The following is a 54,801-nucleotide window of genomic DNA, read 5'->3' as shown; positions in this document are numbered from 1 at the left end:
GGTAACCCAAAGTATCCAATTGATATTCAGGCTGTCGCGCAGGCGGCAGCGAAGCACCGCGTGGCGCTGGAGATTAATAACTCCTCCTTTGTGCACTCGCGTAAGGGCAGTGAAGCCAACTGCCGCGAAGTGGCTGCCGCCGTGCGTGACGCAGGTGGCATGGTGGCGCTGGGCTCAGATTCTCATACCGCGTTTACGCTGGGCGATTTCAGCGAGTGCCTGAAAGTGCTGAATGATGTTAACTTCCCGGAAGCGCAAATCCTGAACGTGACCCCACGCCGCATGCTCGATTTCCTCGAGTCGCGCGGCATGGAGCCGATAGCCGAATTTGCCGATCTTTAATTGTGTAATGGAATCATATAAATGAACGAGTTTTCCATCCTCTGCCGCGTGCTGGGTACGCTCTATTATCGCCAGCCGCAAGACCCGCTGTTGGTTCCGCTCTTTACGTTAATTCGTGAAGGCAAACTGGCGCAGAACTGGCCGCTGGAACAGGATGATTTACTGGAACGTCTGCAAAAAAGCTGTGACATGCAGCAGATTGCGACGGACTACAATGCGCTGTTCGTTGGCGATGAGTGCCGCGTTTCGCCATACCGCTCAGCCTGGCAGGAAGGGGCAACGGAAGCGGAAGTCCGCGCGTTCCTCTCCACGCGCGGTATGCCGCTGAGCGATACGCCGGCCGATCATATCGGTACGCTGCTGCTGGCGGCATCCTGGATCGAAGATAACGCTGGTGATGATGAGAACGAAGCCATCGAAACCCTGTTCGAAACGTATCTGCTGCCGTGGGTCGGGACATTCCTGGGTAAAGTCGAAGCGCATGCCACCTCGCCGTTCTGGAGAACGCTGGCCCCGCTGACCCGCGACGCTATCGCGGCAATGTGGGATGAGCTGGAAGAAGAGAATGAAGAGTGATTTAGATGGCAAAAGTTCTGCAACTCAACATTTCAACTTGCAAGTAATGTGCTGCTGATCTCATTTCTATGGTGCGCTTCTGCTAAGATGCGCGCCATGAACATATTACTTTGTATCGCAATAACGACAGGTATTCTCTCCGGGCTCTGGGGATGGGTGGCCGTGTCTCTCGGATTGCTCAGCTGGGCCGGGTTCCTCGGCTGCACCGCCTATTTCGCCTGTCCGCAGGGGGGCGTCAAAGGGCTCTTTATCTCTGGCTGCACGCTGATGAGCGGTGTTATCTGGGCGCTGGTGATCGTTAAAGGCAGCGCGCTGGCGCCGCATCTGGAGCTGCTGGGGTACGTCATGACGGGTGTCGTTGCCTTTTTAATGTGCATTCAGGCTAAGCATCTGCTGCTTTCATTTGTGCCGGGAACCTTTATGGGGGCGTGCGCGACCTTTGCAGGGCAGGGTGACTGGAAGCTGGTGGTTCCCTCCCTGGCGCTGGGGTTGCTGTTTGGCTATGCCATGAAAAACAGCGGTCTGTGGCTGGCGTCGCGGCGGGAAAAAGCGCAAAACATCACGGCGGTGAGCGAATAAAAAAAGGCGAGATAATCATCTCGCCTTTTTTATGCGCTTCCTGTCAGGATTCCGGAGGGACTGACATATCGCGGTATTTCACCAGGATCGGGTTCTGCACGTCTGCTTTGTTTTGCAGATCCCACAGCCCGCGGTCTATACCGTCGTTGATTAAGAAGATCACGCCGGTTTCAATGGCTGACATCAGGCACATCATGACCGGCTCGTTAGAGGTGTAGCCAATTTCACCTTCCAGCAAACGCTGGTAATCGATGAAGCGGAATACCCCAGCCTGGACTTCATAAGACAGAATGGTTTTGCTGGTGTTCACCGAAGAGAGCACTTCGCCTGTACTGACGTTAACCACACGCAGGTTCACGGCGATTTGGTCAAGCTGGTACTGGGTATCGGCACCGATACCGAAGTAACGTGCTCCCGCACCACCCGATTTAACGTTGCTTTCGTAGCCAATAATCGATCCTTCAATCATCACGTTTGCTGCCGCCAGAGATTGCAGAGGCATGCGGTTATTGTCCGCGACGGTGCCATTTTCCTGGGCGGCACGAATGATTTTGCGTTCATTCAACAGGTTCTGGAGCCCCTGGCGTTCCAGAGGAATAAACCAGTGCGAATCCTTGAGCGCGGTAACCAGCATAGCGGTGGCGCTTTGCGGCACGGCCGTGGAGAAGTTACTTGCCGGGTAAGGTTTAAATTGCCCGGTTTCATCCTGAATGTTGTATACGGAGACAAATATTTTCCCCGTAGGTGAAGGTAAATGCGTTAAATCACGATAACTCTGGGCCCGAGGCATTAATGTAGGTTTTGCAGCTTCTTTAGGTGGAGCAGTTAAACAACCGCTCAATAAGCACACTGCAACAAATATCAGGAAGCGCTGCATGATCGTTGTCCTTATTTAGCTATTGTTTAAAAGTCAGTTGAATTACTTTGTAGACCGGAAACCTGAATGGTGGAGATTCTTCCGGTTTTACGATCGGTCACGTTCAACTGAAGCTGCCCGTCAGTATTGGCGATATCAACGATAAAGTCGTTGGTCACCATCCGGCCGGGTTTACCGGTATTAATGTTGGTCAGTAACCCACCTAAAATCTGCGACTGAATAGCCTGAGTGAAGTTGTCCAGTGCGGACGGGGTGTCAACGCTAAAATCCTTTAAGCTGGGATCCTTATAGGAGTTTTGCGCCTGAGCTTCATTCAGCAGGAACGCGCCATTATTAGGGTTACCGCCAAAGTTAGGGTTACGGAACTGAAACGTCATGTTTCCGGCCCAGCTTATGGGTGTTATCAGCATTATCGAAACAACTGCATATGCAATGCGCATGACAGCCTCCGCATATCGGTTCGCTAGAACTCGTCTTTTGCTAAATCGCTGGTGCTTAATAGGGCTTTATCTATTTGCAGGCGATTAATAGCGTCTTCTGATTGTGCCAGTGCTAAGGCTACGTTTTTATCGAAGTCTATTTTTGTGGGGAATAAAAACGTTTGATAAATAACGTACTGATTAGCCGTTATTGTTATCCAACTTCCCCATCGTGCACTGGGCCGCTCGTTGATTGTTATATTTCCGGTATAAGTACTGTCCCATTTATCACTAAAGGCTCGGTAAAAACTGTGCCCGACCGATGAGACAGTGTGGTCTGTTAACAATCCGGGAACTTCGACCTCGACGGCCTTCAGATTCCCGGTAGCGAGCAGGAAACTCGCTGCGGCGATCCAACTCAACGTGCGCTTCATGTGATTAACGCCTGAGGTTATCGTTTGCCCACGAAACAGCCTGAGTTCGGTTTTTCACAGCTATCTTCTTGAAAAGATTATAAAGGTGCGTCTTTACCGTATTTTCGCTGATAAATAACGAACGGGCGATTTCAATATTTGAAGCACCAATGCGTAACTTGTTCAGGATCTCTTTCTCACGGTGCGTGAGCAGTGCGGACTCTGAACTGTTATAGCGATAATTTCCGGAGTGCGTGATGAGATAGCTGGCAAGCTTTTGCGAAAAATAACACTCTCCGCGCAATATACCTTGCAGGCCCTCTACTACCCGGTCTTCTTCTTCCGTGACGTAGAATACGCCATTGATATGCGGCCAGCTTTCAATATCTCTGAAAGGATATTCATCAGGCGTATTCAACAATAGCACGCGGATATTATTGTTTTTCCTGCTTAAAATATCTTGCCAGTAATGGATAAGCTTTTTATCGGCTTCCATCATATCGAAAAGAATGATGCTGCCAGGTGCAATATCATCAAAAGAACGTTGAATATTATGCAATTTCCCGTTCAGTGATAAAGATTGCTTTAAATGTTGTAATAAAGCTGTCGCTTGCAAAGAAGGTTTTGTGATCAACAGTAATGTATGACCATGTAAACTATGGACTTCATTATACATGATGAAACCCCACTTTTTTTAGGCACCTGGCAGCTGTCCTCCTGTTTATAAGAGGACACCAGAAGTACTGACAGATGTTGCACTGCTGTGTGTAGAATCAGACCATAACCCCCACAGGGAGGAAAATATAAAACCAATTTCGTACATCTAATTTCAATCTAGCTTTTACGAAGTTTAAAGCAAGTGTTAAACGTGTAACAGAATGTAAAAATCAATATTAATTTGTGAAAAATGCTTATTGTTAATGGTAATAATTGATGAAAAAGTTGTACATATAAATAGACGTGCACAGATTTTAAAAATCATACAAATATTTTTATGTAATTGATTTTTAATCTTATTTGTTATTTTTACGTCGCACTAATTAAGTATGAGTTTCAGATTATTTCTAAGCCCGTGAATGGGCTGCTGCCTGGCTTAAGAAAACAGGCGTCGTGTCACGCACTGAGAAAAATCATCTCCTGCCGTTACGTTTAAACAACGCGGGATGACGCCTGGACAGCCTTCATTCCGTTGTACAACCCGATCGCAAGACCTGCTTAATAAAAAATATAAGCTGACCTAATTAAAGTGATTTTTGATGTAAATTACGACTTTGTGATGAGCCGATAAATAAAAATAAGTCGCGCGGGTGAGATATTTAAAATGTTTCAGCGGACATACTCTTCACCGTAACGACGCGTTAACACAATACGAGTCGTTTTAACAAGTAGCATTGGTAAAGGTTTATGGCGTGATTAAATAGCCAGGTCCAGGGTGACAACATGAAAAACACATCGTTAATTATGATGTTTACATTACTGGGTGCGCCTGGATTTGTGACCGCAGCGAATTCAGATTTGGCAAATGCTGAATATAACTTTGCGGTTAACGAATTAAGTCTTTCATCACTCAATCAGGCAGCCATTATTGGTCAGCGGGGCGTTTTCAATAACGCTGAGGTTAGCCAGGACGGTTCAAGACTCTTATCCATTATATCTCAGGATGGGGCGGGTAACAGAGCGAGAGTTGATCAATCAGGGAGTTACAATTTAGCCTGGGTCGATCAGAGCGGTAACGGGAATGATGCAGGTATTACGCAAGATGGATACGGTAATAGCGCGAAAATTATCCAGAAAGGGTCGGGTAACAGAGCAAATATTACGCAGTACGGTACGCAGAAAACCGCAGTTGTAGTGCAGAAACAGTCGCAAATGGCGATTAACGTTATTCAACATTAGCGCTTTCGCGACGACTTTAATCAATCCGATGGGGGTTTACCATGAAATTTATCAAAGTGGCAGCACTTGCAGCAATCGTAGTTTCTGGTAGTGCTATGGCGGGTTCTATTAATCAGGGTGGATGGGGTCATGGACATGGTCACGGTGGATACAGTGGCCCTAATTCAACACTGAATATTTATCAGAACGGTGGCGGTAACTCCGCGGTTGCCCTGCAGACAGACGCCAGAAATTCCGTTCTGAATATTAGCCAGACCGGTGGCTTTAACGGTGCTGACGTAGGTCAGGGTTCAGATGACAGTAAAATCAACCTGACCCAGAAAGGTTTTGGCAACAGTGCAACACTTGATCAGTGGAACAGTAAAAAATCTGTTATGAACGTTAGTCAGTCCGGCGGCTTTAACGGTGCCCTCGTAGACCAGACTGCTTCTAACTCTACTGTCAACGTTACCCAAATCGGCTTTGGTAACCACGCGACAGCTCATCAGTACTGATACTGAAATCTGTGCTACAAAAAAACAGGGCATCAGCCCTGTTTTTTTTCGGGAGGTCATCATGAATACCTTAATTCTCCTTGCCGCGCTTTCCAGCCAGATCACCTTCAAAACGTCACAGCAGGAAAATATGACCACCATTATTCCTCAGGTCACTCTGGCGCAGTCGTGTGATTGTCAGGTTCAGATTGTTTCTTTACGAGAAGGGCAGGGGGGGCAAAGTTCTTCCCGGCAGCAAAACACACTTTTTATACCCGCTAATCAGACGATTGATTTAATGCGCCTGAGTTTAAATATTAATGCGGGGGACACGGTAAAAATCGTTGTCACCGTTTCAGACGGTAAATCGCTACATTTATCACAACAGTGGTCTCCAGCGGAACGTTCGCTATGAAAACGCATTAAATCAATAGGTTGCGAATGTGGCGGGTCTGTGCCGTTGAGCTATGCTGATATCAGGGACCAGGTCGTTATGTTCCGTAACGCGAAACTTCGTTTGCCATAATAAATGAAGCGCGTTTACCCCTCATGGACGATTTTCATTGAGGAGTACCTATAATGAACAACTATTTTGCTCGACTCGTGGCAGGTCTGGGTCTGGTCGTTTCGGCTTTGAGTATCCCGGCTTATTCGGCCACGGTTGTTGACGGCGGTGTCATTCATTTTCGCGGTGCCATTGTCGCCGACCCCTGTGAAGTCACTCCCCAGAAGCAACAGTTGGCAATGTCATGTCCAGATAATAACCGTATGCAAACGCGCATGGTCAGCTATGAAGAGGCGCTTAACGGGAAAGTGAGCGACTCAAATGTGGCAACGCTCAATATGAAATACCTTAATCCTGAAAAAACGGTCGCGGTTGTCGAAATCCAGTATCGCTAATGCGCGCTCTCCCGCCCTGCGATGGATGAGGATTTTTTCTGATAGTTTTTTCTCCCGGTCTCCTCTGCGATACACTTAAGAAAATGGCGGGTTGCAGAGGGGCTTTATGAAACCGCAAATTGAAATTATTAATGGCGATATTACGACGGTACACGTCGACGTCATCGTCAATGCGGCCAATCCATCTCTGATGGGGGGAGGCGGCGTGGACGGGGCTATCCACCGGGCTGCCGGACCGCAGCTGCTGGAAGCCTGTAAAACCGTGCGGCAACAGCAGGGCGAATGTCCTCCCGGTCACGCGGTGATTACGCTGGCGGGCAATCTGCCTGCCAGAGCGGTAATTCATGCCGTAGGGCCGGTCTGGCATGGCGGGGATCAGCACGAAGCGAGTATTCTGGAAGAGGCTTACCGGAACTGTTTGCGACTGGCCGCCGACAACGGTTATAAAACGATGGCGTTTCCGGCCATCAGCACCGGCGTGTATGGTTACCCTAAGGCCGCTGCCGCAACGATCGCTGTAGAAACGGTTTACCGCTATTTGTCGCTAAAACCGCTGCCAGAGAAGGTGATTTTTGTCTGTTTCGACGACGATACCACGCATCTTTATCAGCGGCTTCTCACTCAGCGCAGACAAGAGCTGGAGAGCTGATGTAAACGCGGCGCATCTGATGCGCCGCGTGATTTATGAGGCTTTTGCCTGTGGTTTTCCTGAAAAGAGGAAGCGCAGGAGCGGGATCCGCAGATGGATTTCGTAGAGTACGATTGCCACTCCTACAACAAACACCAGCCCGGTAAAGAAGCCCAGCGTGTTGGAAGCGATGTGCGGTGTGATGTAAGCCCCGAAGAAAAGCGTCAACGGATGATGCACCAGATAGATAAACAGTGACGCATTAACGAAGTAGGTCACGCGACTGGACTTAAAGTTCAGCAAGCGGTGGCCCAGCGCGAATACCACGTTCACCATCCACAGCCCAAGCAGCATAGTGATCACGCTTTCCGTTTCATACATCCAGGCATCGCCGCTGCCGTAGCGCTGATTCAGCAGATAGGCCGCGAACGCGAGGCTTGCCCCCAGCGCGCACCACGGTGACGGGGTGACAAACAGCGATTTAAGCTTCGGATGAATAAAGGCCAGCGCGCCGATTAAAAAGAACGGAATGTAGAACAGGGACTGCATCACCACAAAATTAAATAACCCGTCGCTCAAAATCGGCGGATAGACGATGAGCAGCGTTCGGCGCACGGCGGCATAGGCAATCCCCAATAGCAAGAAGAGCACTGACAGTTTGCCCATCGTAACGTTGGCGAAGAAGGTGTCGGCTTTTGTACTCAGATGATGGCGCAGTCGGCTGAAAATCAACAGGCTCACCGTTGTGAGCACCACCAGCACCAGCAGGAACCACAGGTGAGACACCAGCTCCCAGACCAGCGTATTGTACTTTTCATACAGCGTAAGGTTCGGCCAGTTCTCCGCTTTGCCCTTCACGTACTGCAACATAATGAACTGAGGCAGCGTCAGCAGGGGAATGGCGGTCAGCATGGGGATCCCCACGCGCTCTACGCGCACTTTCCACCAGCGCTTAAGCGGGTATCGCAGAAAAAGCATGTAAGAAAAATAGCCGGATATGACGAAAAACACCTGCATACGGAAGGCGTGAATAAAGTCATTAAACAGCGTCAGCCACCAGGAGGGCATCTGGCTATTCACATGCCAGGTGTGGCTGGAGTAAATCAGTGAAATGTGAAAGGGGATCCCCAATAGCATCAGCCAGGCCCTGATCGAGTCGAGGAAATATTCACGTTCTGTTAGTGTTGTGCTCATATAACGTTGTGCATTCTCAGACTTTTCGTCTTATCCCTAAGACTCATAATGGTTACATTCGAAGCCAACCCTACACCAAGACCGACACCCTGTCTCCAGGATAAGCACGCAAAGTGAATAGCGGGTTCTTTCATTTGCTTATTCCATGAGCCAGCAGCTGAACAAAGCAGTGATAATGTTGTCGGATTGCCTGAGTTTCCATTAAAATGGATCGGATCGATATAAGCACACAAAGGGGGAAGTGCTTACTTATTATGAAACATAAACCACAGATGATGAAAATGCGTTGGTTGGGTGCTGCAGTGGTGTTATCACTGTATACCTCATCGGCACTGGCCTTTAACATCGACGATGTCGCAAAACAGGCAAAATCGATGGCAGGCAAGAGCTACGAAGCGCCGAAAAGTAACTTGCCCTCCGTTTTCCGCGACATGAAGTATGCGGACTATCAGCAGATCCAGTTCAATCACGACAAAGCGTACTGGAGCAATATTAAAACCCCGTTCAAGCTTGAATTTTATCACCAGGGTATGTACTTCGACACGCCTGTTGCCATCAATGAAGTGACGGCAACCGCGGTACGTAAGATCAAGTACAGCCCGGATTACTTCAATTTTGGCAATGTGCAACACGACAAAGATACGGTGAAAGACCTTGGCTTCGCAGGCTTTAAGGTGCTTTACCCGATCAACAGCAAAGATAAAAACGACGAAATCGTCAGCATGCTTGGAGCCAGCTATTTCCGCGTTATCGGCGCGGGGCAGGTGTACGGGCTTTCTGCGCGTGGTCTGGCAATTGATACCGCGCTGCCATCAGGAGAAGAGTTCCCACGTTTCCGCGAGTTCTGGATTGAACGTCCAAAACCAACGGATAAGCGTCTGACCATTTATGCGCTGCTGGATTCCCCGCGTGCAACCGGTGCCTATCGCTTTGTGATTATGCCGGGTCGTGACACGGTGGTTGACGTACAGTCCAAGGTTTACCTGCGTGATAAAGTGGGCAAGCTGGGCGTTGCGCCGTTGACCAGTATGTTCCTGTTTGGGCCGAACCAGCCGTCACCGGCAACCAATTTCCGCCCGGAACTGCACGACTCCAACGGTCTGTCTATTCATGCCGGCAACGGTGAGTGGATCTGGCGTCCGCTGAATAACCCGAAACATCTGGCAGTAAGCAGCTTTGCAATGGAAAACCCGCAAGGTTTTGGCCTGCTGCAGCGTGGTCGTCAGTTCTCCCGCTTTGAAGATTTGGACGATCGCTATGACCAGCGTCCAAGCGCCTGGGTCACGCCAAACGGTGACTGGGGTAAAGGTAAGGTCGAGCTGGTAGAAATTCCAACCAACGACGAAACCAACGATAACATCGTCGCTTACTGGACGCCGGATCAGCTGCCGGAAGCCGGTAAAGAGATGAACTTCAAGTACACCATTACCTTCAGCCGCGACGAAGATAAGCTGCATGCGCCGGATAACGCGTATGTGATGCAGACTCGCCGCTCAACGGGTGATGTGAAGCAGTCTAATCTTATCCGTCAGCCTGACGGTACCGTGGCGTTTGTCGTGGACTTCACAGGCCAGGATATGAAGAAACTGTCACCGGACACCGCCGTTGCCGCTCAGGCCAGCATCGGTGATAACGGTGAAATCGTTGAGAATACCGTTCGTTACAACCCGGTAACCAAAGGCTGGCGTCTGACCCTGCGCGTGAAAGTGAAAGATCCGAAACAGACCACTGAAATGCGTGCTGCGCTGGTCAGTAACGATCAGCCGCTGAGTGAAACCTGGAGCTATCAGCTACCTGCCAATGAATAATACATCTGAATATATTGATGCCATGCCGCTGACGGATATCGAAAAAGCGGCACTGCCAAAGAGCGACATCCGCGCGGTTCACACCGCGCTGGATGGTGAACATCATACGTTTTCCCGTGATGATGATACGCCGCTCGGGTCAGTCAAGGCGCGTCTGGAGCAGGCCTGGCCGGACTCGCTGGCGGAAGGGCAGTTGATTAAAGACGATGAAGGACGCGATCAGCTTCAGGCGATGCCGAAGGCTACGCGTTCCTCTATGTTCCCCGATCCATGGCGCACCAACCCGGTGGGCCGCTTCTGGGATCGCCTGCGCGGGCGTGATGTGACGCCGCGCTATCTGTCGCGCCTGACGAAAGAAGAGCAGGCCTCCGAACAGAAATGGCGTACTGTCGGGACAATCCGTCGCTATATCCTGCTGCTTCTGACGCTTGCGCAGACGGTCGTCGCGACCTGGTACATGAAAACTATCCTGCCTTACCAGGGCTGGGCGTTTATCAATCCGACGGACATGATGGGCCAGGATCTCTGGGTCTCCTTCATGCAGCTGCTGCCGTATATCCTGCAGAGCGGCATTCTCCTGCTGTTCGCGGTCCTCTTCTGCTGGGTCTCGGCCGGTTTCTGGACCGCGCTGATGGGCTTCCTGCAGCTGCTCATGGGGCGTGACAAATACAGTATTTCAGCGTCAACGGTCGGGGATGAACCCCTCAATCCCGAGCACCGTACCGCGCTGATTATGCCTATCTGTAACGAAGACGTTGACCGCGTATTTGCGGGCCTGCGTGCGACCTGGGAGTCCGTGAAGGCGACCGGCAACGCGGAGCATTTCGACGTTTACATCCTGAGCGACAGCTACAACCCGGATATCTGCGTTGCGGAACAAAAAGCGTGGATGGAGCTGATTGCAGAAGTGCAGGGCGAAGGCCAGATCTTCTACCGCCGCCGCCGTCGTCGCGTGAAGCGTAAAAGCGGCAACATCGATGACTTCTGCCGTCGCTGGGGTAACCAGTACAGCTACATGGTTGTGCTGGACGCTGACTCCGTGATGAGCGGTGACTGCCTGAGCGGTCTGGTGCGTCTGATGGAGGCCAACCCGAACGCGGGTATCATTCAGTCTTCGCCGAAAGCGTCCGGTATGGACACGCTGTATGCGCGCTGCCAGCAGTTCGCCACCCGTGTTTACGGGCCGCTGTTTACGGCGGGTCTGCACTTCTGGCAGTTGGGTGAGTCGCACTACTGGGGCCACAACGCCATTATTCGCGTGAAGCCGTTCATCGAACACTGTGCGCTGGCACCGCTGCCGGGTGAGGGGTCGTTTGCCGGTTCTATCCTGTCGCATGACTTCGTAGAAGCGGCGCTGATGCGTCGTGCTGGCTGGGGCGTCTGGATTGCCTACGACCTGCCGGGATCGTACGAAGAGCTGCCGCCGAACCTGCTGGACGAGCTCAAGCGTGACCGCCGCTGGTGTCATGGTAACCTGATGAACTTCCGCCTGTTCCTTGTTAAAGGGATGCACCCGGTACACCGCGCGGTGTTCCTGACGGGCGTGATGTCTTATCTTTCCGCGCCTCTGTGGTTTATGTTCCTCGCGCTCTCCACTGCGCTGCAGGTTGTCCATGCCCTGACGGAGCCGCAATACTTCCTGCAACCGCGCCAGCTATTCCCGGTGTGGCCGCAGTGGCGTCCGGAGCTGGCGATTGCGCTGTTTGCCTCCACCATGGTGCTGCTGTTCCTGCCTAAGCTGCTCAGCATCATCCTGATCTGGTGCAAAGGCTCGAAAGAGTACGGCGGTTTCTTCCGCGTGACCCTTTCACTGCTGCTGGAAGTGCTGTTCTCCGTCCTGCTGGCGCCGGTACGTATGCTGTTCCACACCGTGTTTGTGGTCAGTGCGTTCCTGGGCTGGGAAGTGGTCTGGAACTCACCGCAGCGTGATGACGACTCCACGCCGTGGGGTGAAGCCTTTATGCGCCACGGTTCTCAGCTGCTGCTGGGTCTGGTATGGGCGGCCGGGATGGCGTGGCTGGATCTGCGCTTCCTGTTCTGGCTGGCGCCGATTGTCTTCTCGCTGATCCTGTCGCCGTTTGTGTCCGTGATTTCCAGCCGTTCAACGGTGGGGCTGCGAACCAAACGCTGGAAACTGTTCCTGATCCCGGAAGAGTATTCCCCGCCGCAGGTGCTTGTGGATACCGATCGTTACCTGGAACAGAACCGCAGTCGCTCGCTGGATGACGGCTTCATGCACGCCGTGTTTAACCCGTCATTCAACGCCCTGGCGACGGCAATGGCGACCGCGCGTCACCGCGCCAGCCAGGTGCTGGAGATTGCCCGCGATCGTCACGTTGAGCAGGCGCTTAACGAGACCCCGGAAAAACTCAACCGCGACCGTCGTCTGGTGCTGTTGAGCGACCCGGTGACAATGGCGCGTCTTCACTACCGCGTGTGGTCCGCTCCGGAGAAATACTCTTCGTGGGTGAACTACTATAAGGACGTGAAGCTGAATCCGCTTGCGCTGAAGTCGAAGTAAGCCTTCTCCGTAATAAACAAAATACCGGCTGTGAGGCCGGTATTTTTTTAGAGGTTAGAGATGAGAATCATCATCGTCGTTATGATGGCATGCCTGCTCAGCGGCTGCGGCAGTATCATCAGTCGCACCATTCCAGGGCAAGGCCACGGAAATCAGTATTACCCGGGCGTGAAATGGGATCTTCGTGATTCCGCGTGGCGCTACCTGACCGTGCTCGATCTGCCGTTTTCGCTGATTTTCGACACGCTGTTGCTGCCGATCGATGCCAGCCACGGCCCTTACGAATAGCGTAAATTAACGCTCGTCCCACTCGTCGGCTGCGGTTTGACCTTCTTCCGTATCCAGCGGCGGCTCGAGCTGAAACTCACCCTCATCCCACTCGTGCAGGGTGTTCTCTTCCAGCCATTCCTGCCGAAGTTCGATTTCGTCATAGTCGCCATCAAAGACGGCCTGCGCACCTTCACCACTTAATATCGGCAAACATTCCCCTTCTTCACCTTCATCGGCAAAGAATTCGGCCTGCCACATAATATCCCCATCCTGCAGAACGTATTTTTGGATATTAAGCTGTTGCACGTCAGCATCTTCTTCTTCAACGCCGGGGTTGTCGGCGAGGAACTCTTCACGAGCGGCATCAATAGCTTCTTCCAGCGTGGCGTACATGGTCATTGGTGTCTCCCTGTTTTCCAGAAGGTTTCAGGGAAAGAATAGCTGAATATAAGATTCTGCAAGTATGAATGCGAAAATAAGCTGTCAGGCGTTCGTCTTAATCCGTCACGGGCCCCAGCGCCATGATAATGGCCATCCCCAGCGCCGAGCGTAGCAGCATGATTTTACGTCCCTTGCGGTCGGCAAGGCCGCCCCAGAAGGGCGAGGCCATCGCGGAAAAGAGAAACGTGATGCTGAATACCAGCCCAGACCACATATTGAGCGCGCTGTGGCCCGTCACGCGTAGAGCGGCAGGAAGGGCATGACCAGGCTAAAGGCCGCACCGGTAAGAAAACAGCCAGGCCACGCAACCGTGAGGTTACGCTTCCAGTTTATGGGGGCGTCTGAGGGTGACATAACTATCCGCATAATGAGGTGCAGAGCACCTGAAGCATAAAGTAATAAGCCTGCTAATTATGCGCCTGGGTTATGATTGCCGCAATGACGAGGAGCTTTTAAAGCTAAAACGGCATGCGGCCCTGAGGACCGCATGAGGATTAATAGCGTGACGGCGTGCCTTGTGGCCGCGTTTTAAAACGGCGGTGCAGCCACATATACTGCTCGGGCGCCAGCATGATGCACTTCTCCACAACGCTGTTCATCCAGCGCGCGGTGGTTTCCGCATCGTCAAGCGGTGGCGCAAGTTCCGGTTCCAGCATCATTAGCTCGTAGCCTGAACCATCCTGCTTACGGCGAGGGACGAAAGGCACGATGGCGGCTTTAGACATCCGCGCCAGCATCCAGGTACCGGTCGTTGTGGCGGCCTCTTCAACGGCGAAGAAGGGAACAAATACGCTGGCCTGTGGGCCATAGTCGTGGTCGGGGGCGTACCAGACCACTTCACCGGATTTCAGCGCGCGGATCATCCCCTTCAGATCCTTACGGTCGATCATGCTTTTGTTGGAACGCATGCGGCCGTTGGTCTGGATTAAATCAATGACCGGGTTATCGTTAGGACGATAAACGCCAATGCCCGGCGCCTGCATGCCGAACATGCGTGCCCCGATTTCCAGCGTCAGGAAATGGACGCCGATCAGCAAAACGCCCGTCTGGTTGGCCTGAAGCGTATGCACAGGCTCCATGCCGGTTCCCGTTACCTCGCTCCAGCGGGCCATGCGTTTGTCCGGCCAGAACCACGCCATGCCGGTCTCCATGAGCCCCATCCCGACGGATTCGAAATTCTTCGCGACCATATCGTGACGCTCTGACTCGCTCATCTGCGGAAAACACAGCTCAAGATTGCGGTACGCGATTCTGGCGCGACGCTTCATAAACAGCTGTGCGAAACGGCCCAGAAATTTACCCAACCGAAAAATAACAGGGTAGGGAAGCTGTACCAGAAGCCATAAAAAGCCGATGCCAAGCCAGGTCAACCAATAGCGGGGATGCAAAAGGGCGGCAGTAAATTTTGGTAACTGGGTCATGTCTTTCCTGTGTTCAAACGTCCTGTTTTGCTAGTGTCTCATTTTTTGAGACATAGCCAAAATATCTGCTTTCGAAGCGTACACGAATACAGCAATTGTTAAGCCTGATTAATCAGGGTGTGTGAAATGTAGCGTAAATTGTGGGGATGTAAATTGGTTTTGTTTGCTATATGATGCCGACCGATTTTTCATTCTCTCTAACGATCCCAGGACTGTACACCATGCCAGTGTTACACAACCGCGTGTCGAATGAGATGTTGAAAGCGCGTATGTTGGCTGAAACCGAACCGCGCACAACCATCTCTTTCTATAAATACTTCACGATCGAAGATCCGCAGGCGACCCGCGATGCGCTTTATCAGGCGTTCACGGGCCTGAACGTCTTCGGCCGCGTCTACCTTGCCCGTGAAGGCATCAACGCGCAAATTAGCGTACCGGAAAGTAAAGTCAGCGCTTTCCGTGACGTACTTTATCAATTTGACCCTGCCCTTAACGGCTTGCGCCTGAACATTGCCCTGGATGATGACGGGAAATCCTTCTGGGTGCTGCGCATGAAGGTGCGTGAACGCATCGTGGCGGACGGTATCGACGATCCCGAGTTTAACGCGGCGGATGTCGGTGAATATCTCAAGGCTGCGGAAGTGAATGCGATGCTGGACGATCCGGATGCCGTGTTCATTGATATGCGTAACCACTATGAATACGAAGTGGGGCATTTTGAGAACGCGATGGAAATCCCGGCCGATACCTTCCGCGAGCAGCTGCCCAAAGCGGTTGAGATGATGCAGGAACATAAAGATAAAAAGATCGTTATGTACTGCACCGGCGGTATCCGCTGTGAGAAAGCCAGCGCGTGGATGAAGCACAACGGCTTTAATAAGGTCTGGCATATTGAAGGCGGCATTATCGAGTACGCCCGTCGCGCCCGCGAGCAGGGTTTACCGGTACGCTTTATCGGAAAAAACTTTGTCTTTGACGAGCGGATGGGGGAGCGTATTTCGGACGACGTCATTGCCCAGTGCCACCAGTGCGGCGCACCGTGTGATACTCACACCAACTGCAAAAACGACGGGTGTCATCTGCTGTTCATTCAGTGCCCGGCCTGTGCCGAGAAGTTTAACGGCTGCTGTAGCGAACTGTGCAGCGAAGAGAGCATCCTGCCGGAAGAAGAGCAGCGTCGCCGTCGCGCAGGACGTGAAAACGGCAACAAGATTTTTAATAAATCACGCGGCCGTCTGAATACCAAACTGGGTATCCCTGACCCGGAATGATAATAACGCCCGGCACGGCGAAAGCCTGCCGGGCAAATCTATTATGATTTCTGCTGTACGCCTTCAACGGAAATAATCAGCTCAACGTCCTGAGACGCGGGGCCTAAATCCGTTGTGATATTAAAATCTTTCAGGTGAATTTTACCCGCCGCTTCAAAACCTGCGCGTTTACCGCCCCACGGATCGTCACCCTGACCCAGTAATTTAGCATCAAGCGTGACCGGTTTGGTTACGCCATTAAGCGTCAGGTTGCCGGTAATATTTAGCTTATCACCGTCTTTCTTCACCTCAGTTGAAGTGAAGGTCGCCTGCGGGAATTTCGCGACGTTGAGGAACTCCCCACTGCGCAGGTGTTTATCGCGCTCTGCGTGGTTCGTGTCGACGCTGTTCGTATTAATCGTCACATTGACTTTATCGGCCGCGGGATTTTTTTCGTCAAAGGTGAACGTGCCGTCAAAATCCTTAAAGGTGCCGTACAGCCAGCTATATCCCAGGTGCTGAATACGGAAATTGACGAAAGCGTGCTGGCCCTCTTTATCAATTTTATAATCCGCCGCCACGGCGGAACCGGCGGTGAATAACAGAGAACCCAGGGCGATACCCAGCAGGTGTTTTTTCATTTTATGCTCCAGAGTCAACTGACGAGCGGCCAAGCATGCGCTTTAGCGTATCGTCTTTATCAATAAAATGGTGTTTGAGGGCGGCAAGCCCGTGCAGCACGGACAGGATCACCACGCTCCAGGCAAGCCAGAGGTGAACGACCCCCGCCGTATCGGCCTGCGCCCCGGCATCGCTAATTGTTGCCGGAACCTCGAACAGGCCAAAGACGTTAATCGGCTTACCGTCAGCCGTCGAAATGAGATAGCCACTAATCAGGATGCCAAACAGCAGTGCATAGAGGGCAATATGCGCGGCGACTGCACTGACGCGGGTAAATTTGCTGTGGGTCTTTGGCGCGGCGGGCGGCGGGGAAATATGTCGCCAGATCACACGGAAGACCAGCCCCAACATCAGGAGAACGCCAATGCTTTTATGTAACTCCGGTGCCTGGTGATACCAGCCGTCATAATAGCTGAGCGTGACCATCCAGAGGCCAAGGCCAAACATACCGTAGACGGCAAGAGCAAATATCCAGTGCAAACCTATGGATATTATTCCGTAGCGCCGGGAGGAGTTACGCAGTTGCATCAGAATGTCCATTTTCAAATTAACCGAAGGGTAAAAATGAACGGGAAGATGTGATATTGCAACTGAAATAATTGTCTATTGATTTTTATTTTATTTATTTCAGCGCTTTTGAACAGGATTGATAAAGGTAATTCAATGTCTTCGTGCAAGATGGAATTGAGAGTTTCAGTAAAGCTAAATAAATGTCAATTATTGTCAATCGGGGCTTTCAATAAAATACAATGTAAATAAAATCAATAATGGCCAGCAGCGCCCACAGTAAGATGTAGAGCATGAAATGCTCGCGAATATTATTCACCAGAAAGTTAACGATCCTGCGCATAACGCCCCGTAATGCAGTGTGAATGAAACGAGCCCCGAAACCTCCGGAGCCCGTGGGGGATTATCCGTTAAAACGCGAGAGTGAGAAGGGCCTCAGATCAAACTGCGGCGCGATGCCCTGGGCAAACTGCGCGGCGATCTCGCCCAGCACGGACGCGAACTTAAAGCCATGGCCGCTCAGCCCGGTAATCAGCAGAACGTTGTCATGCCCCGGCAGCGTATCAATGATAAAGTCTTCATCCGGCGTGTTGTCGTAGGTACAGGCCGCGCCATACAGCAAGCCACCGACGCCCGGAAGAATAGTACGCAGGAACGAGAAGGCTTCCGAACCATCCTGTGGGAAGGCGCCGAAGGGCTTACGCTCGTCAGGAGAGGCGATAGCCTGGCCACCGTTGTGTTTACCGATTTTCAGCGCGTCTTTCTCGGAAGGGAAACCGTAGAACTGATCGCCATTCGGCAATTCGCCGGTGAAGGCCGGGAATTTATTCTGCGCGCTGTAGCGGCCATCCGACTGGAACCAGGAGAAGACCTTGCGCACCGGCTGGATTGGCAGTTCCGGCAGCAGGCGCGTGACCCAGGTTCCTGCGCTGACGAGCAGGCGGGACGCTGAATAGTCGCCGTCAAGAGTCGTTACCGTGACGCCATTCATGTCATGGGTGATAGCCTCAACCGGACAGTTAAACAGCTGCGCACAGCCAGCTTTCGCGGCAAGGTCGATCCAGGTTTTGATCGCCGTTTCACAATGCAGCACGCCAGAGTGGGCTTCAAAGAGGCCGATGTAATCATCCGGGACGGTAATTTCAGGCCAGCGCGCGGTAATGCCCGTCGCGTCCAGCTTCTCGACATCCAGATTAAAGGCTTTTGCGCTGCGCTCGACGCCGGCGAGAAAATCAGAATGAGCAGGGCCAAGGTTGATGACGCCGGTACGCTCGAAAATACGCTCTTCGGTCTGCTTCGCCAGCTCGTCCCACAGCGTCTGGGCGCGAAGCACCAGCGGAACATAGCGCTCGCCTTCTCCATACGCATGACGCATGAGGCGGGTATCGCCATGATGGCTACCCTCCGAATGAGGAGGGAGATGGGCATCGATCATCAGGACCTTCAGACCTGCCTGCGTTGCGTAATAACCGGCAGCGGAACCCACGGAGCCGCTACCAATAATGATTAAGTCGTATCTCATATGCATCTCGTAAACTGATGTTTTGTTAGCAGAGTAATTAACAACGCGAGGTTAGACAAGGGAGAAATAAATAAGGCACCGCGAGGGTGCCTGTAGAGAGAAAAGTGGGCATAAGCTTAGTGCCGTTTATACTCATTTTCCTGATAGTCGCCAGATTCTATTTTTGCAATACCTGCCTCTAAAATAGAAATAAACTGACGGGCGACGTCTGTTGTTAGCCACAGCGTCTGTCCAACTTCCGCTTCTTCACGGTTGAGTTGATTCGGGGTCTGGTAGTGCAAACGCAGCATCAGCGCATCGTAGCTATCTACGGTACTGATATCCCAGCCAACCAGTGGATGGGTCTGGATCACTTCACTATTCTTTTCCATTATAACCCCCTTAATGCGTGTTAGAAGACAACGGCTCTGAGGTTCAATGCATGTTTTTCTGAAAGCATCTTCAGTATACCAAGTAATAAGGGTTCCAACGGGAAAAATAAACAGGTGGCAACACATTTTTCTGCTTTTTAGGATTGTTCGAACAATAAAACACCATCTCGTTCACGATTTTTAAAGAAGATGCCGAATTAATTTGAACTTGCAGGATTTTTAGACAAAAAAAAGCCGGGGCGACCCGGCAAAAAAACACAATGAGGGAGCAGTGTTAATCTGTGATAAACCAGTCGTCTGCGCTTTCCCACGTTTCCTGCAGGATTTCGCTGATGCGATCTTTATCTTCTTTCGCAGCACCAATGACGGAGAGGTTGTTCGCCGCGGCGTAACGCACCGTTACGGCACCCGCGTTGTCGGGAAAGGTGTTGTTAATACGGCGGGATAATTCGCCTGCCAGTGCATCAAGCGCGCCGGCAGGCAGAACGGTTGTTTTGGCTATGGTGACTTCAATACGCATAAATGCCCCCTGTGTAATATACTGTTTATTTATACAGGTATATTATCGGTTTGACAACAAGGGGCATTGATTTTTTAACGTTTTACCGTCCAGTTAACGGTTTCGCCCGCCAGGAATGGGATCAGCGTGTCATCCGTCAGCGCAATGGACTCCTCAACGTGGCTCGCTTTACGCTCCAGTTCGATAAAGGTGTCGTTGACCGGCAGGCCGTAGAAGCGCGGGCCGTTAAGGGAGCAGAACGCTTCAAAATGTTCGAGCGCGTTCATCTCTTCAAAGACGGTCGCGTAGCTGGCCAGTGCCGTTGGAGCGTTGAAGCAGCCTGCGCATCCGCAGCTCGCCTCTTTACGATGGCGGGCGTGAGGTGCGGAATCGGTGCCGAGGAAGGCGCGGGAGAACCCGCTGGCGACCAGCTCGCGCAGCGCCTGCTGGTGGATGTTGCGCTTAAGAATCGGCAGACAGTACAGGTGAGGGCGCATCCCGCCAACCAGCATGTGGTTACGGTTAAACATCAGGTGCTGTGGCGTAATGGTGGCGGCGATAAGGTCGTTGCCGTCACGCACGTACTCTGCCGCGTCTTTGGTGGTGATATGCTCAAAGACCACTTTCAGCGCGGGCAGGCGCTGGCGCAGAGGCTCCATCACGGTCTCGATAAAGCGGGCTTCACGGTCAAAGATGTCAATCTCGGCATGCGTGACTTCACCATGGACCAGCAGCGGCATGCCCAGTTTCTGCATGCGTTCCAGAACCGGCATGATGGCATCAATGCTGGTGACGCCGTGGCTGGAGTTGGTGGTGGCATTCGCCGGGTAGAGTTTCGCCGCCGTAAATACGCCTTCGTTAAACCCGCGCTCCACTTCGTTCGGATCCAGCGAGTCGGTAAGATAGCAGGTCATCAGCGGGGTAAAATCGTGTCCCGCAGGAACGGCATCCAGGATGCGCTGGCGATAGGCTATCGCGGCATCGACGGTGGTGACTGGTGGAACCAGGTTAGGCATGACAATCGCGCGGCCATAAATTTCGCTGGTATAAGGCACGACGGTTTTCAGCATATCGCCATCGCGCAGATGGATATGCCAGTCGTCAGGGCGGCGGATTTTAAGAACCTGGGGTTGTGCAGTCATGGAAGCTCCGGCTTGTCAGGAATCAGTCATAAGGATGGCTGTTTTTGCCGGACACAAATCATAAGCGGAAACGTTTTCGTTTGCACACTTTTCCGTAAAAAAAAGGGCGCCGCAGCGCCCTTCAGGTTAATCGGTGAAAGGAATGATAATTTCTCCCGGTTTCACCTCTATGCCTTTTGCGTATTTTTTCGCCAGAGCTTCACCCTTGCTTTTGTCTTCGCTTAAGACGTACGCGGGCTGCTGGTTAAAGTAATTTCGCAGCGACTGATTCAGATAGGGCATCAGGGTTTGCAGAACCGGCGCCATTTTGTCCGGCGACACCTTCGCATCGACCACTTCCATCTCCTGCAGGAAAATCGCCCCTTTCTCTTTGTTGAAAACAGGGAGCGCCTTCAGCTTGAGCTTGATGTTGGCTTTCTGATTGCCAAAGAGGGAGGACATATCGAGGTCCGCATCACCGGCCAGGGTGACTTTGTTTGGCTCTTCACGTCCAATCTGGCTGGTCAGGTTTGTGAGCACGATATGGGCGTCCGCCAGCCCCGGTACGCCAATGTCTTTCGAGAAATTGTTATGTTTTTCCAGCGCCTGATTAATTTCCTGTTCACTGACGGTATATTGCGTGAGCTGGTTACAGCCAACCAGCAGACCGCTGACAACTAATGCCGCGGCTAAGACAATTTTCTTCATAGTGTTCCTCAACGAAAAATCGGCGCTTCTGTCCTGTTGCGCCAGTATGTCAGCGTGAATGGGCAGAAACCAGCAGAAAAAACTGAGAAGTGGGGCGGGAGGGGCTCCCGCCCGAGGGAAAGGCTACGCGCCAGGCTCTAGCATGCCGCTCGCGCTGCGTTTTTGGCTGAACTGCCACCACAGGGCAAGGAGCGTCATAAAGCCCACCGCGCCGAGCATCATCCACGGGAGTTCGGGCTGGTTAAACGCTTTGCCGGCATCAAACAACCAGCCGCCACCGGCGTAACCTAATGCACCGCCAAGCGCCAGCCCCAGCCGGCTGAAACCCATATAGCTGCCGCGCGCACGCGCATCCGCAAGCGAGGCGCTCAGCGTTTCACGGGCAGGCTCGGCGATGATCGACCCTATATAGAACGTGCAAATCAGCGTAAACAGCTGCTGGAGAGAATTCACCAGGCCGATCGGCATCATGCTCAGCGTCATCAGGAACAGCCCGGCCATCAGGCGATGCTCCAGACGAAAATGCCGCTCGCTCCAGCGGGCAATCGGATAGAGCAGCGTTAACGACAGGCAGGCTTCGATGGCGTACATCCATTTAACGGCTGCAGGGGTGCCTGCAATGTCGTTAACCATGATCGGCAGCATCAGCATGACCTGCACGGCCAGCATGTAATAGCCCGTCAGGGTCAACACATAGGTGACAAAACGTTTGTCGCGCAGGACGCGGCCAAGCCCTTCCCGGACCGGCGCTTTGACCGTCGACAGTTTCCAGGCGGGCAGGAACAGGCCATTAAACAGCGCGCACAGAATAAAGAGCACCGCACCGGCGGCGCAGACCAGACGGAAGTCATACTGCAGCAGCCAGCTTCCCAGCAGGGCGCCGACAACCGCCCCGGCACTGTCCTGCATCATCAGAATTGAGAAGAAACGGCCGCGGTGCTGGGGGCGAATCAGCTTCACCACCAGCGCGGTACGTGGAGGATCGAACAGCGTGCCCCCGATACCGGAGAGGAAACAGGAGAACCAGAGCAGCCAGGGCTCTTGGGCGACCGCCATCGTGGCAAAGCCTGCCGCGCGCAGCAGCATGCCGGTAACGATCATCGGTTTAGCACCAAAACGGTCGGCAATGGCCCCGCCAAAGACGCCCAGCCCCTGCTGGACAAACTGGCGTAACCCCAGCGCAATACCGACCACTAATGCCGCCCAGCCCATTTGATCGACGAAGCGAATCGAGATGAGAGGGAACACGACAAAAAAGCCCAGCACGACCAGCATGTTATCGACGAGCAGGAAATATTTACCCAGGCTCCTGGCCTGTGATACGCGGGACATTTTCCCTCCAGGGAAAATAAGAAGGTGAGCACGCTAATATTCTGCGGTGTCGCCGCGTTTTTTCCCACCCCCGGAGGTGACAATATTTTTTTATCAAAAGGGTGCTTTGATAGAGAGTTCTTATCGAAAAATGTGAAAAGAGGGCAAAATGGTATGTCACTGTTTTCACAGACGGCAAAGGCGCAGGTATAGTAAAGCTAATGGGTAAGCAGAAGTGACGGGAAGGAGTGGTATCGATGTTTGGCTATCGCAGTAATGTGCCAAAAGTGCGTCTGACAACGGACCGGCTGGTCGTTCGTCTGGTGCATGAGCGTGATGCCTGGCGTCTGGCGGATTATTACGCCGAGAATCGCCAGTTTTTAAAACCCTGGGAACCCGTTCGGGATGAGAGCCATTGTTACCCTTCCGGCTGGCAGGCGCGCCTCAGCATGATTACGGAATTTCACAAGCAGGGCAGCGCGTTTTATTTCGCGCTGCTGGATCCTGAAGAGAAAGAGATTATCGGGATCGCCAATTTTTCAAACGTGGTGCGCGGGTCGTTTCACGCCTGCTACCTTGGCTACTCCATCGGCCAGAAATGGCAGGGGCAGGGGCTGATGTACGAGGCGTTAACGGTGGCGATCCGCTATATGCAACGCACGCAGCATATCCATCGCATCATGGCGAACTATATGCCGCACAATCAGCGCAGCGGCAATTTGCTGGCGCGCTTAGGGTTCGAGAAAGAGGGTTACGCCAAAGACTATCTGCTGATAGACGGAGAGTGGCGTGACCACGTTCTGACGGCGTTAACCACCCGGGACTGGACCGCAGGTCGTTAAGGAGAAAAGATGAAGTATCAGCTAAACGGTACCGAAGCGCGCGTAATTGGGTGCTTACTCGAAAAACAGGTCACCACGCCGGAGCAGTATCCGCTCTCCGTTAACGCCGTGACCATGGCCTGCAACCAGAAGACCAACCGCGAGCCGGTGATGAACCTCAGCGAGCATGAGGTTCAGGACGTGCTGGATGCGCTGGTAAAACGCCACTATCTGCGCACCGTAAGCGGCTTCGGCAACCGCGTGACCAAATACGAACAGCGCTTCTGTAACTCCGAGTTCGGTGACCTGAAGCTGAGCAGTGCGGAAGTGGCGGTCATCACCACGCTGTTGCTGCGCGGAGCGCAGACGCCGGGAGAGCTGCGCACGCGCGCTTCCCGCATGCATGAGTTCAGCGATATGCAGGAAGTCGAGCAGACCCTGGAAGGGCTGGCCTCACGTGAAGACGGCCCATACGTGGTGCGTCTGGCGCGCGAGCCGGGCAAACGTGAAAGCCGCTATATGCACCTGTTCAGCGGCGACGTCGATGTCGCTACCGCTACCGCGGAGAGCGACGCGGGATCCTCAGCAAGCAATGACACTCTTGCCGCGCGCGTAGAGGCGCTGGAAGACGAGGTCGCCGGGCTGAAACAGCGTCTGGACGCATTGCTGGCACATCTGGGAGACTGACGGTGAAAAAATTACGCGTAGGCGTGGTGGGGCTCGGCGGCATCGCGCAAAAAGCCTGGCTGCCTGTGTTAGGTGCGGCGACGGACTGGACCCTGCAAGGGGCATGGTCACCCACCCGAGAAAAGGCAGAACGTATCTGCGAAACCTGGCGCATTCCGTATGCCGCCTCCCTGCAGGATCTGGCCCGCGAGTGTGATGCGGTTTTTGTGCATACCTCAACGGCAACCCACTATCAGGTTGTGAGCGAACTGCTCAATGCGGGAGTTCACGTCTGCGTGGATAAACCGCTGGCGGAAAATGTTCAGGATGCCGAACGGCTGATTGAGCTGGCCGCGCGCAAAAAACTGACGCTGATGGTGGGCTTCAACCGCCGCTTCGCGCCGCTTTACCAGCAGCTGAAGGCGCAGTCGGGGACGCTCGCCTCGCTGCGGATGGATAAGCACCGCACCGACAGCATTGGGCCAAACGATCTACGCTTCACCCTTCTGGATGATTATCTGCACGTTGTGGATACGGCGCTGTGGCTGAGCAACGGCGAAGCGCTGCTGAAAAGCGGTACCCTGTTAACGAATGACCAGGGGCAGATGGTCTACGCGGAGCACCACTTCGCCGTTGAGCATCTTCAGATTACCACCAGCATGCACCGTCGTGCGGGAAGTCAGCGTGAATCCGTGCAGGCGGTGACCGAGGGCGCGCTGTACGACATTACGGACATGCGCGAGTGGCGGGAAGAGAAGGGCAACGGCGTGGTGACGCTTCCGGCACCGGGATGGCAGAGCACACTCGAGCAGCGCGGTTTCGCAGGATGCGCCCGTCACTTTATCACCTGCGTGCAAAATCAGACGGTTCCTGAAACGTCCGGCGAGCAGGCCATTATGGCGCAGCGCATTGTGGAAAGGCTCTGGCGCGAGGCCATGAGCGAATAACTCGCTGTAACATCTGCGGATAGTAATTCGTTGAAATCCGGGTAGACTAAGCGCCGCTTGTAGGCTTTGCCGGGTGGCGCTTACGCTTGCCCGTCCTGGAAATCCGTATGGTTCTGGAAATTCACGTTAATGAACTTATTAAAATCGCTGGCGGCCGTCAGCTCGATGACCATGTTTTCCCGCGTGCTGGGTTTTGCGCGCGACGCCATTGTGGCAAGGGTATTTGGTGCAGGGATGGCCACGGACGCCTTTTTCGTCGCGTTCAAATTGCCAAACCTGCTGCGTCGTATTTTTGCTGAAGGAGCGTTTTCCCAGGCATTCGTGCCTATTCTGGCGGAATATAAAAGCAAGCAAGGCGAAGACGCGACGCGCGTCTTTGTCTCTTATGTCTCCGGGCTGCTGACGCTGGCTTTGGCGGTGGTGACCGTCTTCGGTATGCTTGCCGCGCCCTGGGTGATTATGGTGACCGCGCCCGGTTTTGCCGATACGGCTGACAAATTTGCGCTGACCTCGCAGCTGCTGCGCATTACTTTCCCCTATATTCTGCTCATCTCGCTGGCCTCGCTGGTGGGGGCGATCCTGAACACCTGGAACCGCTTCTCTGTTCCGGCGTTTGCGCCAACGTTTCTCAACGTCAGCATGATCGGTTTTGCCCTGTTCGCCGCGCCGCACTTCAACCCGCCGGTGTTGGCGCTGGCCTGGGCGGTTACCGTCGGCGGCGTGCTGCAGCTGGCGTACCAGCTGCCGCATCTGAAAAAAATCGGCATGCTGGTGCTGCCGCGCATCAATCTCAAAGATGCTGGGGCGATGCGCGTGATCAAGCAGATGGGGCCCGCTATTCTCGGCGTCTCCGTCAGCCAGATCTCGCTTATCATTAACACCATCTTTGCCTCTTTCCTCGTGTCCGGCTCGGTTTCCTGGATGTACTACGCCGACCGTCTGATGGAATTCCCGTCCGGGGTGCTGGGCGTGGCGCTGGGGACCATCCTGCTGCCGTCGCTGTCGAAAAGCTTTGCCAGCGGCAATCATGATGAATATTGCCGCCTGATGGACTGGGGTTTACGTCTCTGCTTCCTGCTGGCCCTGCCAAGCGCGGTGGCGCTGGGCATTCTGGCCAAACCGCTGACGGTGTCGCTCTTCCAGTACGGGAAATTCACCGCCTTTGATGCCGCCATGACCCAGCGCGCGCTGATTGCCTACTCGGTCGGCTTGATGGGGCTGATCGTCGTCAAGGTGCTGGCGCCCGGGTTCTACTCGCGTCAGGACATCAAAACGCCGGTGAAAATTGCCATCGTGACGCTGATTATGACCCAGCTGATGAACCTGGCATTTATTGGTCCGCTGAAGCATGCTGGCCTGTCGCTGTCTATTGGTCTGGCGGCCTGTCTGAATGCCGGGCTGCTGTACTGGCAGCTGCGCAAGCAGGATATCTTTACGCCGCAGCCGGGGTGGGGAAGTTTCCTGGTACGTCTGATCGTTGCGGTACTGGTGATGTCGGCGGCGCTTCTCGGCATGATGTACGTGATGCCGGAGTGGTCCCTCGGCACTATGCCTTATCGTCTGATGCGGCTGATGGCCGTGGTAGGCGTCGGGGTCGTGGCTTACTTTGCCACGCTCGCGGTGCTGGGGTTCAAAGTGAAAGAGTTTGCCCGCCGTACGGCATAAACGCCAAAAGGGGAGTTCACCTTATGGTGCTCCCCGCCGCATGATTTGTCGCCCAGGCGTCAAATCGAAATCTTTTTAACTCCCGCAATACGCGCAGTCGCTGTTTGACCATCCGCACCGTACAGTCCGGTTTCTTTATGCGGTTTTAATACCTCAAGCGCCTGCTGATTACGCTCAATCTGACCTTCCAGTAGCCAGCCGTTGTGCTGGTTAAGGTCGCGCAGGTGCTGGGTTTTTTCGGTAATGGTTTGCCAGCGCTCAATAATATCGTCATTGGCGCTACGCTTAGGATCCTGCTCAGCGCGGCGCTGCTGCTCCAGATAATCCAGCGTCGCCAGTAGCGAACTCTTATCTTCAGTAATACGCTGCAGCGCGCTGCCGTTGATGTGACCGGAAGAGAGATGCTGCTGTTCAGCGTCCATTACCGTTTTCAGGTCGTTAAGAACAACCGTCATTTGATCCAGTATTTCTGACAGTCGACTCATACGGTTAGTTACTCTGTAAGAAACTCTGTGCTTCCTGAATCAGGGCATCAGCAATCTTGCTGGTGTCCATTTTCAGCTCACCGTTACGAATAGCCGTTTTCAGCGCTTCAACACGTTCCATATTGATATCATTGCTGCCTGGCTGCATCAGTTTTGCCTGCGCGTCGCTCAGGGTAACGCTGGTGCTGTTGGACGTTGACGGTTTTTCCAGACGCGTTTTCTGCGCAGGAGCGTCATTCGTTTCGCGAGGTTGTACAGCGCTTACCGGCTTCAGGGCTGATGTACGATCAATGCTCATAGTGTTGTCCTCATCGAGGGTTCGCGGCGTTTGCGCCTGACATCATCATTAGTGGAATATTTATCGGCACGCGCCGCGAAATCTTTAAAAAGATTATAGGTTAATCAGAATATTCCCATCAGAATCGACGGTTCCGCTCACCACCTGGCCTGAGGACATTCTGACGCGGGCGTTTTGCGCCACCGCGGCATTGTTCAACGCTTTCCCTTCACTGTTGATGCTAAAGCCATCTCCGTTGGCCACCACCATCACCTGTTGGCCCGCTTTGACCCGCCACGACTGACGCAGCATGGAGAGCTGTATCGGCTGGCCGGGGGCGACATCGCGAAGACTGACGGCGTCCTGAGCCTGGTTCATATCCAGCATGGTGCGTGGAGGCAGCTGATCCAGACGGCCGCGTTTTAACGTCACGCTGTTCGTCTGCAGCACGCTGCCGCGCGCAATCGGCACGGCGGCGACAACATAATTGCCCGTCGCCTGAACTGCAACCTGTAAATAGCGTTTTTCGTTCGCGCAGCGTGCCAGCACGTTCACGTTCCCCCACAGCCGGGTGGTTCCCGTCACGCTGAATGACGGTTGGTCACAGGTCGGGTACAGATTCGGTGGGGTGCGCACGGTAACGTTAACCTCATCGCTAAAGCCCGCCAGCTTTTCAGCAAAAAAAGCCGTCAGCCGATCCTGTAAGCCTTCAGCCTGCACCAGAGGGCTAAAGAGCAAGAAAGTTGCCACCAGGCCACGTTTTAACGTTTGCATCGCAAGTTCCACCGTTTCCAGAGTTGAATGAATTCTACCTGCAGTGGTTTTGCATCAACGCAATAAATAGCGACGCATTTTGCGCTTATTCCGTCGATAGGGGAGACCGGGTGAGATTTAAGCTGTGAACTGAAATTTTGCCATCAGCGGAGGAGACATGCTCGATAAACTCGACGCCGCGTTACGTTTTCAGCAGGAAGCGCTCAATTTACGCGCCCAGCGGCAGGAGATTTTAGCCGCCAACATCGCTAACGCCGATACCCCAGGGTTTCAGGCGCGCGATATTGATTTTTCCAGTGAGCTCAAAAAGGTGATGGAGCGTGGACGTGCCGAAGGAACGGGTGTTGCACTTGCCATGACATCCTCTCGCCATATTCCTGCTCAGGCGATGACCGCGCCAGCGACCGATTTACTTTATCGCATTCCCGATCAGCCCTCACTCGACGGTAACACCGTGGATATGGACCGGGAGCGTACCCAGTTTGCCGATAACAGCCTGAAATACCAGACGGGCCTGACCCTTCTCGGCGGACAAATCAAAGGCATGATGAACGTCCTGCAGGGGGGGAACTGATAGATGGCCTTGTTGAATATTTTTGATATTGCCGGTTCGGCGTTAACCGCGCAGTCCAAACGCCTGAACGTGGCTGCCAGTAACCTGGCGAATGCCGACAGCGTAACCGGACCAGACGGCCAGCCTTATCGTGCCAAACAGGTTGTCTTTCAGGTCGATGCTGCGCCGGGCGCGGCGACGGGCGGCGTGAAGGTGTCTGATGTGGTAGAGAGCCAGGCGCCGGACAGGCTGGTGTATGAGCCGGGTAACCCGCTCGCGGATGCCAGCGGATACGTGAAAATGCCAAACGTGGATGTGGTGGGTGAGATGGTGAACTCCATGTCGGCTTCCCGTAGCTACCAGGCCAACGTTGAAGTGCTGAATACCGTGAAGAGCATGATGCTCAAAACGCTCACTCTCGGCCAGTAAAGGAGACAAGCATGTCCATCGCCGTAAATGTGAACGATCCTACGAACTCGGGTGTTAATAACACGAAGAGTACGACGGGTTCTAACTCCCTGACCGGGAGCAATGCCGCCGATCTTCAGGGCAGCTTTCTGACGCTGCTGGTGGCGCAGCTTAAGAACCAGGATCCCACCAACCCAATGCAGAACAACGAACTGACCACGCAGCTTGCGCAGATCAGCACCGTGAGCGGCATTGAGAAACTGAACACCACCCTCGGCTCCGTCTCCGGGCAGATTAACAGCGCCCAGTCTCTGCAGGCGGCAAGCCTGATTGGCCACGGGGTGATGATCCCGGGAACCACGATTCTGGCGGGGACCAGCACCACCGAAGGCAACACCACAACGACCACCACGCCGTTTGGCGTAGAGCTCCAGCAGGCAGCGGAAAAAGTAACTGCCACGATCACGGATTCCACCGGCGCGGTAGTTCGCACCATTGATATCGGCGAGCTGAAGGCGGGCGTTCACACCTTTACGTGGGATGGCAGCCTGACCGACGGCACGAAAGCACCAAACGGTTCCTACAAAGTGGCGATCAGCGCCAGCAACGGGACAACCCAGCTGGTGGCGCAGCCGCTGCAGTTCGCGCTGGTCCAGGGCGTGATTAAAGGAAGCGACGGCAACAAACTGGATTTGGGAACCTCTGGTTCCACCACACTCGACGAAGTTCGGCAGATTATCTAAGCCTTAACACTTATCAGGAGTAAGTCATGGCCTTTTCTCAAGCGGTCAGCGGCCTGAATGCTGCGGCCACCAACCTGGACGTCATTGGCAACAACATCGCCAACTCCGCGACCTATGGTTTTAAATCCGGTTCTGCTTCCTTTGCAGACATGTTTGCCGGTTCCAAAGTCGGCCTGGGCGTGAAAGTTGCCGGCATTACTCAGGACTTTAGCGACGGCACCACCACCAACACCGGTCGTGGTCTGGACGTTGCTATTAGCCAGAACGGTTTCTTCCGTATGGTCGATTCTAACGGTTCAGTGTTCTACAGCCGTAACGGTCAGTTCAAACTGGATGAAAACCGTACGCTGGTTAACATGCAGGGCATGCAGCTGACGGGCTACCCGGCAGCAGGAACGCCTCCAACCGTTCAGACCGGTGCGAACCCTCAGGCGATTACTATTCCGAATACCCTGATGGCGGCAAAATCAACCACCACCGCGACGCAGCAGATCAACCTGAACTCAACCGATCCTGTTCAAACTGCCCCGTTCGATGCAACCAACCCGGATACCTATAACAAAAAAGGGACCGTGACCGTATTCGACAGCCAGGGGAACGCCCATAACATGTACGTCTACTACGTGAAGACGGCCAACAATAAATGGGATCTTTACACTCAGGACGGCAGCGCTGCGGGTTCTGTCGCTACGAAAGCGGCGCAGATGAACTTTGATGCGAACGGTAACCTGGCGGGTGTTTATAACTACGACGCTGCGGGTGTACTGAGCGGAACGGCAAACCCTACGCCGGCCATTAACATCACCACGGGGTCTGTCAGCGGTGCGACGGCGGCGACCTTCTCCCTGAGCTTCCTGAACTCCATGCAGCAGAACACAGGCGCGAACAGCGTTGTGGCAACCACTCAGAACGGCTACAAGCCTGGCGATCTGGTGAGTTACCAGATCAACGACGACGGCACCGTAGTGGGAAGCTACTCGAACGAACAGTCTCAGGTTCTGGGCCAGATCGTGCTGGCAAACTTCGCGAACAACGAAGGTCTGAAATCGGAAGGCGACAACGTCTGGTCTGCCACCCAGTCCTCCGGCGTGGCGCTGCTGGGTACCGCAGGCACCGGTAACTTCGGCAAGCTGACCAACGGCGCGCTGGAAGCCTCCAACGTGGATATGAGTAAAGAACTGGTGAACATGATCGTCGCGCAGCGTAACTATCAGTCGAACGCGCAGACCATCAAAACCCAGGACCAGATCCTCAACACGCTGGTTAACCTGCGTTAAGCGGCTAACAGGAAAGCGCAATGGATCACGCAATATATACCGCGATGGGCGCGGCAAGTCAGACGCTCAATCAGCAGGCCGTTACCGCCAGCAACCTGGCAAACGCCTCTACGCCGGGCTTTCGCGCTCAGCTTAATGCGCTGCGCGCGGTACCGGTAGAAGGGCTTTCCCTGCCGACCCGTACGCTGGTGACGGCATCAACCCCTGGCGCCGATATGACGCCAGGGCAGATGGACTACACCTCACGCCCGCTGGACGTTGCCCTGCAGCAGGACGGCTGGCTGGCGGTGCAAACTGCCGACGGCAGCGAAGGCTATACCCGTAACGGCAATATCCAGGTGAGCGCGACGGGCCAGCTGACGATTCAGGGTCATCCGGTGATGGGGGAAGCGGGTCCGCTGACCGTGCCGGAAGGCTCTGAGCTGACTATCGCTGCGGACGGCACCATTTCGGCACTGAATCCGGGCGACCCGGCCAACACCGTTGCGCCCGTCGGACGTCTGAAGCTGGTGAAAGCGGAAGCCAAAGACGTGCAGCGCGGCGACGACGGCATGTTCCGTCTGACCCAGGCGGCGCAGGCGACGCGTGGCGCCACGTTACAGGCCGATCCGACCATCCGCGTGATGTCCGGCGTTCTGGAAGGCAGTAACGTCAAGCCGGTCGAAGCCATGACCGACATGATCGCCAGCGCCCGTCGTTTTGAAATGCAGATGAAGATCATCAGCAGCGTCGATGAAAACGCGGGAAAGGCTAACCAACTTCTGGCTATGAGTTAACAGGACTCCTTATGATCAGTTCTTTATGGATTGCGAAAACTGGCCTGGACGCCCAGCAAACCAATATGGACGTGATTGCCAACAACCTGGCAAACGTGAGCACCAATGGTTTCAAGCGTCAGCGTGCCGTTTTCGAAGATTTGCTTTATCAAACCATCCGCCAGCCGGGCGCGCAGTCTTCTGAACAGACAACGCTGCCGTCGGGCCTGCAGATCGGTACCGGCGTTCGTCCGGTGGCCACCGAACGTCTGCACAGCCAGGGCAACCTGTCTCAGACCAACAACAGCAAAGACGTCGCAATCAAAGGCCAGGGCTTCTTCCAGGTGCAGCTGCCTGACGGGACCTCGGCCTATACCCGCGACGGTTCGTTCCAGGTCGATCAGAACGGCCAGCTGGTGACGGCAGGCGGTTTCCAGGTTCAGCCTGCGATTACTATCCCGGCGAATGCCCTGAGCATCACCATCGGACGTGACGGTGTGGTCAGCGTGACCCAGCAGGGACAGGCCGCGCCGGTTCAGGTCGGGCAGCTCAACCTGACCACCTTCATGAACGATACCGGTCTGGAAAGCATTGGTGAGAACCTCTACACCGAAACGCAATCCTCCGGTACGCCGAATGAGAGCACCCCGGGCCTGAACGGTGCGGGTCTGCTGTACCAGGGCTATGTTGAAACGTCCAACGTGAACGTGGCGGAAGAGCTGGTGAATATGATCCAGGTCCAGCGCGCGTATGAAATTAACAGTAAAGCAGTGTCGACGACCGACCAGATGCTGCAGAAGCTGACGCAACTCTAAGGTGTAGCCCGGTGCGGTAAACGCCGCGCCGGCTCCCTGTTTTCGAAGATGAAGGCAATGCAAAAAAACGCGGCGTTTCGTTATCCGATACTGACTGTTCTGGCTGTCACCCTCAGCGGGTGTGCTTTGATCCCGTCTAAACCATTGGTCCAGGGTGCGACGACTGCCCAACCCGTTCCTGGCCCCGCGCCAGTGGTGAACGGCTCCATTTTCCAGACCGCGCAGCCGATTAATTACGGCTATCAGCCGCTGTTTGAAGATCGCCGTCCGCGTAACGTCGGCGATACATTGACCATTGTGCTGCAGGAAAACGTCAGCGCGAGCAAGAGCTCGTCGGCGAACGCCAGCCGCGATGGCAAAACCAATTTTGGCTTCGATACCGTTCCGCGCTACCTGCAGGGACTGTTCGGCAATGCTCGTGCGGATGTTGAGGCGTCCGGCGGCAATACCTTTAACGGTAAAGGCGGCGCGAACGCCAGCAACACCTTCAGCGGTACGCTGACGGTCACGGTTGACCAGGTACTGGTTAACGGCAACTTGCACGTTGTGGGTGAAAAACAGATCGCCATCAACCAGGGCACTGAATTCATTCGCTTCTCGGGCGTGGTTAACCCTCGCACCATCAGCGGCACCAACACCGTTCCGTCCACCCAGGTGGCGGATGCGCGCATTGAGTACGTCGGGAACGGCTATATCAATGAAGCGCAAAATATGGGTTGGCTGCAGCGCTTCTTCCTTAATTTATCGCCAATGTAAGCGAGGTGACCCATGTTTAAATCGATCTTCGCCGTGGCGCTCGCGCTGGTGGCAACGTTTGCCCAGGCTGACCGTATTCGCGACCTCACCAGCGTTCAGGGCGTCCGTGAAAACTCCCTGATTGGCTACGGCCTGGTGGTGGGGCTGGATGGTACCGGTGACCAGACGACCCAGACGCCGTTCACCACCCAAAGCCTGAACAACATGCTTTCCCAGCTCGGCATTACCGTGCCGGCGGGAACCAACATGCAGCTGAAAAACGTGGCCGCGGTAATGGTCACCGCGTCCTACCCGGCGTTTGCGCGTCAGGGGCAGACCATTGATGTGGTGGTCTCCTCAATGGGTAACGCCAAAAGCCTGCGCGGCGGTACGCTGCTGATGACCCCGCTGAAAGGCGTTGACAGCCAGGTCTATGCGCTGGCGCAGGGGAACATTCTGGTCGGCGGTGCGGGCGCATCCGCAGGCGGAAGCAGCGTGCAGGTGAACCAGCTTAACGGTGGACGTATCACCAACGGGGCGATCATTGAGCGTGAACTGCCGACCCAGTTTGGTGCGGGCAACACTATCAACCTGCAGCTTAATAATGAAGACTTCACGATGGCGCAGCAAATTGCCGATACCATCAACCGCAGTCGTGGTTACGGTAACGCAACGGCACTCGACGCGCGCACCGTGCAGATCCGCACCTCCACCGGCAGCAGCAACCAGGTGCGCATGCTGGCGGATATCCAGAATATGGAAGTGAACGTTCCGATCCAGGATGCGAAAGTGATCATCAACTCCCGCACCGGCTCGGTGGTGATGAACCGGGAAGTGTCGCTCGACAGCTGTGCCGTGGCGCAGGGGAACCTCTCCGTGACGGTAAACCGCTCCGCGAACGTGAGCCAGCCGAATACGCCATTTGGTGGCGGTCAGACGGTGGTGACGCCGCAAACGCAGATTGATATGCGTCAGAGCGGCGGGTCGCTGCAGAGCGTTCGCTCCAGCGCCAACCTGAACAGCGTGGTGCGTGCCCTGAACGCCCTGGGCGCAACGCCGATGGATCTGATGTCCATTCTGCAATCGATGCAAAGCGCGGGCTGCCTGCGCGCCAAACTGGAAATCATCTAATGCTGACCGATAGCAAACTGTTGACCAGTGCAGCCTGGGACGCCCAGTCGCTCAACGAACTGAAAACCAAAGCAGGAAAAGACCCGGCGGCGAACATCCGCCCGGTCGCCCGCCAGGTGGAGGGGATGTTTGTACAGATGATGCTGAAAAGCATGCGTGAAACCCTGCCGAAAGACGGGATGTTCAGCAGTGATTCAACGCGTCTCTACACCAGCATGTATGACCAGCAGATTGCGCAGCAGATGACCGCCGGAAAAGGCCTCGGTCTGGCTGACATGATTGTGAAACAGACCGAAGCCGCGCAGGGCATTCAGCCTCAGGAGCAGACGCAGCAGGTGCCGATGAAGTTCGACCTGGAAACGGTGACCAGTTATCAGAACCAGGCTCTGACGCAAATGGTGCGTAAAGCGATGCCAAAAGCCACGGGCAGCGGCGATGAGCCGCTCTCCGGTGACAGCAAAGACTTCCTGGCGCAGCTTTCTCTGCCCGCGCGTCTCGCCAGCGAACAGAGCGGCGTGCCGCATCACCTGATTCTGGCGCAGGCCGCGCTGGAGTCGGGCTGGGGTCAGCGTCAGATCCGCAAGGAAAACGGCGAGCCGAGCTTCAACATCTTCGGCGTGAAGGCCTCCTCCAGCTGGAAGGGGCCGACGACGGAGATCACGACCACCGAATACGAGAACGGTGCGGCGGTGAAGGTCAAAGCAAAATTCCGCGTCTACAGCTCCTATCTGGAAGCCTTGTCCGACTACGTTGGCCTGCTGAGCCGCAATCCGCGTTATACCGCCGTTACGCAGGCGGCGACGGCGGAGCAGGGCGCTCAGGCCTTACAAAACGCGGGCTACGCGACTGACCCGAACTATGCGCGCAAGCTCACCAGCATGATCCAGCAGCTGAAATCCATGGGCGAGAAGGTCAGCAAAGCCTATAGCACAGATATTGAAAATCTGTTCTGAAAGTTCTCAAGTCCCGGTGGAGGTTGCCGATAACCTTCATCAGGACTCGTGTCTGAACGTATAAAAGGAACCCCCATGTCCAGTTTGATTAACAGCGCCATGAGTGGCCTCAGTGCCGCGCAGTCGGCACTCAATACCGTCAGTAATAATATTTCAAGCTATAACGTGGCAGGCTATACCCGCCAGACCACGGTGCTGGGCGCATCCAACAGCACGCTGACCGGCGGTGGTTGGGTGGGTAACGGGGTGTATGTCTCCGGTGTCCAGCGTGAGTATGACGCCTTCATTACTAACCAGCTGCGCGCCACGCAGACCCAGAGCAGCGGTCTGACGACGCGCTATCAGCAGATGTCAAAAATTGACGATGTGCTCTCCGATACCACCAACTCGCTCTCCACCACCCTGCAGGACTTCTTTAAAAGCCTGCAAACCCTGGTGAGCAACGCGGAAGACCCGGCAGCACGTCAGACGGTGCTGGGTAAAGCTGGTGGCCTGGTGAATCAGTTTAAAACCAACGATCAGTATCTCCGCGATCAGGATACGCAGGTCAATACCGCAATTTCGACCAGCGTTGCGCAGATCAACAACTATGCCAAACAGATTGCCAATCTGAACGATCAGATTTCTCGTCTGACCGGCGTCGGTGCGGGTGCTTCGCCTAACGAACTGCTTGACCAGCGCGATCAGCTTGTCAGCGAGCTGAACAAAATCGTGGGTGTGGAAGTGTCTGTTCAGGATAGCGGTACGTTTAACATCTCTTTCGGCAACGGTTACAGCCTGGTCCAGGGTAGCAAAGCCAACCAGCTGGCTGCCGTTAAGTCCAGCGCCGATCCTGCTCGTACTACCGTGGCCTATGTCGACGACGTGGCAGGTAATGTTGAGATCCCGGAAAAGATGATCACCACCGGTTCTTTGGGCGGTTTGCTGACCTTCCGCGCTGAAGATTTGGATAAAGCCCGTAACAGCCTGAATCAGATGGCGCTGGCCTTTGCCGATGCGATGAACACGCAGCATGAAGCCGGTTTTGACGCTAACGGTGACGCTGGCGGTAAGCTGTTTAACTTTGGTTCTCCGGCTGTCCTGTCCAACAGCAAGAACGGCGGTTCGGCCGTTGTCACGGCGTCTGTGGCGGACAGTAAACAGGTCCAGGCGACAGACTATAAGCTGCAGTTTAATGGTACCGACTGGACAATCACCCGCACGTCAGACAAAACCAGCTTCACGATGAGCCCGGACGCCAGCGGTAATCTGTCGTTTGATGGCCTGAACGTCAACGTGAGCGGCACGGCAAATATCAAAGACAGCTTTACCGTGAAGCCCGTTTCCAACGTCATCATGAACATGGATCTCGCGATCAGCGACGAGTCTAAACTGGCGATGGCGTCGGTGCAGAACGGCGGTGAAAGTGACAACCGTAACGGCCAAAAACTGCTTGATTTGCAAAACGGCAAAGTGGTGGGTGGGAACAAAACCTTCAACGATGCGTATGCTTCTCTCGTGAGCACCGTCGGGAGTTCAACGGCCTCACTGAAGGTGAGCAGCGAGACGAAAGCCAAAGTGGAAACACAGTTAGTCAGACAGCAGCAGACCATATCTGGGGTAAACCTCGACGAAGAGTATGGCAATTTGCAGCGCTATCAGCAGTATTACCTGGCGAATGCCCAGGTTCTCCAGACTGCCAGTACGCTCTTCGATGCAATTATCAACATTCGTTAAGGTTGAGGTGAACAATGCGTATTAGCACCCAGATGATGTACGAGCAGAACATGCGTGGGATCACCGACTCCCAGAGCAGATGGCTGAACTACGGTGAGCAGATGTCCACCGGCAAGCGCGTGAACCGTCCTTCGGACGATCCTATCGCCGCGTCGCAGGCCATCGTTCTGTCACAGTCACAGTCGCAAAACAGCCAGTTTGCGCTCGCGCGCACCTTTGCAACGCAGAAGGTCTCGCTGGAAGATAACGTGTTAACCCAGGTCAACACTGCGATCTCAAGCGTGCGCGAGAAGTTAGTTTACGCCTCAAACGGCACATTAAGCGATGACGACCGTCTTTCTCTGGCGACCGATATTCAGGGGATCCGCGATCAGCTGATGAACCTCGCCAACACGACGGATGGTAATGGTCGCTTTATCTTTGCGGGATACAAAACCGAGAGCGCACCGTTTGATGCCGCGACCGGGGATTATAACGGCGGCGCAGAGGCCATCACGCAGCAGGTTGATACGGCGCGAAACATGACCATTAGCCATACCGGGCAGCAAATTTTCGAAAGCATTACCAGCAATGCGGAAGAGCTGCCGGGCGGTGGATATGGCCAGACGAATATGTTCAAAATCCTGGATTCCGCCATCGCGTCGCTGAAGACGCCGATTGAGAACGATCCCGCTGCCGCAACGGCGCAAAGCCAGGTGATTGCCAATGCGCAAATCGGTATTAAAAACTCCCAGAACAATATCCTGACGGTCGTCGCGGATGTGGGAACCAAGATGAACGAGCTGGAAAAACTCGATACGCTGGGCGATGACCGCGCGCTGGGTCAGACCAAGCAGATGAGTGACCTGGTTGATGTTGACTGGAACGAAGCGATTTCCTCTTACACCATGCAGCAGGCGGCTTTGCAGGCGTCTTATAAAGCGTTTAGCGATATGCAGGGCATGTCTCTGTTCCAGCTGAACAAATAACATCTTGACCTCTTGGAACATGTCTTGAAACTGGGCATGTTTTACTGCCCAATCCGTCTGGATTGGGCATTTTTTTTATGCAACTTCTGCTGATACGGAGGCGACTCGTGCGCTTTCTATCAGACGGATTGCCAGCGCAATGACGCCACAGACCGTCGCCAGCGCGACCACGCCCGTCCAGCCGGCCAGCGAGTAGATATTGCTGCCTAACGCGGAACCCAGCGCCATCCCGATAAAGACCACCGTAAAGAGCAGGGCGTTGAGACGACCGCGCGCCTGCGGTTCAAGGCTATATACCAGATTCTGGTGAGCGACCAGGCTGGACTGCAGTCCCAGGTCGAACCCGACGGCAGAGATGGCGATCAGAATCAGCTGTCCATGAACGCCCAGCGCGGGCATCAGGAACATCAGGGCAAATGAGACGGTCACAAGAACGGCACCAAGCTGCGTGACTTTTCCTGCGCCCATTTTATCCGCCAGACCCCCTGCCAGCGGGGCAGCTAACGCACCGGCGGCACCTGCAATACCAAAACCACCCGCTACGGCACTCCCCAGGTGATAGCGTTCCAGCAGCATGACCGCAAGCGTAGACCAGAAGGCGCTAAAGGCAACCGACAGGAAACCCTGAGCCAGCGCCGCACGGCGCAGCGCCGGGTAACGACGCCACAGATGCTCCATTGAGCGCATCAGCGCGGGGTAGCTCAGCGTGGAGTGAATGGCAAAACGCGGAAGCACAAACCACATCATCACGCCGATGAACGCAATGCTCGCCGCCGCCAGCTGGTACATGACGCGCCAGCCAAACGCTTCACCCACCACGCCGCTCACGGTTCGGGATAATAAGATACCCATCAGCAGCCCGGTCATTACCGTGCCCACGGTTTTCCCCTGTTTACCGTCCGGCGCAAGGATGGCCGCGGCAGGGACGATATCCTGTGCCATGGTGGCGGCCATACCGATGAGCAGGCTTGCCAGCAGCAGAGAATGGATCTGCCCGGTCAGGCTACAGCCGAGAAGAAACAGCGCCAGCGCCGCGCTTTTGATCAAAATTAACGTCCTGCGGTCGTGGCGATCGCCGAGCGGTAGCAGGAACAGGATCCCCAGGGCATATCCCGCCTGGGTGAGCGTCGGGACCATGCCCATTCCTTCGATGCTCAGGTGAAGGTCTGCGCCCATCAGCGGCAGCAGAGGCTGGGCATAATAGATAGATGCCACGCTAAAACCTGCACCGATCGCCAGCATTAAAATCACCCAGCGGCTCACGGCATGGGCGGCGGTTGTTGTGTTCATAAGATGTTCCTCATTCGTCGTGTAAGGCTATTTTTTATCAGTACGCCTTGCGACGGTAGCGGGCCCGGTGGTAAAACGCTTATACGTTGGACGTATAGGTGAAAAGGCAATGAAAAGAGCTGAGCGTATAGACAGAGTGGAGTTAATGCGGACGTTTGTTCGCATCGTGGAGGCGGGTTCCCTCTCTGCGGCGGCACGGCAACTCGCCACTACCCAGGCCACGGTGAGCAGACGGTTACAGTCGCTGGAGAACATGCTGGGCGTGCGCCTGATATTGCGCACCACCCACACGACGCGGCTGACGGATGACGGCGAGCGCTGTTATCAGCACGCCCGTCGGGTGATTGACAGCTGGCTGGCGCTGGAAGATGAGGTGGGGCAGACGGAAGATGAGCCCGTAGGCGTGCTGCGGGTGCGCGCTCCTCACGCGTTTGGTCAGGACCAGCTTCTGAAACCCGTGACCGAGTTTTTGCAACGCTATCCGCAGCTTTCGATTGAGTGGATGCTCAACGATCGGTCGGCGGACTTCCTCGGCGACAACCTTGACTGCGCGATTCGGGTGGGCGTGGAGGTCGATCCGGCGACCGTATCCGTGCTGCTGGCCGAAGTGCCGCGCTCGGTGGTGGCTTCTCCGACGCTGCTGGCCCTTTTCCCGACGGTTACCACGCCGGAGGATTTGCAGCAGTTTCCCTGGATAGCGATCAGCTCATTCTACCAGCGCCACGTGGAGCTGTTTCACGATGCATCACCCGCCACCGCGCGGATTGCTATTACGCCACGCCTCAGCACCGACAGCCTGTATGTCGCACGCAATACGGCGCTCACCGGCCTTGGCGTGGCGGTGGTATCCAGCTGGACGGTACAGGATGATATTCGGGAAGGGCGGCTCGTGCATTTGCTGCCAGAATGGCAGCCAGCGGCGTTACCGGTGCATCTTGTTTACCCCTGGTCCCGCTATTATCCGGCACGCTTGCGGCGTTTTCTGGAGTTGATGCGGCAGGTCATGCCGGAGGTCACCGGAATGAGAAAGCCCGTGCAGCAGCCATAAAAAAAGCCGACCCTAAGGTCGGCTTTTTACTTTCAGCGTCGTTATTCGACAGACTGCGGACGCGTCGCCGGTGCAGTCGCCTGATGTGTTGCACTGTGGCCGCCTGCAGCGCCTTTACCTTCGAAGTTGAATTCCGGGCGTACCCAGTCGCTGTGACGCGGGGCTTCTGGCACGTAATCCGGCGCCGGGGCGCGCGTCATTGGTGCGGTCGCCACGTGGGCAGCGGCTGGCGCAGAAACAACCGGCTCAGGCTTCACTTCAGGCGCTTTCGCTTCTTCAACAACCGGTTCAACCTCAATCTCAACGTCCTGAACGACTTCTTCAGTGGTCGTTTCGACAATGGCTTCAGCGGTGTCTTCCGCTGCGGCTACAGGTTCAGCCTCTTCAGCGATTTCCTCAGCCACCACGGCATCTTCTTCAGCAATAAGCTGCGGTGCGGCATCAACCGGCGCGGCAATCACTTCCGGATGAGTGGTTTCGACTTCAACTGCCTGAGGTGCTTCCGTTTCAACAACCTGAGGTTCAACCACGGTTGCCGCTTCAGTCACAACGTCTTCTACCGCTGCCACAGGTGCAATCACCTCTTCGGTTACAGGCTGTTCTTCAACAACCAGCTCCGGGCGAGCAACCGGGTAGCGGATCCAGACTTTGCCGGACGCCATTTCTGGCGAAGCACAGGCAATGGTCAGCGGCATTGGCGACTGAGTCGGGTAACGCTCGTCACGATAGCGACGACGGCGCTGGCCGCTGACGCGCAGATGACGTGGAGAACGGCGTGAACGGCGCGGCATACCGGCGTTATCACGGTTTTCGCCGTTATCATCCTGCTCAACGTTGTTTTCAACGACCGCTGGCAGATCAACTTTCGCCAGCTGCGTACCGGTTGTGCTCTCGCTGGTTTCAACCGCGACAACGGCTGACTCTTCGGTTGCTTCGGTGGCGAAGCGAACTTTCTGAGCAAGCTGGCGCTGCTTACGACGCGGCATCACCTGAGTGCGTTCTTCCTGCTCGCCGTCCTGCTGTTCAACAGGCTCTTCGCGGTTCAGGTTTTTGACTTCCTGCTGTGCCTGACGCTTCTCGTCGTTGCGGCGACGGCTGCGTTCACGGCGCGGCTGCTGGTCGTCACGCTGTTTGCTCTTCTCAGACTCATCGCCCGCCTGCTGGCGAATTTCACGATCTTCAACATTCTGCTGCTGTTTCTCGCGACGGTTGCGGCGGTTGTCTTCGCGTTGCTCACGGCCTTCGTTATTCTCAGAGCGGTTGTCACGGTTGTCACGACGCTCGCTGCGGTCATTGCGATCGCTGCGGTCGTTACGATCGCGGCGGTTGTTCTGACGCTTACGGCGGTCCTGCTGACGCTCTGGCTTGGCTGCTTTTGGCTCTTCTTTCGGCTGCTCTGGCTGAACTTCTTCGCCAGCAAACATCTTCTTCAGCGCGCCAAAGAAGCGGCTCAGCAGACCCGGCTGTGCCGGCTGGGCTTTCGCTACCGCGGCTTCTGGTTTCTGCGCTGCAGGTTTGGCCGCAGGTTTTTCCAGGGCAGCTTCCGGTGGTGCTTCAGGCATGATGAAGGTCGCTAACGCAGGCTGCTCTGGCAGTTTGCGCTCGGCTGGCTCTTCATCGGAAGGCAGGGACATCTCTTCTTCATGCAGCTTCGGCAGCAGGTAGCTGAGGGTGGTCGTCTCTTCGCCCTTACGCACGCGCAGTACGTGATAGTGCGGGGTCTGCATCTGGTCGTTTGGCACGATGATGCAGCGAACGCCGCCCTGACGCGCTTCAATTGCACTTACCGCTGCACGTTTTTCGTTCAGCAGGTAAGAGGCAACGGGAACCGGCACAATGGCGTGAACCTCTTTGGTGTTCTCTTTCAGCGCTTCTTCTTCAATCAGACGCAGAATGGAGAGAGACAGAGATTCGTTATCACGTACGGTACCGGTGCCGGAGCAGCGCGGACAAACGTGATGGCTGGACTCGCCGAGAGACGGGCTCAGACGCTGACGGGACATCTCCAGCAGGCCAAAGCGTGAGATATGGCTAATCTGGATACGCGCCCTGTCCTGACGCACCGCTTCGCGCAGACGGTTTTCAACCGCACGCTGGTGGCGAACAGGGGTCATGTCGATGAAGTCGATAACAATCAGACCACCCAGGTCGCGCAGGCGGAGCTGGCGGGCGATTTCATCAGCGGCTTCGAGGTTCGTGTTGTAGGCGGTCTCTTCGATATCGCCACCGCGCGTTGCACGTGCGGAGTTAATGTCGATGGCGGTCAGCGCTTCAGTGGTATCGATAACGATAGAACCGCCGGATGGCAGACGCACTTCACGCTGGAAGGCGGACTCAATCTGGGATTCGATCTGATAGTGGCTGAACAGCGGGATTTCACCGGTGTACAGTTTAATTTTGCTGGTGAAATCCGGACGACCCAGCGCGGCGATGTGCTGGCGCGCCAGCTCAAGCACTTTTGGGTTATCGATCAGAATCTCACCGATGTCCTGACGCAGGTAATCACGGAAGGCACGCACGATAACGTTGCTTTCCTGGTGGATCAGGAACGGAGCAGGGCGGCTTTCCGCTGCTTTCTGAATGGCTTCCCAGTGCTTCAGACGGAAGCTCAGGTCCCACTGCAGCGCTTCGGCTGATTTGCCAACGCCTGCGGTACGCACGATAAGCCCCATGCCATCAGGCAGTTCGAGGCTTGCCAGCGCTTCTTTCAGCTCGGTACGGTCATCACCTTCGATACGGCGAGAGATGCCACCCGCACGCGGGTTGTTAGGCATCAGAACCAGATAGCTCCCTGCGAGGCTGATAAAGGTGGTCAGTGCGGCACCTTTGTTGCCACGCTCTTCTTTATCAATCTGAACAATAACTTCCTGACCTTCACGCAGAACATCTTTGATGTTTGGGCGGCCATGGGCGTTGTAGTTTGCGGGGAAATATTCGCGGGCGATTTCTTTCAGAGGGAGGAAACCATGACGCTCAGCACCGTAATCGACAAATGCAGCTTCAAGGCTTGGTTCAATGCGGGTGATTTTACCTTTGTAAATGTTCGCTTTTTTCTGTTCGTGTCCAGGACTTTCGATATCCAGATCGTACAGGCGCTGCCCATCCACAAGGGCGACACGCAACTCTTCTTGCTGAGTTGCGTTGATTAACATTCTTTTCATCGTAACTTACTCGTTATTCTTACATTGACGACAAAGCTGCGGGCAAGGTGACGCTTTCCGGGGTATGAACCGATGGCCTCGTGTCTGTTCACGTCGCCAACCTCACGGTTGTCGCTCGCTTAAGAGGCGCAGAGTGTCGGTTGCCTGTGTTTCATACGGAAACACAGCGCAATTATCAGGGGAATTGCCTGGGTAGAACTCTCCAGAGAACAATCCTTATACCGGGAAGTACTGCAACCCGCAGCCCGCTAACTGCCTGAAAGATCAATACGTCTTACGCCATTGCTGCGTGGATGATCGGTCAGACAAAATTGGTCATTCCGTCAACATCCTTACTTAACCAGGATTTAACACGGAAAACAGCCTCATTATTCCACTGCTCGCCGGGTTATAGCAAGATGACTTTTACCAATTATCACCCGGTTACTCACAGTTTCTTCACTTCTGAATGGCGATTGGTTTAATAACCACCAAATCGGTTGCGCGAAACGGGGGACAGGCCGGATAAAAGTAAATATAAGCATAGAAAAATGAGTGGCGCTAATGGCTGTCGATATTTAGAATCGCCAACCATGAAAACAGAGACTCCAGCCGTAAAAATGGTTGCCATCGCCGAAGATGAAGCGGGGCAGCGTATCGATAACTTTTTGCGCACACAGTTGAAAGGTGTGCCAAAGAGCATGATTTACCGCATCCTGCGTAAGGGCGAGGTGCGGGTTAACAAAAAACGCGTGAAGCCTGAGTACAAACTCGAAGCGGGCGATGAAGTGCGTATTCCGCCGGTGCGCGTTGCAGAACGTGAAGAAGAGACCGTATCACCGAAGCTACAGAAAGTGGCGGCCCTGAGCGATGTCATCCTTTATGAAGACGACCATATTCTGGTGCTGAATAAACCGTCAGGGACGGCTGTTCATGGCGGTAGCGGTCTGAGCTTCGGCGTGATTGAAGGGCTGCGAGCCCTGCGCCCGGAAGCGCGCTTCCTTGAACTCGTACACCGTCTTGACCGTGATACCTCTGGCGTACTGCTGGTGGCGAAAAAGCGTTCTGCGCTGCGTTCGCTGCATGAACAGCTGCGTGAGAAAGGGATGCAGAAAGACTATCTGGCGCTGGTGCGCGGTCAATGGCAGTCCCATGTAAAAGTAGTGCAGGCGCCACTGCTGAAGAACATTCTGCAAAGCGGTGAGCGTATTGTCCGCGTAAGCCAGGAAGGGAAACCGTCTGAAACGCGCTTTAAAGTTGAAGAGCGCTATGAGTTTGCGACGCTGGTGCGCTGCAGTCCTGTCACCGGTCGTACCCACCAGATCCGCGTCCATACGCAGTTTGCAGGGCACCCAATTGCCTTTGATGACCGCTATGGCGACCGTGAGTTTGATAAGCAGCTGGCTGGGACGGGGCTGTCGCGTCTGTTCCTGCATGCGGCAGCGCTGAAGTTTACCCATCCTAATACGGGTGAAGTCATCCGTATTGAAGCGCCGCTGGATGAGCAACTGAAACGCTGTCTTAAGGTTCTGCGCGGCTGAGTTTGCTTTCCTCCCTCTCCCTGTGGGAGAGGGCCGGAGTGAGGGCATCAGGCCGCAACGTTTCAGTCACATGGTCAGCGGATTATACTCTTCTCGTCTTAGCATCTGACACAAAGCAATCAGCGGTAACCCCACCAGCGTGTTGGGATCGCGACCATCCAGCTTGTCGAACAGCGCAATCCCCAATCCTTCACTTTTAAAGCTTCCCGCACAGTTCAGCGGACGTTCCCGGCGCACATAATCCACGATCTCTTGCTCGCTGAGATGGCGGAAGTGTACGTCGAAGGGCTCGCATTCGGTTTGCAGATGACCGGAGGCAGAGTTATAGAGCGCCAGGCCGGTATAAAAGGTCACGATCGTGCCTCGCGCACGCAGAAGCTGCTGGCAGGCGTTCTCCTCCGTATGGGGCTTGCCGGTGATTTCGCCGTCCAGCACGCAAACCTGATCGGAGCCTATAATCAAATGTGCGGGGTAACGTGCGGCCAGCGACTGCGCTTTCTCCTTAGCAAGACGCATCACCAGATGACGCGGTGATTCGCCCGGCTGTGGCGTCTCATCAACCTCTGGCGCGGCGCATTCAAACGGGATCCCGAGCTTTTCCAGCAGCATTCGGCGGTAGGAAGACGTGGAAGCAAGGACGAGATTTGGCATATTTTTATCACCAGATATAGCGTATCGATGCCAGCCATTTTAAACTACTGGCCGCAATGTGTGCGAATAATTGGCAAAAGGCAGCTCTGGTTGCCTTTTTCTTTGACTCTATGACGTTACAAAGTTAATATGCGCGCCCTATGCAAAAGGTAAAATTACCCCTGACTCTTGATCCGGTTCGTACGGCTCAAAAACGCCTCGATTACGAAGGTATCTATACTTCCGATCAGGCTGAGCGTATTGCCGAATCCGTAGTCAGTGTGGACAGTGATGTAGAATGCTCCATGTCGTTCGCTATCGACAACCAGCGTCTCGCCGTTTTAACCGGTGATGCAAAGGTGACGGTAACGCTCGAGTGTCAGCGTTGCGGGAAACCGTTTGTACAGCATGTTCACACAACGTATTGTTTCAGTCCGGTTCGTTCTGACGAACAGGCTGAAGCACTCCCGGAAGCGTATGAGCCGATTGAGGTTAACGAATTCGGTGAAATCGATCTTCTGGCTCTGGTTGAAGATGAAATCATCCTCACCTTGCCAGTAGTTCCGGTGCATGATTCTGAACACTGTGAAGTGTCCGAGGCGGACATGGTCTTTGGGGAACTGCCTGATGAAGCGCAAAAACCAAACCCATTTGCCGTATTAGCCAGCTTAAAGCGTAAGTAATTGAGGAGTAAGGTCCATGGCCGTACAACAGAATAAACCAACCCGTTCCAAACGTGGCATGCGTCGTTCCCATGACGCGCTGACTGCAGTTACCAGCCTGTCTGTAGACAAGACTTCTGGTGAGAAACACCTGCGTCACCACATCACCGCTGACGGTTTCTACCGCGGCCGCAAGGTTATCACTAAGTAATCACGCGCAAGCGTGATTAGGCTTAGTGAGGATTTCCCCGTGCAAACGGGGAATTTACCGAACCAGGCTGCGACGATACCTTGACACGTCTAACCCTGGCGTTAGATGTCATGGGGGGAGATTTTGGCCCTTCCGTGACAGTGCCTGCAGCATTGCAGGCACTGAATTCTAATTCGCAACTCACACTTCTTTTAGTCGGCAATCCCGACACAATCACGCCATTACTCGCAAAAGCTGACTTTGAACAACGTTCGCGTCTGCAGATTATTCCTGCGCAGTCAGTTATTGCCAGTGATGCCCGACCCTCGCAGGCCATTCGCAATAGTCGTGGCAGCTCTATGCGGATAGCGCTGGAGCTGGTGAAAGAAGGGCGAGCTCAGGCTTGCGTCAGCGCGGGAAATACCGGCGCGCTGATGGGCCTCTCGAAATTGCTGCTCAAACCTATTGAAGGTATTGAGCGTCCGGCGCTGGTGACGGTGTTACCGCATCAGCAGAAGGGCAAGACGGTGGTGCTCGATTTAGGCGCTAACGTCGACTGTGATAGTACTATGCTGGCTCAGTTTGCCGTGATGGGATCGGTGCTGGCAGAAGAAGTTGTCGGGATCAACACTCCCCGTGTTGCGTTACTGAACATTGGTGAAGAAGAGACCAAAGGCCTGGACAGCATTCGCGAAGCGGCTGAATTGCTCAAACAGGTTCCCTCCATCAACTATATTGGTTATCTCGAAGCCAATGAGTTGTTGACGGGTAAAACGGATGTTCTGGTGTGCGATGGCTTCACCGGAAACGTCACGTTGAAGACCATGGAAGGGGTCGTACGCATGTTTCTTTCTCTGCTGAAATCTCAGGGAGAAGGTAAAAAAAGCGCCTGGTGGCTGATTTTATTGAAGCGTTGGTTACAAAAGAGCCTGACGCGGCGATTCAGTCACCTCAACCCCGACCAGTATAATGGCGCCTGTCTGTTAGGATTGCGCGGCATCGTGATTAAGAGTCATGGCGCCGCCAATCAGCGAGCATTTGCTGTCGCGATTGAACAGGCAGTGCAGGCGGTGCAGCGACAAGTCCCTCAGCGGATTGCCGCTCGCCTGGAATCTGTATTAGCTAAAAGTGACTGAGCGTACATGTATACGAAGATTTTAGGTACCGGCAGCTACCTGCCAAAACAAGTGCGTACCAACGCCGATCTGGAAAAAATGGTAGATACGTCTGACGAGTGGATTGTCACGCGCACAGGTATCCGTGAACGTCGTATTGCCGCGCCAGACGAAACCGTGTCGACCATGGGTTACGAAGCCGCACAGCGTGCTATCGAAATGGCCGGCATTGATAAAAAACAGATTGGTTTGATCGTGGTCGCCACAACGTCTGCCACGCATGCTTTCCCAAGCGCGGCGTGCCAGGTGCAGAACATGCTCGGCATTAAAGGCTGCCCGGCGTTTGACGTCGCTGCCGCGTGCGCAGGCTTCACCTATGCGCTGAGCATTGCCGACCAGTACGTGAAATCCGGTGCCGTTAAATATGCGCTGGTGATCGGTGCTGACGTGCTGGCGCGCACCTGCGATCCAACCGATCGCGGAACAATCATTATTTTTGGTGATGGTGCGGGCGCGGTGCTGCTGGGGCAGTCCGAAGAGCCGGGTATCATCTCGACGCATCTGCATGCTGATGGCAGCTACGGCGAACTGTTGACTCTGCCTAACGCCGATCGCGTTAATCCGGACAACTCGATTTACCTGACTATGGCAGGGAACGAGGTGTTCAAGGTGGCGGTGACTGAGCTTGCGCACATCGTTGATGAAACGCTGGAAGCGAATAACCTTGAGCGTTCCGCCCTCGACTGGCTGGTGCCGCATCAGGCGAACCTGCGTATCATCAGCGCGACCGCTAAAAAGCTCGGCATGTCGATGGATAACGTTGTGGTGACGCTGGATCGTCACGGCAATACCTCTGCGGCGTCGGTACCGTGCGCATTTGATGAAGCGGTACGCGATGGACGAATCAAACGGGGCCAGCTGGTCTTGCTTGAAGCCTTCGGTGGCGGGTTCACCTGGGGTTCCGCGCTGGTTCGTTTCTAGGATAAGGAATAAAAAATGACGCAATTTGCTTTTGTGTTCCCGGGCCAGGGCTCTCAAACCGTTGGGATGTTGTCTGAAATGGCAGCAGCCTATCCGGTTATTGAAGAGACTTTCCGTGAAGCTTCTGATGCACTGGGTTATGATTTATGGGCGTTGACTCAGCAGGGGCCGGCCGAAGAACTGAACAAAACCTGGCAGACCCAGCCAGCGCTGCTGACCGCGTCCGTTGCGCTGTGGCGCGTCTGGCAGCAGCAGGGCGGTAAAGCTCCAGCGCTGCTCGCGGGTCATAGCCTGGGTGAATACTCTGCGCTGGTGTGTGCTGGCGTGATCGCGTTTGCTGACGCGGTACGTCTGGTTGAACTGCGCGGTAAATTCATGCAGGAAGCGGTGCCTGAAGGCACGGGCGGCATGTCTGCCATCATCGGTCTGGATGACGCTGCAATTGCAAAAGCGTGTGAAGAATCTGCTGAAGGTCAGGTTGTCTCTCCGGTAAACTTCAACTCGCCGGGCCAGGTGGTTATTGCCGGTCATAAAGAAGCGGTTGAACGTGCAGGTGCGGCCTGTAAAGCAGCGGGTGCTAAGCGTGCGCTGCCGCTGCCGGTCAGCGTGCCGTCTCACTGTGCGCTGATGAAGCCTGCTGCCGAGAAACTGGCGGTTGAGCTGGAAAAAATTACGTTTAACGCACCGACGATTTCCGTTGTGAATAACGTCGATGTGAAATGCGAAACCACGCCGGAAGCTATCCGTGACGCACTGGTTCGTCAGCTCTACAGCCCGGTGCAGTGGACCAAAACCGTTGAGTTTATGGCAGCGGAGGGCGTTGAGCATCTGTATGAAGTCGGCCCAGGTAAAGTCCTCACCGGTCTGACAAAACGTATTGTTGACACCCTGACAGCCTCGGCGATTAACGAGCCGGAAGCGATGTCAGCGGCACTCTCGCAATAAAAGAGGAATACCATGAGTTTTGAAGGAAAAATTGCCCTGGTCACTGGCGCAAGCCGCGGTATCGGGCGTGCAATTGCTGAAACACTGGTTGCGCGCGGCGCGAAGGTGATTGGTACAGCAACCAGCGAGAATGGCGCTCAGGCCATCAGCGAGTATCTGGGTGCAAACGGTAAAGGTCTGGTACTGAATGTGACTGAACCTGCATCTATCGAATCTGTTCTGGAAAATATTCGCGCAGAGTTTGGCGAAGTGGATATTCTGGTAAACAATGCCGGGATCACTCGCGATAACCTGTTAATGCGAATGAAAGACGACGAGTGGAACGATATCATCGAAACCAACCTGTCATCTGTATTCCGTCTGTCAAAAGCGGTAATGCGCGCTATGATGAAAAAGCGTCATGGACGTATTATCACTGTCGGTTCTGTGGTTGGTACCATGGGAAATGCTGGTCAGGCTAACTACGCTGCGGCGAAAGCAGGTCTGATTGGTTTCAGTAAGTCGCTGGCGCGTGAAGTCGCGTCCCGCGGTATTACGGTAAACGTTGTTGCTCCGGGCTTTATTGAAACGGACATGACGCGTGCGCTGACTGATGAGCAGCGTGCGGGTACGCTGGCGGCAGTTCCGGCGGGTCGTCTTGGCGACCCTAAAGAAATCGCCAGTGCGGTTGCATTTTTAGCCTCTGACGAAGCGGGTTACATCACTGGTGAGACCCTCCACGTCAACGGCGGGATGTATATGGTTTAACCACGATGAAAAATATTTGCGTTATTAGGGCGAATGGCCTCAAAATAACGTAAAATCGTGGTAAGAACTGCCGGGATTTAGTTGCAAATTTTTCAACATTTTATACACTACGAAAACCATCGCGAAAGCGAGTTTTGATAGGAAATTTAAGAGTATGAGCACTATCGAAGAACGCGTTAAGAAAATTATCGGCGAACAGCTGGGCGTTAAGCAGGAAGAAGTTGTGAACTCCGCTTCCTTCGTTGAAGACCTGGGCGCAGATTCTCTTGACACCGTTGAGCTGGTAATGGCTCTGGAAGAAGAGTTTGATACTGAGATTCCGGACGAAGAAGCTGAGAAGATCACCACCGTTCAGGCTGCCATTGATTACATCAACGGTCACCAGGCGTAAGTGAACATCTCCAGGCGGTCATTCGACCGCCTGAGTTTTATCTTTTTTAGTCCCACGAATCTCTTTTTTTATCCCTCCCTGGAGGACAAACGTGTCTAAGCGTCGTGTAGTTGTGACCGGACTTGGCATGTTGTCTCCTGTCGGCAATACCGTAGAGTCCACCTGGAAAGCTCTCCTTGCCGGTCAGAGCGGCATCAGCCTAATCGACCATTTCGATACTAGCGCCTATGCAACGAAATTTGCTGGCTTAGTAAAGGATTTTAACTGTGAAGAGATCATCTCGCGCAAAGAACAGCGCAAGATGGACGCCTTCATTCAATATGGAATTGTCGCTGGCGTTCAGGCCATGCAGGATTCTGGCCTTGAGATTACGGAAGAGAACGCAACCCGTATCGGCGCCGCTATCGGCTCCGGGATTGGCGGTCTTGGCCTGATCGAGGAAAACCATACATCTCTGATGAATGGCGGCCCGCGTAAGATCAGCCCGTTCTTCGTTCCGTCCACGATTGTTAACATGGTGGCGGGTCACCTGACCATCATGTTCGGCCTGCGTGGGCCAAGCATTTCAATCGCGACTGCCTGTACGTCTGGCGTACATAACATCGGCCAGGCCGCGCGCATTATTGCGTACGGCGATGCAGATGCTATGGTTGCGGGCGGTGCTGAAAAAGCCAGTACCCCACTGGGTGTCGGCGGTTTCGGTGCGGCGCGTGCGCTGTCTACCCGTAATGATAATCCGCAGGCGGCGAGCCGTCCGTGGGATAAAGATCGTGACGGCTTCGTGCTGGGCGACGGGGCGGGCATGATCGTACTGGAAGAATACGAACACGCGAAAAAACGCGGCGCGAAAATTTATGCTGAAATCGTTGGTTTCGGCATGAGCAGCGATGCTTACCACATGACGTCTCCTCCTGAGAACGGCGCGGGTGCTGCGCTGGCGATGGAAAACGCGATTCGTGATGCGGGTATTACCCCAGCACAAATTGGCTACGTGAACGCGCACGGTACTTCTACACCTGCAGGCGATAAAGCTGAAGCTCAGGCGGTTAAGTCTATCTTCGGCGAATCTGCCAGCCGCGTAATGGTGAGCTCCACCAAGTCCATGACCGGTCACCTGCTGGGTGCGGCGGGTGCGGTAGAGTCAATCTACTCCATCCTTGCGCTGCGCGATCAGGCTGTTCCGCCAACCATTAACCTGGATAACCCGGATGAAGGTTGCGATCTGGACTTCGTTCCTCACGAAGCGCGTCAGGTTAGCGGTATGGAGTACACCCTGTGTAACTCCTTCGGCTTCGGTGGTACCAACGGTTCTCTGATCTTCAAAAAGATCTGATCCTGACGTCCCTGTCGCATTTAAAAAGGTCCGCTTGCCGGGCCTTTTTTATTAAGCCTAATCTTCTTGTCGGCTGCATGACATCCTGCCAGACTAAACGTCCACGCATAAGGAGCCACCATGTTTTTAATCAATGGCCTTGAGCAGTACACGCTGCCTGCCAGCGACAGGGCGATACAGTTCGGTGATGGTTGCTTTACGACGGCGCGCATTCTGGACGGCGATGTCTGCTTGCTGGAGGCGCACATTCGACGCCTGCAGCATGGCTGTGAAAAGCTCATGATCCCCTTTACGCACTGGGACACGCTGCGTCAGGAAATGTGCGAGCTGGGAACCGGGAAGGACAGCGGCGTACTCAAAATCATCATCAGCCGCGGCAGTGGTGGCCGGGGTTACAGCGCTGCATCGTGCCTCAACCCAACGCGTATCCTCTCCGTTTCTGCTTATCCCGCGCATTATTCTCGCTGGCGAGAAGACGGCGTCACGCTGACGCTGAGCCCTGTACGACTGGGACAAAACCCGATGCTGGCCGGGCTTAAGCATCTCAACCGCCTCGAGCAGGTGCTCATTCGTACTCATCTTGAACAGACGGACGCCGATGAGGCGCTGGTTCTTGACAGCGAAGGGTTCATTACGGAATGCTGTGCGGCTAATTTACTCTGGCGGCAGGGGGAAGAGGTGTTCACTCCGTCGCTGGAATACGCTGGCGTAAATGGGTTAATGCGTCAGTTTTGTCTGCAACAGCTGGCACGCTCTGGCTTTCGCGTTGTCGAAGTTAGCGCAGGAGAAGCCGCGCTACAGACCGCCGATGAAGTCATCATCTGCAATGCGCTGATGCCTGTTGTACCCGTCCGTGCGTATGGCCAACAACGCTGGTCTTCGCGCGAGCTGTTTCAGTTTTTAGCCCCGATATGTGAGCAAACCAGATAGTCATGAAAAAAATGTTGCGCTTTGTCCTTATCCTCATCGTTGCGCTGGGCGTCGCCGGCGGAGCGGGCGTATGGAAAGTTCGCCAGCTGGCGAACAGCAAGATCCTGGTTAAAGACGAAACGATCTTTACCCTGAAAGCGGGAACCGGCCGTCAGGCGCTTGGGGAACAGCTCTATGGCGACAAGATTATCAATCGTCCACGGGTATTCCAGTGGCTATTGCGCGTGGAGCCTGAGCTGTCACATTTCAAAGCTGGTACCTATCGCTTTACGCCGGGAATGACCGTCAGAGAGATGCTGCAGCTGCTGGAAAGCGGTAAAGAAGCCCAGTTCCCCCTGCGGTTTGTGGAAGGGATGCGCCTGAGCGATTACCTCAAACAGCTGCGTGACGCGCCGTATATCAAACATACGTTAAAAGACGATAGCTATCAGACGGTGGCAGAAGCGCTGAAGCTTGAACATCCGGAATGGGTGGAAGGCTGGTTCTGGCCAGACACCTGGATGTACACGGCAGGCACGACCGATGTGGCTATCCTGAAGCGGGCGCACAAAAAAATGGTTGCCGCCGTAGATGCCGCCTGGGAAGGGCGGATGGAAGGATTGCCTTACAGCGATCCGAACCAGTTCGTGACCATGGCCTCGATCGTCGAGAAAGAGACTGCCGTCGCTGCTGAGCGCGATCGGGTGGCGTCGGTATTTATCAACCGTCTGCGCATCGGCATGCGCCTGCAAACCGATCCTACCGTTATCTACGGCATGGGCGAGAGCTATATGGGCAAGATTTCCAGAAAAGATCTGGAGACGCCAACGGCGTATAATACCTACGTGATAAGCGGTTTACCGCCAGGCCCGATTGCCACGCCGAGCGAGGCGTCGCTGAAAGCCGCCGCGCATCCGGCTAAAACACCGTATCTCTATTTTGTGGCTGATGGAAAAGGGGGGCATACCTTTAACACCAACCTTGCCAGCCACAATCGCTCTGTTCAGGACTATCTGAAGGCACTTAAGGAAAAAAATGCGCAGTAAATACATTGTCATTGAGGGACTCGAAGGGGCGGGTAAAACCACTGCCCGCAACGTGGTGGTGGATACGCTCAAAGCGCTTGGCGTGGCGGACATGGTATTTACCCGCGAGCCGGGCGGCACGCAGCTGGCTGAAAAGCTGCGCAGCCTGGTACTGGATATCAAATCCGTCGGTGACGAAGTTATCACTGACAAGGCCGAAGTGCTGATGTTCTACGCGGCCCGCGTTCAGCTGGTTGAGACGGTTATCAAACCCGCCCTGGCCGAGGGCAAGTGGGTGATCGGCGACCGTCACGATCTGTCGACTCAGGCGTATCAGGGCGGAGGACGCGGCATCGACCAGACAATGCTCGCAACGCTGCGTAATGCCGTATTGGGTGATTTTCGCCCCGACCTGACGCTCTATCTGGATGTGACCC

At 54.6% G+C, this 54,801-nt stretch carries 62 protein-coding genes and 1 pseudogene (2 of these 63 only partly in view); 40 read left to right on the top strand and 23 right to left on the bottom strand.

What is annotated here, in order from left to right; all coding sequences use genetic code 11:
* The 3 genes from ACOTZB_RS05050 to ACOTZB_RS05040 all read left to right on the top strand — a co-directional run.
* Positions 1 to 342 carry the 3' end of a phosphatase gene (locus ACOTZB_RS05050; RefSeq protein WP_421626598.1) on the top strand. Its footprint begins 396 nt before the window's first position, so only the last 342 of its 738 coding nucleotides appear in the window; the start codon falls outside the window, past its left edge; its stop codon occupies positions 340 to 342.
* 21 nt (positions 343 to 363) lie between these two features.
* Positions 364 to 918 carry a TorD/DmsD family molecular chaperone gene (locus tag ACOTZB_RS05045; RefSeq protein WP_029740002.1) on the top strand — a complete coding sequence of 185 codons (555 nt, stop codon included), beginning with the start codon at positions 364 to 366 and terminating at the stop codon, positions 916 to 918.
* 96 nt (positions 919 to 1,014) lie between these two features.
* The gene (locus tag ACOTZB_RS05040) at positions 1,015 to 1,497 is read left to right on the top strand and encodes a DUF1097 domain-containing protein (RefSeq protein ID WP_421626597.1); all 483 of its coding nucleotides are present in this window, start codon (positions 1,015 to 1,017) and stop codon (positions 1,495 to 1,497) included.
* 43 nt (positions 1,498 to 1,540) lie between these two features.
* Here ACOTZB_RS05040 and csgG read toward each other — a convergent pair whose 3' ends face one another.
* The 4 genes from csgG to csgD are packed head-to-tail and all read right to left on the bottom strand — an operon-like array spanning position 1,541 to position 3,882.
* The gene (gene csgG, locus ACOTZB_RS05035; protein ID WP_025755858.1) at positions 1,541 to 2,374 is read right to left on the bottom strand and encodes a curli production assembly/transport protein CsgG; all 834 of its coding nucleotides are present in this window, start codon (positions 2,372 to 2,374) and stop codon (positions 1,541 to 1,543) included.
* Between the two features lie 26 nt (positions 2,375 to 2,400).
* Positions 2,401 to 2,814: a curli production assembly/transport protein CsgF gene (csgF, locus tag ACOTZB_RS05030; protein ID WP_008500846.1), complete on the bottom strand. Its 414-nt coding sequence runs from the start codon at positions 2,812 to 2,814 to the stop codon at positions 2,401 to 2,403.
* A 23-nt stretch (positions 2,815 to 2,837) separates the two neighbouring features.
* Positions 2,838 to 3,227 carry a curli production assembly/transport protein CsgE gene (gene csgE / locus ACOTZB_RS05025; RefSeq protein WP_421626596.1) on the bottom strand — a complete coding sequence of 130 codons (390 nt, stop codon included), beginning with the start codon at positions 3,225 to 3,227 and terminating at the stop codon, positions 2,838 to 2,840.
* 4 nt (positions 3,228 to 3,231) lie between these two features.
* Positions 3,232 to 3,882 (bottom strand): biofilm master transcriptional regulator CsgD, encoded by a 651-nt coding sequence (gene csgD / locus ACOTZB_RS05020; protein ID WP_021240790.1) that lies wholly within the window; start codon positions 3,880 to 3,882, stop codon positions 3,232 to 3,234.
* Positions 3,883 to 4,646: 764 nt separating this feature from the next.
* Here csgD and csgB point away from each other — a divergent pair.
* The 5 genes from csgB (at position 4,647) to ymdB (ending at position 7,124) form a co-directional block, all read left to right on the top strand.
* A complete protein-coding gene (gene csgB, locus ACOTZB_RS05015) occupies positions 4,647 to 5,102 on the top strand; it encodes a curli minor subunit CsgB (RefSeq protein ID WP_421626595.1) in 456 nt (151 codons plus the stop codon).
* 41 nt (positions 5,103 to 5,143) lie between these two features.
* The gene (csgA, locus tag ACOTZB_RS05010) at positions 5,144 to 5,596 is read left to right on the top strand and encodes a curli major subunit CsgA (protein WP_047650840.1); all 453 of its coding nucleotides are present in this window, start codon (positions 5,144 to 5,146) and stop codon (positions 5,594 to 5,596) included.
* A gap of 61 nt (positions 5,597 to 5,657) precedes the next feature.
* Positions 5,658 to 5,990 carry a curli assembly chaperone CsgC gene (csgC, locus tag ACOTZB_RS05005; RefSeq protein ID WP_202760818.1) on the top strand — a complete coding sequence of 111 codons (333 nt, stop codon included), beginning with the start codon at positions 5,658 to 5,660 and terminating at the stop codon, positions 5,988 to 5,990.
* A 164-nt stretch (positions 5,991 to 6,154) separates the two neighbouring features.
* A complete protein-coding gene (locus ACOTZB_RS05000; protein WP_421626594.1) occupies positions 6,155 to 6,475 on the top strand; it encodes a type 1 fimbrial protein in 321 nt (106 codons plus the stop codon).
* Between the two features lie 106 nt (positions 6,476 to 6,581).
* Complete coding sequence (gene ymdB / locus ACOTZB_RS04995; protein WP_421626593.1) at positions 6,582 to 7,124, top strand: O-acetyl-ADP-ribose deacetylase; 543 nt, start codon at positions 6,582 to 6,584, stop codon at positions 7,122 to 7,124.
* A 33-nt stretch (positions 7,125 to 7,157) separates the two neighbouring features.
* Here ymdB and mdoC read toward each other — a convergent pair whose 3' ends face one another.
* Positions 7,158 to 8,297, bottom strand: a complete 1,140-nt coding sequence (mdoC, locus tag ACOTZB_RS04990) for a glucans biosynthesis protein MdoC (RefSeq protein ID WP_368525000.1) — start codon at positions 8,295 to 8,297, stop codon at positions 7,158 to 7,160.
* A gap of 254 nt (positions 8,298 to 8,551) precedes the next feature.
* Here mdoC and mdoG point away from each other — a divergent pair, with 254 nt between their 5' ends.
* Genes mdoG through ACOTZB_RS04975 form a run of 3 tightly spaced genes read left to right on the top strand, consistent with a single transcriptional unit; the run spans position 8,552 to position 12,914 of the window.
* Positions 8,552 to 10,105: a glucans biosynthesis protein MdoG gene (mdoG, locus tag ACOTZB_RS04985; protein WP_021240787.1), complete on the top strand. Its 1,554-nt coding sequence runs from the start codon at positions 8,552 to 8,554 to the stop codon at positions 10,103 to 10,105.
* Positions 10,098 to 12,626: a glucans biosynthesis glucosyltransferase MdoH gene (gene mdoH, locus ACOTZB_RS04980; protein ID WP_193804619.1), complete on the top strand. Its 2,529-nt coding sequence runs from the start codon at positions 10,098 to 10,100 to the stop codon at positions 12,624 to 12,626. The genes mdoG and mdoH overlap by 8 nt, the downstream gene beginning before the upstream one ends.
* Before the next feature lie 60 nt (positions 12,627 to 12,686).
* Positions 12,687 to 12,914, top strand: a complete 228-nt coding sequence (locus tag ACOTZB_RS04975; RefSeq protein ID WP_024908995.1) for a YceK/YidQ family lipoprotein — start codon at positions 12,687 to 12,689, stop codon at positions 12,912 to 12,914.
* Positions 12,915 to 12,920: 6 nt separating this feature from the next.
* Here ACOTZB_RS04975 and ACOTZB_RS04970 read toward each other — a convergent pair whose 3' ends face one another.
* The 3 genes and pseudogenes from ACOTZB_RS04970 to ACOTZB_RS04960 all read right to left on the bottom strand — a co-directional run bounded on the left by ACOTZB_RS04970 (position 12,921) and on the right by ACOTZB_RS04960 (position 14,758).
* Entirely contained in the window at positions 12,921 to 13,295 is a 375-nt protein-coding gene (locus ACOTZB_RS04970) for a MysB family protein (RefSeq protein WP_023311118.1), read from the bottom strand.
* 115 nt (positions 13,296 to 13,410) lie between these two features.
* Positions 13,411 to 13,691, bottom strand: a pseudogene (locus tag ACOTZB_RS04965) (MFS transporter); the annotation flags it as partial.
* A 140-nt stretch (positions 13,692 to 13,831) separates the two neighbouring features.
* The gene (locus ACOTZB_RS04960; RefSeq protein ID WP_047650847.1) at positions 13,832 to 14,758 is read right to left on the bottom strand and encodes a Kdo(2)-lipid IV(A) acyltransferase; all 927 of its coding nucleotides are present in this window, start codon (positions 14,756 to 14,758) and stop codon (positions 13,832 to 13,834) included.
* A gap of 221 nt (positions 14,759 to 14,979) precedes the next feature.
* Here ACOTZB_RS04960 and ACOTZB_RS04955 point away from each other — a divergent pair, with 221 nt between their 5' ends.
* Complete coding sequence (locus tag ACOTZB_RS04955; RefSeq protein WP_421626592.1) at positions 14,980 to 16,029, top strand: rhodanese-related sulfurtransferase; 1,050 nt, start codon at positions 14,980 to 14,982, stop codon at positions 16,027 to 16,029.
* 41 nt (positions 16,030 to 16,070) lie between these two features.
* On the opposite strand, the gene ACOTZB_RS04950 is transcribed toward ACOTZB_RS04955, so the two are convergent.
* From ACOTZB_RS04950 to mdtH, 9 genes are all read right to left on the bottom strand, one after another.
* A complete protein-coding gene (locus ACOTZB_RS04950; RefSeq protein ID WP_045401851.1) occupies positions 16,071 to 16,649 on the bottom strand; it encodes a YceI family protein in 579 nt (192 codons plus the stop codon).
* Position 16,650: 1 nt separating this feature from the next.
* The gene (locus ACOTZB_RS04945; protein ID WP_421626591.1) at positions 16,651 to 17,217 is read right to left on the bottom strand and encodes a cytochrome b; all 567 of its coding nucleotides are present in this window, start codon (positions 17,215 to 17,217) and stop codon (positions 16,651 to 16,653) included.
* A gap of 208 nt (positions 17,218 to 17,425) precedes the next feature.
* Positions 17,426 to 17,539, bottom strand: a complete 114-nt coding sequence (locus tag ACOTZB_RS04940; RefSeq protein ID WP_337281075.1) for a YceO family protein — start codon at positions 17,537 to 17,539, stop codon at positions 17,426 to 17,428.
* A gap of 60 nt (positions 17,540 to 17,599) precedes the next feature.
* Positions 17,600 to 18,718 carry an N-methyl-L-tryptophan oxidase gene (gene solA / locus ACOTZB_RS04935; protein WP_421626590.1) on the bottom strand — a complete coding sequence of 373 codons (1,119 nt, stop codon included), beginning with the start codon at positions 18,716 to 18,718 and terminating at the stop codon, positions 17,600 to 17,602.
* A 116-nt stretch (positions 18,719 to 18,834) separates the two neighbouring features.
* Entirely contained in the window at positions 18,835 to 19,089 is a 255-nt protein-coding gene (gene bssS / locus ACOTZB_RS04930; RefSeq protein ID WP_008500827.1) for a biofilm formation regulator BssS, read from the bottom strand.
* Between the two features lie 274 nt (positions 19,090 to 19,363).
* On the bottom strand, positions 19,364 to 19,609 hold the full coding sequence (gene dinI, locus ACOTZB_RS04925; RefSeq protein WP_008500826.1) for a DNA damage-inducible protein I: 246 nt from the start codon (positions 19,607 to 19,609) through the stop codon (positions 19,364 to 19,366).
* Positions 19,610 to 19,683: 74 nt separating this feature from the next.
* A complete protein-coding gene (gene pyrC / locus ACOTZB_RS04920; RefSeq protein WP_421626589.1) occupies positions 19,684 to 20,730 on the bottom strand; it encodes a dihydroorotase in 1,047 nt (348 codons plus the stop codon).
* 126 nt (positions 20,731 to 20,856) lie between these two features.
* Entirely contained in the window at positions 20,857 to 21,417 is a 561-nt protein-coding gene (locus ACOTZB_RS04915; protein ID WP_337281072.1) for a lipoprotein, read from the bottom strand.
* 123 nt (positions 21,418 to 21,540) lie between these two features.
* Positions 21,541 to 22,749 carry a multidrug efflux MFS transporter MdtH gene (gene mdtH / locus ACOTZB_RS04910; protein ID WP_421626588.1) on the bottom strand — a complete coding sequence of 403 codons (1,209 nt, stop codon included), beginning with the start codon at positions 22,747 to 22,749 and terminating at the stop codon, positions 21,541 to 21,543.
* A 236-nt stretch (positions 22,750 to 22,985) separates the two neighbouring features.
* On the opposite strand from mdtH, the gene rimJ reads away from it, so the two are divergent.
* The 4 genes from rimJ (at position 22,986) to murJ (ending at position 26,827) form a co-directional block, all read left to right on the top strand.
* A complete protein-coding gene (gene rimJ / locus ACOTZB_RS04905; protein WP_008500822.1) occupies positions 22,986 to 23,570 on the top strand; it encodes a ribosomal protein S5-alanine N-acetyltransferase in 585 nt (194 codons plus the stop codon).
* A 9-nt stretch (positions 23,571 to 23,579) separates the two neighbouring features.
* Positions 23,580 to 24,236 (top strand): YceH family protein, encoded by a 657-nt coding sequence (locus tag ACOTZB_RS04900; RefSeq protein WP_421626587.1) that lies wholly within the window; start codon positions 23,580 to 23,582, stop codon positions 24,234 to 24,236.
* A 2-nt stretch (positions 24,237 to 24,238) separates the two neighbouring features.
* The gene (locus ACOTZB_RS04895) at positions 24,239 to 25,162 is read left to right on the top strand and encodes a Gfo/Idh/MocA family oxidoreductase (protein WP_337281069.1); all 924 of its coding nucleotides are present in this window, start codon (positions 24,239 to 24,241) and stop codon (positions 25,160 to 25,162) included.
* Between the two features lie 129 nt (positions 25,163 to 25,291).
* The gene (gene murJ, locus ACOTZB_RS04890) at positions 25,292 to 26,827 is read left to right on the top strand and encodes a murein biosynthesis integral membrane protein MurJ (RefSeq protein WP_421626586.1); all 1,536 of its coding nucleotides are present in this window, start codon (positions 25,292 to 25,294) and stop codon (positions 26,825 to 26,827) included.
* A gap of 59 nt (positions 26,828 to 26,886) precedes the next feature.
* On the opposite strand, the gene flgN is transcribed toward murJ, so the two are convergent.
* From flgN to flgA, 3 genes are all read right to left on the bottom strand, one after another.
* Positions 26,887 to 27,312 (bottom strand): flagella biosynthesis chaperone FlgN, encoded by a 426-nt coding sequence (flgN, locus tag ACOTZB_RS04885; RefSeq protein WP_008500818.1) that lies wholly within the window; start codon positions 27,310 to 27,312, stop codon positions 26,887 to 26,889.
* A 4-nt stretch (positions 27,313 to 27,316) separates the two neighbouring features.
* Positions 27,317 to 27,610 carry a flagellar biosynthesis anti-sigma factor FlgM gene (gene flgM, locus ACOTZB_RS04880; protein ID WP_023311133.1) on the bottom strand — a complete coding sequence of 98 codons (294 nt, stop codon included), beginning with the start codon at positions 27,608 to 27,610 and terminating at the stop codon, positions 27,317 to 27,319.
* A gap of 93 nt (positions 27,611 to 27,703) precedes the next feature.
* A complete protein-coding gene (flgA, locus tag ACOTZB_RS04875) occupies positions 27,704 to 28,363 on the bottom strand; it encodes a flagellar basal body P-ring formation chaperone FlgA (RefSeq protein ID WP_045357085.1) in 660 nt (219 codons plus the stop codon).
* Positions 28,364 to 28,520: 157 nt separating this feature from the next.
* Between flgA and flgB the strand changes: the two genes are divergently transcribed.
* From flgB to flgL, 11 genes are all read left to right on the top strand, one after another.
* Positions 28,521 to 28,937 (top strand): flagellar basal body rod protein FlgB, encoded by a 417-nt coding sequence (flgB, locus tag ACOTZB_RS04870; RefSeq protein WP_023335263.1) that lies wholly within the window; start codon positions 28,521 to 28,523, stop codon positions 28,935 to 28,937.
* A gap of 3 nt (positions 28,938 to 28,940) precedes the next feature.
* Positions 28,941 to 29,345 (top strand): flagellar basal body rod protein FlgC, encoded by a 405-nt coding sequence (gene flgC, locus ACOTZB_RS04865; RefSeq protein WP_008500814.1) that lies wholly within the window; start codon positions 28,941 to 28,943, stop codon positions 29,343 to 29,345.
* Positions 29,346 to 29,356: 11 nt separating this feature from the next.
* The gene (gene flgD / locus ACOTZB_RS04860) at positions 29,357 to 30,067 is read left to right on the top strand and encodes a flagellar hook assembly protein FlgD (RefSeq protein WP_193804611.1); all 711 of its coding nucleotides are present in this window, start codon (positions 29,357 to 29,359) and stop codon (positions 30,065 to 30,067) included.
* A 26-nt stretch (positions 30,068 to 30,093) separates the two neighbouring features.
* A complete protein-coding gene (gene flgE / locus ACOTZB_RS04855; protein ID WP_047650858.1) occupies positions 30,094 to 31,344 on the top strand; it encodes a flagellar hook protein FlgE in 1,251 nt (416 codons plus the stop codon).
* A gap of 20 nt (positions 31,345 to 31,364) precedes the next feature.
* Positions 31,365 to 32,120 carry a flagellar basal body rod protein FlgF gene (locus ACOTZB_RS04850; RefSeq protein ID WP_337281067.1) on the top strand — a complete coding sequence of 252 codons (756 nt, stop codon included), beginning with the start codon at positions 31,365 to 31,367 and terminating at the stop codon, positions 32,118 to 32,120.
* A gap of 11 nt (positions 32,121 to 32,131) precedes the next feature.
* A complete protein-coding gene (gene flgG, locus ACOTZB_RS04845) occupies positions 32,132 to 32,914 on the top strand; it encodes a flagellar basal-body rod protein FlgG (protein WP_008500810.1) in 783 nt (260 codons plus the stop codon).
* Positions 32,915 to 32,971: 57 nt separating this feature from the next.
* Positions 32,972 to 33,670 carry a flagellar basal body L-ring protein FlgH gene (gene flgH / locus ACOTZB_RS04840; protein WP_023311139.1) on the top strand — a complete coding sequence of 233 codons (699 nt, stop codon included), beginning with the start codon at positions 32,972 to 32,974 and terminating at the stop codon, positions 33,668 to 33,670.
* 12 nt (positions 33,671 to 33,682) lie between these two features.
* On the top strand, positions 33,683 to 34,780 hold the full coding sequence (locus ACOTZB_RS04835) for a flagellar basal body P-ring protein FlgI (RefSeq protein WP_047650860.1): 1,098 nt from the start codon (positions 33,683 to 33,685) through the stop codon (positions 34,778 to 34,780).
* Positions 34,780 to 35,733, top strand: a complete 954-nt coding sequence (gene flgJ / locus ACOTZB_RS04830) for a flagellar assembly peptidoglycan hydrolase FlgJ (protein ID WP_421626585.1) — start codon at positions 34,780 to 34,782, stop codon at positions 35,731 to 35,733. The genes ACOTZB_RS04835 and flgJ overlap by 1 nt, the downstream gene beginning before the upstream one ends.
* A 75-nt stretch (positions 35,734 to 35,808) precedes the next feature.
* Complete coding sequence (gene flgK, locus ACOTZB_RS04825) at positions 35,809 to 37,449, top strand: flagellar hook-associated protein FlgK (RefSeq protein WP_421626584.1); 1,641 nt, start codon at positions 35,809 to 35,811, stop codon at positions 37,447 to 37,449.
* A gap of 14 nt (positions 37,450 to 37,463) precedes the next feature.
* Entirely contained in the window at positions 37,464 to 38,417 is a 954-nt protein-coding gene (gene flgL / locus ACOTZB_RS04820) for a flagellar hook-associated protein FlgL (RefSeq protein WP_421626583.1), read from the top strand.
* A 75-nt stretch (positions 38,418 to 38,492) separates the two neighbouring features.
* On the opposite strand, the gene ACOTZB_RS04815 is transcribed toward flgL, so the two are convergent.
* A complete protein-coding gene (locus tag ACOTZB_RS04815) occupies positions 38,493 to 39,707 on the bottom strand; it encodes an MFS transporter (protein WP_421626582.1) in 1,215 nt (404 codons plus the stop codon).
* Positions 39,708 to 39,852: 145 nt separating this feature from the next.
* Here ACOTZB_RS04815 and ACOTZB_RS04810 point away from each other — a divergent pair, with 145 nt between their 5' ends.
* Positions 39,853 to 40,755 carry a LysR family transcriptional regulator gene (locus tag ACOTZB_RS04810; RefSeq protein ID WP_421626581.1) on the top strand — a complete coding sequence of 301 codons (903 nt, stop codon included), beginning with the start codon at positions 39,853 to 39,855 and terminating at the stop codon, positions 40,753 to 40,755.
* A 41-nt stretch (positions 40,756 to 40,796) separates the two neighbouring features.
* Here the strand turns inward: ACOTZB_RS04810 and rne are convergent, their stop codons facing one another.
* Complete coding sequence (gene rne, locus ACOTZB_RS04805; RefSeq protein ID WP_421626580.1) at positions 40,797 to 43,916, bottom strand: ribonuclease E; 3,120 nt, start codon at positions 43,914 to 43,916, stop codon at positions 40,797 to 40,799.
* A gap of 572 nt (positions 43,917 to 44,488) precedes the next feature.
* On the opposite strand from rne, the gene rluC reads away from it, so the two are divergent.
* Complete coding sequence (gene rluC, locus ACOTZB_RS04800) at positions 44,489 to 45,436, top strand: 23S rRNA pseudouridine(955/2504/2580) synthase RluC (RefSeq protein WP_021240761.1); 948 nt, start codon at positions 44,489 to 44,491, stop codon at positions 45,434 to 45,436.
* A gap of 66 nt (positions 45,437 to 45,502) precedes the next feature.
* Here rluC and ACOTZB_RS04795 read toward each other — a convergent pair whose 3' ends face one another.
* On the bottom strand, positions 45,503 to 46,087 hold the full coding sequence (locus ACOTZB_RS04795; RefSeq protein WP_214575502.1) for a Maf family protein: 585 nt from the start codon (positions 46,085 to 46,087) through the stop codon (positions 45,503 to 45,505).
* 140 nt (positions 46,088 to 46,227) lie between these two features.
* Here ACOTZB_RS04795 and yceD point away from each other — a divergent pair, with 140 nt between their 5' ends.
* From yceD to tmk, 11 genes are all read left to right on the top strand, one after another.
* Positions 46,228 to 46,749, top strand: a complete 522-nt coding sequence (gene yceD, locus ACOTZB_RS04790; protein ID WP_014883375.1) for a 23S rRNA accumulation protein YceD — start codon at positions 46,228 to 46,230, stop codon at positions 46,747 to 46,749.
* A gap of 16 nt (positions 46,750 to 46,765) precedes the next feature.
* Positions 46,766 to 46,939 (top strand): 50S ribosomal protein L32, encoded by a 174-nt coding sequence (gene rpmF / locus ACOTZB_RS04785; RefSeq protein ID WP_003857964.1) that lies wholly within the window; start codon positions 46,766 to 46,768, stop codon positions 46,937 to 46,939.
* Positions 46,940 to 47,019: 80 nt separating this feature from the next.
* Positions 47,020 to 48,054: a phosphate acyltransferase PlsX gene (gene plsX, locus ACOTZB_RS04780; protein ID WP_059290957.1), complete on the top strand. Its 1,035-nt coding sequence runs from the start codon at positions 47,020 to 47,022 to the stop codon at positions 48,052 to 48,054.
* A 6-nt stretch (positions 48,055 to 48,060) separates the two neighbouring features.
* Entirely contained in the window at positions 48,061 to 49,014 is a 954-nt protein-coding gene (locus tag ACOTZB_RS04775; protein ID WP_421626578.1) for a beta-ketoacyl-ACP synthase III, read from the top strand.
* Between the two features lie 15 nt (positions 49,015 to 49,029).
* Positions 49,030 to 49,959: an ACP S-malonyltransferase gene (gene fabD, locus ACOTZB_RS04770; protein ID WP_047650869.1), complete on the top strand. Its 930-nt coding sequence runs from the start codon at positions 49,030 to 49,032 to the stop codon at positions 49,957 to 49,959.
* A 12-nt stretch (positions 49,960 to 49,971) separates the two neighbouring features.
* Positions 49,972 to 50,706: a 3-oxoacyl-ACP reductase FabG gene (gene fabG / locus ACOTZB_RS04765; protein ID WP_008500795.1), complete on the top strand. Its 735-nt coding sequence runs from the start codon at positions 49,972 to 49,974 to the stop codon at positions 50,704 to 50,706.
* Between the two features lie 154 nt (positions 50,707 to 50,860).
* Complete coding sequence (acpP, locus tag ACOTZB_RS04760; protein ID WP_003857954.1) at positions 50,861 to 51,097, top strand: acyl carrier protein; 237 nt, start codon at positions 50,861 to 50,863, stop codon at positions 51,095 to 51,097.
* A 91-nt stretch (positions 51,098 to 51,188) separates the two neighbouring features.
* Positions 51,189 to 52,430: a beta-ketoacyl-ACP synthase II gene (gene fabF, locus ACOTZB_RS04755; protein ID WP_023335279.1), complete on the top strand. Its 1,242-nt coding sequence runs from the start codon at positions 51,189 to 51,191 to the stop codon at positions 52,428 to 52,430.
* Positions 52,431 to 52,550: 120 nt separating this feature from the next.
* Positions 52,551 to 53,360, top strand: coding sequence for an aminodeoxychorismate lyase (gene pabC / locus ACOTZB_RS04750; protein ID WP_421626577.1), 810 nt, complete (start codon positions 52,551 to 52,553; stop codon positions 53,358 to 53,360).
* A 2-nt stretch (positions 53,361 to 53,362) separates the two neighbouring features.
* Complete coding sequence (gene yceG / locus ACOTZB_RS04745; protein ID WP_023311154.1) at positions 53,363 to 54,385, top strand: cell division protein YceG; 1,023 nt, start codon at positions 53,363 to 53,365, stop codon at positions 54,383 to 54,385.
* Positions 54,375 to 54,801 carry the 5' portion of a dTMP kinase gene (gene tmk, locus ACOTZB_RS04740; RefSeq protein ID WP_023311155.1) on the top strand. It continues 215 nt past the right edge of the window, so the window shows 427 of its 642 coding nt (coding positions 1-427); the start codon lies at positions 54,375 to 54,377; the stop codon falls past the right edge of the window. Before yceG ends, tmk begins: the two co-directional genes overlap by 11 nt.

This window comes from Enterobacter cloacae complex sp. SHL020 (assembly GCF_049236945.1).
Lineage (GTDB): Bacteria > Pseudomonadota > Gammaproteobacteria > Enterobacterales > Enterobacteriaceae > Enterobacter > Enterobacter dykesii.
This window is presented reverse-complemented; position numbering and strand designations above follow the sequence as displayed.

Coding starts and splice junctions, on each gene's coding strand:
- ACOTZB_RS05045 (WP_029740002.1), top strand. CDS start 364: ATGAACGAGTTTTCCATCCTCTGCCGCGTGCTGGGTACGCTCTATTAT.
- ACOTZB_RS05040 (WP_421626597.1), top strand. CDS start 1,015: ATGAACATATTACTTTGTATCGCAATAACGACAGGTATTCTCTCCGGG.
- csgG (WP_025755858.1), bottom strand. CDS start 2,374: ATGCAGCGCTTCCTGATATTTGTTGCAGTGTGCTTATTGAGCGGTTGT.
- csgF (WP_008500846.1), bottom strand. CDS start 2,814: ATGCGCATTGCATATGCAGTTGTTTCGATAATGCTGATAACACCCATA.
- csgE (WP_421626596.1), bottom strand. CDS start 3,227: ATGAAGCGCACGTTGAGTTGGATCGCCGCAGCGAGTTTCCTGCTCGCT.
- csgD (WP_021240790.1), bottom strand. CDS start 3,882: ATGTATAATGAAGTCCATAGTTTACATGGTCATACATTACTGTTGATC.
- csgB (WP_421626595.1), top strand. CDS start 4,647: ATGAAAAACACATCGTTAATTATGATGTTTACATTACTGGGTGCGCCT.
- csgA (WP_047650840.1), top strand. CDS start 5,144: ATGAAATTTATCAAAGTGGCAGCACTTGCAGCAATCGTAGTTTCTGGT.
- csgC (WP_202760818.1), top strand. CDS start 5,658: ATGAATACCTTAATTCTCCTTGCCGCGCTTTCCAGCCAGATCACCTTC.
- ACOTZB_RS05000 (WP_421626594.1), top strand. CDS start 6,155: ATGAACAACTATTTTGCTCGACTCGTGGCAGGTCTGGGTCTGGTCGTT.
- ymdB (WP_421626593.1), top strand. CDS start 6,582: ATGAAACCGCAAATTGAAATTATTAATGGCGATATTACGACGGTACAC.
- mdoC (WP_368525000.1), bottom strand. CDS start 8,297: ATGAGCACAACACTAACAGAACGTGAATATTTCCTCGACTCGATCAGG.
- mdoG (WP_021240787.1), top strand. CDS start 8,552: ATGAAACATAAACCACAGATGATGAAAATGCGTTGGTTGGGTGCTGCA.
- mdoH (WP_193804619.1), top strand. CDS start 10,098: ATGAATAATACATCTGAATATATTGATGCCATGCCGCTGACGGATATC.
- ACOTZB_RS04975 (WP_024908995.1), top strand. CDS start 12,687: ATGAGAATCATCATCGTCGTTATGATGGCATGCCTGCTCAGCGGCTGC.
- ACOTZB_RS04970 (WP_023311118.1), bottom strand. CDS start 13,295: ATGACCATGTACGCCACGCTGGAAGAAGCTATTGATGCCGCTCGTGAA.
- ACOTZB_RS04960 (WP_047650847.1), bottom strand. CDS start 14,758: ATGACCCAGTTACCAAAATTTACTGCCGCCCTTTTGCATCCCCGCTAT.
- ACOTZB_RS04955 (WP_421626592.1), top strand. CDS start 14,980: ATGCCAGTGTTACACAACCGCGTGTCGAATGAGATGTTGAAAGCGCGT.
- ACOTZB_RS04950 (WP_045401851.1), bottom strand. CDS start 16,649: ATGAAAAAACACCTGCTGGGTATCGCCCTGGGTTCTCTGTTATTCACC.
- ACOTZB_RS04945 (WP_421626591.1), bottom strand. CDS start 17,217: ATGCAACTGCGTAACTCCTCCCGGCGCTACGGAATAATATCCATAGGT.
- ACOTZB_RS04940 (WP_337281075.1), bottom strand. CDS start 17,539: ATGCGCAGGATCGTTAACTTTCTGGTGAATAATATTCGCGAGCATTTC.
- solA (WP_421626590.1), bottom strand. CDS start 18,718: ATGAGATACGACTTAATCATTATTGGTAGCGGCTCCGTGGGTTCCGCT.
- bssS (WP_008500827.1), bottom strand. CDS start 19,089: ATGGAAAAGAATAGTGAAGTGATCCAGACCCATCCACTGGTTGGCTGG.
- dinI (WP_008500826.1), bottom strand. CDS start 19,609: ATGCGTATTGAAGTCACCATAGCCAAAACAACCGTTCTGCCTGCCGGC.
- pyrC (WP_421626589.1), bottom strand. CDS start 20,730: ATGACTGCACAACCCCAGGTTCTTAAAATCCGCCGCCCTGACGACTGG.
- ACOTZB_RS04915 (WP_337281072.1), bottom strand. CDS start 21,417: ATGAAGAAAATTGTCTTAGCCGCGGCATTAGTTGTCAGCGGTCTGCTG.
- mdtH (WP_421626588.1), bottom strand. CDS start 22,749: ATGTCCCGCGTATCACAGGCCAGGAGCCTGGGTAAATATTTCCTGCTC.
- rimJ (WP_008500822.1), top strand. CDS start 22,986: ATGTTTGGCTATCGCAGTAATGTGCCAAAAGTGCGTCTGACAACGGAC.
- ACOTZB_RS04900 (WP_421626587.1), top strand. CDS start 23,580: ATGAAGTATCAGCTAAACGGTACCGAAGCGCGCGTAATTGGGTGCTTA.
- murJ (WP_421626586.1), top strand. CDS start 25,292: ATGAACTTATTAAAATCGCTGGCGGCCGTCAGCTCGATGACCATGTTT.
- flgN (WP_008500818.1), bottom strand. CDS start 27,312: ATGAGTCGACTGTCAGAAATACTGGATCAAATGACGGTTGTTCTTAAC.
- flgM (WP_023311133.1), bottom strand. CDS start 27,610: ATGAGCATTGATCGTACATCAGCCCTGAAGCCGGTAAGCGCTGTACAA.
- flgA (WP_045357085.1), bottom strand. CDS start 28,363: ATGCAAACGTTAAAACGTGGCCTGGTGGCAACTTTCTTGCTCTTTAGC.
- flgB (WP_023335263.1), top strand. CDS start 28,521: ATGCTCGATAAACTCGACGCCGCGTTACGTTTTCAGCAGGAAGCGCTC.
- flgC (WP_008500814.1), top strand. CDS start 28,941: ATGGCCTTGTTGAATATTTTTGATATTGCCGGTTCGGCGTTAACCGCG.
- flgD (WP_193804611.1), top strand. CDS start 29,357: ATGTCCATCGCCGTAAATGTGAACGATCCTACGAACTCGGGTGTTAAT.
- flgE (WP_047650858.1), top strand. CDS start 30,094: ATGGCCTTTTCTCAAGCGGTCAGCGGCCTGAATGCTGCGGCCACCAAC.
- ACOTZB_RS04850 (WP_337281067.1), top strand. CDS start 31,365: ATGGATCACGCAATATATACCGCGATGGGCGCGGCAAGTCAGACGCTC.
- flgG (WP_008500810.1), top strand. CDS start 32,132: ATGATCAGTTCTTTATGGATTGCGAAAACTGGCCTGGACGCCCAGCAA.
- flgH (WP_023311139.1), top strand. CDS start 32,972: ATGCAAAAAAACGCGGCGTTTCGTTATCCGATACTGACTGTTCTGGCT.
- ACOTZB_RS04835 (WP_047650860.1), top strand. CDS start 33,683: ATGTTTAAATCGATCTTCGCCGTGGCGCTCGCGCTGGTGGCAACGTTT.
- flgJ (WP_421626585.1), top strand. CDS start 34,780: ATGCTGACCGATAGCAAACTGTTGACCAGTGCAGCCTGGGACGCCCAG.
- flgK (WP_421626584.1), top strand. CDS start 35,809: ATGTCCAGTTTGATTAACAGCGCCATGAGTGGCCTCAGTGCCGCGCAG.
- flgL (WP_421626583.1), top strand. CDS start 37,464: ATGCGTATTAGCACCCAGATGATGTACGAGCAGAACATGCGTGGGATC.
- ACOTZB_RS04815 (WP_421626582.1), bottom strand. CDS start 39,707: ATGAACACAACAACCGCCGCCCATGCCGTGAGCCGCTGGGTGATTTTA.
- ACOTZB_RS04810 (WP_421626581.1), top strand. CDS start 39,853: ATGCGGACGTTTGTTCGCATCGTGGAGGCGGGTTCCCTCTCTGCGGCG.
- rne (WP_421626580.1), bottom strand. CDS start 43,916: ATGAAAAGAATGTTAATCAACGCAACTCAGCAAGAAGAGTTGCGTGTC.
- rluC (WP_021240761.1), top strand. CDS start 44,489: ATGAAAACAGAGACTCCAGCCGTAAAAATGGTTGCCATCGCCGAAGAT.
- ACOTZB_RS04795 (WP_214575502.1), bottom strand. CDS start 46,087: ATGCCAAATCTCGTCCTTGCTTCCACGTCTTCCTACCGCCGAATGCTG.
- yceD (WP_014883375.1), top strand. CDS start 46,228: ATGCAAAAGGTAAAATTACCCCTGACTCTTGATCCGGTTCGTACGGCT.
- rpmF (WP_003857964.1), top strand. CDS start 46,766: ATGGCCGTACAACAGAATAAACCAACCCGTTCCAAACGTGGCATGCGT.
- ACOTZB_RS04775 (WP_421626578.1), top strand. CDS start 48,061: ATGTATACGAAGATTTTAGGTACCGGCAGCTACCTGCCAAAACAAGTG.
- fabD (WP_047650869.1), top strand. CDS start 49,030: ATGACGCAATTTGCTTTTGTGTTCCCGGGCCAGGGCTCTCAAACCGTT.
- fabG (WP_008500795.1), top strand. CDS start 49,972: ATGAGTTTTGAAGGAAAAATTGCCCTGGTCACTGGCGCAAGCCGCGGT.
- acpP (WP_003857954.1), top strand. CDS start 50,861: ATGAGCACTATCGAAGAACGCGTTAAGAAAATTATCGGCGAACAGCTG.
- pabC (WP_421626577.1), top strand. CDS start 52,551: ATGTTTTTAATCAATGGCCTTGAGCAGTACACGCTGCCTGCCAGCGAC.
- yceG (WP_023311154.1), top strand. CDS start 53,363: ATGAAAAAAATGTTGCGCTTTGTCCTTATCCTCATCGTTGCGCTGGGC.